General features: G+C 68.5%; 55 protein-coding genes (1 of these 55 running past the window's edge). 20 read left to right on the forward strand and 35 right to left on the reverse strand.

Annotated features, from left to right (window positions below; all coding sequences use genetic code 11):
* Positions 1-121: 121 nt before the first annotated feature.
* Positions 122-871 carry a GAF and ANTAR domain-containing protein gene (locus NDR87_RS31700; RefSeq protein WP_251917516.1) on the reverse strand — a complete coding sequence of 250 codons (750 nt, stop codon included), beginning with the start codon at positions 869-871 and terminating at the stop codon, positions 122-124.
* A 76-nt stretch (positions 872-947) separates the two neighbouring features.
* Positions 948-1,454, reverse strand: coding sequence for an RICIN domain-containing protein (locus NDR87_RS31705; protein WP_251917517.1), 507 nt, complete (start codon positions 1,452-1,454; stop codon positions 948-950).
* 153 nt (positions 1,455-1,607) lie between these two features.
* On the opposite strand from NDR87_RS31705, the gene rplL reads away from it, so the two are divergent.
* Positions 1,608-1,997: a 50S ribosomal protein L7/L12 gene (gene rplL, locus NDR87_RS31710; protein ID WP_251917518.1), complete on the forward strand. Its 390-nt coding sequence runs from the start codon at positions 1,608-1,610 to the stop codon at positions 1,995-1,997.
* An 18-nt stretch (positions 1,998-2,015) separates the two neighbouring features.
* Here the strand turns inward: rplL and NDR87_RS31715 are convergent, their stop codons facing one another.
* The 7 genes from NDR87_RS31715 to NDR87_RS31745 all read right to left on the reverse strand — a co-directional run bounded on the left by NDR87_RS31715 (position 2,016) and on the right by NDR87_RS31745 (position 10,843).
* The gene (locus NDR87_RS31715) at positions 2,016-4,211 is read right to left on the reverse strand and encodes a UvrD-helicase domain-containing protein (protein WP_251917650.1); all 2,196 of its coding nucleotides are present in this window, start codon (positions 4,209-4,211) and stop codon (positions 2,016-2,018) included.
* A 71-nt stretch (positions 4,212-4,282) separates the two neighbouring features.
* Complete coding sequence (locus NDR87_RS31720) at positions 4,283-5,179, reverse strand: alpha/beta fold hydrolase (RefSeq protein ID WP_251917519.1); 897 nt, start codon at positions 5,177-5,179, stop codon at positions 4,283-4,285.
* 325 nt (positions 5,180-5,504) lie between these two features.
* The gene (locus tag NDR87_RS31725; RefSeq protein ID WP_251917520.1) at positions 5,505-6,302 is read right to left on the reverse strand and encodes a S9 family peptidase; all 798 of its coding nucleotides are present in this window, start codon (positions 6,300-6,302) and stop codon (positions 5,505-5,507) included.
* Between the two features lie 86 nt (positions 6,303-6,388).
* Positions 6,389-7,192: a methyltransferase domain-containing protein gene (locus NDR87_RS31730; RefSeq protein WP_251917521.1), complete on the reverse strand. Its 804-nt coding sequence runs from the start codon at positions 7,190-7,192 to the stop codon at positions 6,389-6,391.
* A gap of 113 nt (positions 7,193-7,305) precedes the next feature.
* A complete protein-coding gene (locus NDR87_RS31735) occupies positions 7,306-8,670 on the reverse strand; it encodes an MFS transporter (protein WP_251917522.1) in 1,365 nt (454 codons plus the stop codon).
* The gene (locus tag NDR87_RS31740; RefSeq protein ID WP_251917523.1) at positions 8,670-9,596 is read right to left on the reverse strand and encodes a ketopantoate reductase family protein; all 927 of its coding nucleotides are present in this window, start codon (positions 9,594-9,596) and stop codon (positions 8,670-8,672) included. The genes NDR87_RS31735 and NDR87_RS31740 overlap by 1 nt, the downstream gene beginning before the upstream one ends.
* On the reverse strand, positions 9,593-10,843 hold the full coding sequence (locus NDR87_RS31745; protein WP_251917524.1) for a 2-isopropylmalate synthase: 1,251 nt from the start codon (positions 10,841-10,843) through the stop codon (positions 9,593-9,595). The genes NDR87_RS31740 and NDR87_RS31745 overlap by 4 nt, the downstream gene beginning before the upstream one ends.
* A gap of 308 nt (positions 10,844-11,151) precedes the next feature.
* Between NDR87_RS31745 and NDR87_RS31750 the strand changes: the two genes are divergently transcribed.
* Entirely contained in the window at positions 11,152-11,655 is a 504-nt protein-coding gene (locus NDR87_RS31750) for a transcriptional regulator (protein WP_251917525.1), read from the forward strand.
* On the opposite strand, the gene NDR87_RS31755 is transcribed toward NDR87_RS31750, so the two are convergent.
* The 3 genes from NDR87_RS31755 to NDR87_RS31765 form a co-directional block, all read right to left on the reverse strand.
* Positions 11,543-12,586, reverse strand: coding sequence for a hypothetical protein (locus tag NDR87_RS31755; RefSeq protein WP_251917526.1), 1,044 nt, complete (start codon positions 12,584-12,586; stop codon positions 11,543-11,545). The two genes, NDR87_RS31750 and NDR87_RS31755, sit on opposite strands and share 113 nt — an antisense overlap.
* Positions 12,587-12,663: 77 nt before the next feature.
* Complete coding sequence (locus NDR87_RS31760; RefSeq protein WP_251917527.1) at positions 12,664-13,143, reverse strand: ImmA/IrrE family metallo-endopeptidase; 480 nt, start codon at positions 13,141-13,143, stop codon at positions 12,664-12,666.
* Positions 13,140-14,021: an alpha/beta fold hydrolase gene (locus NDR87_RS31765; RefSeq protein ID WP_251917529.1), complete on the reverse strand. Its 882-nt coding sequence runs from the start codon at positions 14,019-14,021 to the stop codon at positions 13,140-13,142. The genes NDR87_RS31760 and NDR87_RS31765 overlap by 4 nt, the downstream gene beginning before the upstream one ends.
* Before the next feature lie 216 nt (positions 14,022-14,237).
* Here NDR87_RS31765 and NDR87_RS31770 point away from each other — a divergent pair, with 216 nt between their 5' ends.
* Entirely contained in the window at positions 14,238-14,915 is a 678-nt protein-coding gene (locus NDR87_RS31770; RefSeq protein WP_372494361.1) for a hypothetical protein, read from the forward strand.
* A 15-nt stretch (positions 14,916-14,930) separates the two neighbouring features.
* Positions 14,931-16,142, forward strand: a complete 1,212-nt coding sequence (gene thiI, locus NDR87_RS31775) for a tRNA uracil 4-sulfurtransferase ThiI (RefSeq protein ID WP_251917530.1) — start codon at positions 14,931-14,933, stop codon at positions 16,140-16,142.
* Here the strand turns inward: thiI and NDR87_RS31780 are convergent.
* From NDR87_RS31780 to NDR87_RS31800, 5 genes are all read right to left on the reverse strand, one after another.
* Positions 16,103-17,545 (reverse strand): lipase family protein, encoded by a 1,443-nt coding sequence (locus NDR87_RS31780; RefSeq protein WP_251941280.1) that lies wholly within the window; start codon positions 17,543-17,545, stop codon positions 16,103-16,105. The genes thiI and NDR87_RS31780 overlap by 40 nt on opposite strands.
* 109 nt (positions 17,546-17,654) lie before the next feature.
* Positions 17,655-19,082 (reverse strand): lipase family protein, encoded by a 1,428-nt coding sequence (locus tag NDR87_RS31785; protein ID WP_251917532.1) that lies wholly within the window; start codon positions 19,080-19,082, stop codon positions 17,655-17,657.
* Positions 19,083-19,204: 122 nt separating this feature from the next.
* The gene (locus NDR87_RS31790; RefSeq protein ID WP_251917533.1) at positions 19,205-19,414 is read right to left on the reverse strand and encodes a hypothetical protein; all 210 of its coding nucleotides are present in this window, start codon (positions 19,412-19,414) and stop codon (positions 19,205-19,207) included.
* Between the two features lie 86 nt (positions 19,415-19,500).
* Positions 19,501-19,686, reverse strand: coding sequence for a hypothetical protein (locus NDR87_RS31795; protein WP_251917534.1), 186 nt, complete (start codon positions 19,684-19,686; stop codon positions 19,501-19,503).
* A 51-nt stretch (positions 19,687-19,737) separates the two neighbouring features.
* Positions 19,738-19,950 (reverse strand): hypothetical protein, encoded by a 213-nt coding sequence (locus NDR87_RS31800; RefSeq protein ID WP_251917535.1) that lies wholly within the window; start codon positions 19,948-19,950, stop codon positions 19,738-19,740.
* Between the two features lie 259 nt (positions 19,951-20,209).
* Here NDR87_RS31800 and NDR87_RS31805 point away from each other — a divergent pair, with 259 nt between their 5' ends.
* The 3 genes from NDR87_RS31805 (at position 20,210) to NDR87_RS31815 (ending at position 22,882) form a co-directional block, all read left to right on the forward strand.
* Positions 20,210-21,142: a YihY/virulence factor BrkB family protein gene (locus NDR87_RS31805; protein ID WP_251917536.1), complete on the forward strand. Its 933-nt coding sequence runs from the start codon at positions 20,210-20,212 to the stop codon at positions 21,140-21,142.
* Positions 21,143-21,333: 191 nt separating this feature from the next.
* Complete coding sequence (locus NDR87_RS31810) at positions 21,334-22,161, forward strand: RNA polymerase sigma factor SigF (protein WP_372494353.1); 828 nt, start codon at positions 21,334-21,336, stop codon at positions 22,159-22,161.
* Between the two features lie 25 nt (positions 22,162-22,186).
* The gene (locus NDR87_RS31815) at positions 22,187-22,882 is read left to right on the forward strand and encodes a S1 family peptidase (RefSeq protein ID WP_251917538.1); all 696 of its coding nucleotides are present in this window, start codon (positions 22,187-22,189) and stop codon (positions 22,880-22,882) included.
* A 4-nt stretch (positions 22,883-22,886) separates the two neighbouring features.
* Here NDR87_RS31815 and NDR87_RS31820 read toward each other — a convergent pair whose 3' ends face one another.
* Entirely contained in the window at positions 22,887-23,537 is a 651-nt protein-coding gene (locus tag NDR87_RS31820) for a hypothetical protein (RefSeq protein ID WP_251917539.1), read from the reverse strand.
* Positions 23,538-23,603: 66 nt separating this feature from the next.
* On the opposite strand from NDR87_RS31820, the gene NDR87_RS31825 reads away from it, so the two are divergent.
* The 3 genes from NDR87_RS31825 to NDR87_RS31835 all read left to right on the forward strand — a co-directional run bounded on the left by NDR87_RS31825 (position 23,604) and on the right by NDR87_RS31835 (position 27,130).
* Entirely contained in the window at positions 23,604-25,223 is a 1,620-nt protein-coding gene (locus tag NDR87_RS31825; protein WP_251917540.1) for a DUF885 domain-containing protein, read from the forward strand.
* An 89-nt stretch (positions 25,224-25,312) separates the two neighbouring features.
* Entirely contained in the window at positions 25,313-25,855 is a 543-nt protein-coding gene (locus NDR87_RS31830) for a transglycosylase SLT domain-containing protein (RefSeq protein WP_251917541.1), read from the forward strand.
* A 147-nt stretch (positions 25,856-26,002) separates the two neighbouring features.
* A complete protein-coding gene (locus NDR87_RS31835) occupies positions 26,003-27,130 on the forward strand; it encodes a DUF475 domain-containing protein (protein ID WP_251917542.1) in 1,128 nt (375 codons plus the stop codon).
* Positions 27,131-27,169: 39 nt separating this feature from the next.
* Here NDR87_RS31835 and NDR87_RS31840 read toward each other — a convergent pair whose 3' ends face one another.
* On the reverse strand, positions 27,170-27,682 hold the full coding sequence (locus NDR87_RS31840) for a DUF664 domain-containing protein (protein ID WP_286014277.1): 513 nt from the start codon (positions 27,680-27,682) through the stop codon (positions 27,170-27,172).
* Between the two features lie 33 nt (positions 27,683-27,715).
* Positions 27,716-28,018 carry a hypothetical protein gene (locus NDR87_RS31845; RefSeq protein ID WP_251917543.1) on the reverse strand — a complete coding sequence of 101 codons (303 nt, stop codon included), beginning with the start codon at positions 28,016-28,018 and terminating at the stop codon, positions 27,716-27,718.
* Between the two features lie 282 nt (positions 28,019-28,300).
* On the opposite strand from NDR87_RS31845, the gene NDR87_RS31850 reads away from it, so the two are divergent.
* Positions 28,301-29,332 (forward strand): helix-turn-helix transcriptional regulator, encoded by a 1,032-nt coding sequence (locus NDR87_RS31850; protein WP_251917544.1) that lies wholly within the window; start codon positions 28,301-28,303, stop codon positions 29,330-29,332.
* Here NDR87_RS31850 and NDR87_RS31855 read toward each other — a convergent pair.
* From NDR87_RS31855 to NDR87_RS31865, 3 genes are read right to left on the reverse strand one after another with little or no spacing between them, the layout of a single operon-like run.
* Complete coding sequence (locus NDR87_RS31855) at positions 29,329-30,288, reverse strand: hypothetical protein (protein ID WP_251917545.1); 960 nt, start codon at positions 30,286-30,288, stop codon at positions 29,329-29,331. The two genes, NDR87_RS31850 and NDR87_RS31855, sit on opposite strands and share 4 nt — an antisense overlap.
* Entirely contained in the window at positions 30,285-31,706 is a 1,422-nt protein-coding gene (locus NDR87_RS31860) for a pyridoxal phosphate-dependent aminotransferase (protein WP_251917548.1), read from the reverse strand. The genes NDR87_RS31855 and NDR87_RS31860 overlap by 4 nt, the downstream gene beginning before the upstream one ends.
* Positions 31,703-32,758, reverse strand: a complete 1,056-nt coding sequence (locus NDR87_RS31865; RefSeq protein ID WP_251917549.1) for a helix-turn-helix transcriptional regulator — start codon at positions 32,756-32,758, stop codon at positions 31,703-31,705. The genes NDR87_RS31860 and NDR87_RS31865 overlap by 4 nt, the downstream gene beginning before the upstream one ends.
* A gap of 440 nt (positions 32,759-33,198) precedes the next feature.
* On the opposite strand from NDR87_RS31865, the gene NDR87_RS31870 reads away from it, so the two are divergent.
* Positions 33,199-33,564, forward strand: a complete 366-nt coding sequence (locus NDR87_RS31870; protein ID WP_251917551.1) for a hypothetical protein — start codon at positions 33,199-33,201, stop codon at positions 33,562-33,564.
* A 9-nt stretch (positions 33,565-33,573) separates the two neighbouring features.
* Here NDR87_RS31870 and NDR87_RS31875 read toward each other — a convergent pair whose 3' ends face one another.
* From NDR87_RS31875 to NDR87_RS31890, 4 genes are all read right to left on the reverse strand, one after another.
* Positions 33,574-34,395, reverse strand: a complete 822-nt coding sequence (locus NDR87_RS31875; protein ID WP_251917552.1) for a YceI family protein — start codon at positions 34,393-34,395, stop codon at positions 33,574-33,576.
* A 14-nt stretch (positions 34,396-34,409) separates the two neighbouring features.
* Entirely contained in the window at positions 34,410-37,106 is a 2,697-nt protein-coding gene (locus tag NDR87_RS31880; RefSeq protein ID WP_251917553.1) for an MFS transporter, read from the reverse strand.
* Positions 37,103-37,606 (reverse strand): MarR family winged helix-turn-helix transcriptional regulator, encoded by a 504-nt coding sequence (locus NDR87_RS31885; protein WP_251917554.1) that lies wholly within the window; start codon positions 37,604-37,606, stop codon positions 37,103-37,105. Before NDR87_RS31885 ends, NDR87_RS31880 begins: the two co-directional genes overlap by 4 nt.
* 97 nt (positions 37,607-37,703) lie before the next feature.
* A complete protein-coding gene (locus NDR87_RS31890; protein WP_251917555.1) occupies positions 37,704-38,543 on the reverse strand; it encodes a DUF72 domain-containing protein in 840 nt (279 codons plus the stop codon).
* Between the two features lie 69 nt (positions 38,544-38,612).
* Here NDR87_RS31890 and NDR87_RS31895 point away from each other — a divergent pair, with 69 nt between their 5' ends.
* Entirely contained in the window at positions 38,613-38,915 is a 303-nt protein-coding gene (locus tag NDR87_RS31895) for a hypothetical protein (protein WP_251917556.1), read from the forward strand.
* On the opposite strand, the gene NDR87_RS31900 is transcribed toward NDR87_RS31895, so the two are convergent.
* Positions 38,903-40,807, reverse strand: a complete 1,905-nt coding sequence (locus tag NDR87_RS31900) for a GAF domain-containing protein (protein WP_251917557.1) — start codon at positions 40,805-40,807, stop codon at positions 38,903-38,905. The two genes, NDR87_RS31895 and NDR87_RS31900, sit on opposite strands and share 13 nt — an antisense overlap.
* Positions 40,808-40,926: 119 nt before the next feature.
* Here NDR87_RS31900 and NDR87_RS31905 point away from each other — a divergent pair, with 119 nt between their 5' ends.
* Entirely contained in the window at positions 40,927-42,222 is a 1,296-nt protein-coding gene (locus NDR87_RS31905) for a tannase/feruloyl esterase family alpha/beta hydrolase (protein WP_251917558.1), read from the forward strand.
* A 9-nt stretch (positions 42,223-42,231) separates the two neighbouring features.
* On the opposite strand, the gene NDR87_RS31910 is transcribed toward NDR87_RS31905, so the two are convergent.
* From NDR87_RS31910 to fabG, 4 genes are all read right to left on the reverse strand, one after another.
* Positions 42,232-43,506 (reverse strand): PHB depolymerase family esterase, encoded by a 1,275-nt coding sequence (locus tag NDR87_RS31910; protein ID WP_251917559.1) that lies wholly within the window; start codon positions 43,504-43,506, stop codon positions 42,232-42,234.
* 135 nt (positions 43,507-43,641) lie between these two features.
* A complete protein-coding gene (locus NDR87_RS31915) occupies positions 43,642-43,893 on the reverse strand; it encodes a hypothetical protein (protein ID WP_251917560.1) in 252 nt (83 codons plus the stop codon).
* 37 nt (positions 43,894-43,930) lie between these two features.
* On the reverse strand, positions 43,931-45,442 hold the full coding sequence (locus NDR87_RS31920) for a hypothetical protein (RefSeq protein WP_251917561.1): 1,512 nt from the start codon (positions 45,440-45,442) through the stop codon (positions 43,931-43,933).
* A gap of 134 nt (positions 45,443-45,576) precedes the next feature.
* The gene (gene fabG, locus NDR87_RS31925; RefSeq protein ID WP_251917562.1) at positions 45,577-46,359 is read right to left on the reverse strand and encodes a 3-oxoacyl-ACP reductase FabG; all 783 of its coding nucleotides are present in this window, start codon (positions 46,357-46,359) and stop codon (positions 45,577-45,579) included.
* A gap of 102 nt (positions 46,360-46,461) precedes the next feature.
* On the opposite strand from fabG, the gene NDR87_RS31930 reads away from it, so the two are divergent.
* The 4 genes from NDR87_RS31930 (at position 46,462) to NDR87_RS31945 (ending at position 50,943) form a co-directional block, all read left to right on the forward strand.
* Positions 46,462-47,805, forward strand: a complete 1,344-nt coding sequence (locus tag NDR87_RS31930; RefSeq protein ID WP_251917563.1) for a hypothetical protein — start codon at positions 46,462-46,464, stop codon at positions 47,803-47,805.
* A 35-nt stretch (positions 47,806-47,840) separates the two neighbouring features.
* Complete coding sequence (locus tag NDR87_RS31935) at positions 47,841-49,148, forward strand: serine hydrolase (protein ID WP_251917564.1); 1,308 nt, start codon at positions 47,841-47,843, stop codon at positions 49,146-49,148.
* 131 nt (positions 49,149-49,279) lie between these two features.
* Complete coding sequence (locus NDR87_RS31940; RefSeq protein WP_251917566.1) at positions 49,280-49,714, forward strand: hypothetical protein; 435 nt, start codon at positions 49,280-49,282, stop codon at positions 49,712-49,714.
* Between the two features lie 62 nt (positions 49,715-49,776).
* Entirely contained in the window at positions 49,777-50,943 is a 1,167-nt protein-coding gene (locus NDR87_RS31945) for a thiolase family protein (RefSeq protein ID WP_251917567.1), read from the forward strand.
* A 417-nt stretch (positions 50,944-51,360) separates the two neighbouring features.
* On the opposite strand, the gene fadD32 is transcribed toward NDR87_RS31945, so the two are convergent.
* Together fadD32 and NDR87_RS31955 are read right to left on the reverse strand one after the other, a co-directional pair.
* Positions 51,361-53,232: a long-chain-fatty-acid--AMP ligase FadD32 gene (gene fadD32 / locus NDR87_RS31950; RefSeq protein WP_251917568.1), complete on the reverse strand. Its 1,872-nt coding sequence runs from the start codon at positions 53,230-53,232 to the stop codon at positions 51,361-51,363.
* A 99-nt stretch (positions 53,233-53,331) separates the two neighbouring features.
* On the reverse strand, positions 53,332-54,576 hold the full coding sequence (locus NDR87_RS31955; protein ID WP_251917569.1) for a KasA/KasB family beta-ketoacyl-ACP synthase: 1,245 nt from the start codon (positions 54,574-54,576) through the stop codon (positions 53,332-53,334).
* A 334-nt stretch (positions 54,577-54,910) separates the two neighbouring features.
* Here NDR87_RS31955 and NDR87_RS31960 point away from each other — a divergent pair, with 334 nt between their 5' ends.
* Positions 54,911-55,909: an acyl-ACP desaturase gene (locus NDR87_RS31960; RefSeq protein ID WP_251917570.1), complete on the forward strand. Its 999-nt coding sequence runs from the start codon at positions 54,911-54,913 to the stop codon at positions 55,907-55,909.
* A gap of 456 nt (positions 55,910-56,365) precedes the next feature.
* Positions 56,366-56,530: a hypothetical protein gene (locus NDR87_RS31965; RefSeq protein ID WP_251917571.1), complete on the forward strand. Its 165-nt coding sequence runs from the start codon at positions 56,366-56,368 to the stop codon at positions 56,528-56,530.
* 98 nt (positions 56,531-56,628) lie between these two features.
* Here NDR87_RS31965 and NDR87_RS31970 read toward each other — a convergent pair whose 3' ends face one another.
* Positions 56,629-56,705: the end of a VIT family protein gene (locus NDR87_RS31970; protein WP_251917572.1), read on the reverse strand. It continues 640 nt past the right edge of the window; only the last 77 of its 717 coding nucleotides appear in the window; its start codon lies off the right edge, out of view — the gene reads right to left on this strand; the stop codon is at positions 56,629-56,631.

A 56,705-nucleotide genomic window follows, 5' to 3' on the forward strand; every position in this document is an offset into this window, starting at 1 on the left:
CAACCGGCTCAAACAATTCCGGGAGCTGGCCACCCGCTACGCCAAACGCGCCGCCTACTACCAGGCCGAACTCACCATCGCCGCCATCATCCTCTGGCTGCGATGACTTACAGGACACGCCCTAGTCCGACGCCGCCCGGCTGCCCAGTTCGGTGAGGAAGCGCCGGGCCAGGGTGTGGACCCGGATATTGTGCCGCTGCGACTGCTCGACCAGCCGGGCGAAGGCCTCGTCGGCGGTACAGCCGTGGATGGCCATCAGCGCGCCCTTGGCCTGATCGATCTCCGCGCGCGTCTCCAGCGCCCGCTCGAGCTGCGCGACCGATTCGCGCGCGGCCTGCCAGCGGCGGGCCGCGGCGATCGCCTGCCCGGCCGCGACCGAGTACAGATTCGTCAACCCCTCGTCGAACGGATCGAAGGCACCGGCGTTGTGGCTGTAGATATTGAGCGAGCCGAGCAGCTGCACGCTCTCGGCGACCTCCACCAGCAGCGGTACCGACAGATAGGCGCGCACCCCGGCGCGGGCGGCGGAGGTGTCGAATTCCGGCCAGCGGTCGCGCTCGCGACCGATCTGCGCCCGCACCGGCCGCCGCAACCGCGCCGACTCCAGCGACGGGCCGCGATCGGACTCGTACTGCTCACGATCCAGCGGCACGGCATCGTCGGCGGTGCGGGCGACGGTGCGCCAAACCTGTTCCGACAGTACGGTTATGCTCACCAGATCGGCGTCGGGCACCGCGCGGGCGGCCGCATGGGCCACCCGCGTCAGCGCCTGGCCGAGCGGTTCCTCCTTCGCGATGATCTCGCGCAGCCCCGCCACGGCGCTCGATGTCGCGCCGAGCCGTAGCAAAGGGTCCGGGCGTGCTTCCCACATCGCATACGCCTCCCGAATCTGCCCAGCGTGACAACCCTCATTCGTCGCTGTGCCCGATTCGGCGGCGATTAATGATTCAGATCCGCCGGAATATCCAACGGGATTGGGAGGTATCGGCGATCACGCCCTCGAGCAGGGTTCCGGCGGTGCCGGTCGTCTTGTTGGCGTAGATCTTCCGGGCCGGGTCGGCGACCAGGGCGATGCTGTGGCTCGGGCCGATCGGGTCGATATACCAGGTCTGTTCGGTTCCGGTACCGCACTCGGCCATTTCGACATCGCTGCTCGCCGCCCGGCGCAGTGCGGGCGCCAGGCACAGATCGCTCGCGACATTGCGGATCTGGAAGATCGGGCGCGCGAACGAACCGCCTACGGGGGTGAGAACCCAATGATCCCAGCCGGTCTCGGAGTCGACCGCCCACACCGTGTGGTGGGTGCCGGGCACCACCCGGTAGGCCGGAACCGCCTCCCAGAAGATTCGATAGGTCGCATTGCGCTGCACCGCGTCCGCCGACGCCGGAACCGCGACCACCCCCACCACAGCCAGACAACCACCCAGCATTCCGAATAATCGCCGAGCAACCATCGACATCCTTTCGCACACCGAGGTATCGCTGCCGCGGATGGACAGCATCTACTATTCGGTGCCGGGCTGTCGCTGGTTCGTACGGTTCGACCGAAAATCGGCCGAGTATGCCCTTATCATGGAGGTATCGCCTGGTCAGCAAGGGATGAAGCTATGGCCAAGATGACCACCGCCGAACTGCTCGAGGTCTTCAAGGGCATGACGCTGCTCGAGCTCTCGGAGTTCCTGACGGCATTCGAGGAGGAGTTCGGCGTGACCGCCGCCGCCCCCGTGCTCGGTGTTCCCGCCGCCGCCTCGGGCGCCGCCGCGGAGGCGGCGCCGGAGGAGCAGGACGAGTTCGACGTGATCCTGGAATCCTTCGGGGACAAGAAGATTCAGGTCATCAAGGCGGTCCGGGAGATCGTGCCCGGACTGGGGCTGAAAGAGGCGAAGGATCTGGTCGAGGCGGCGCCGAAGGCGATTCTGGAGAAGCTCGACAAGGATGCCGCCGAGGCGGCCAAGGCCAAGCTCGAAAGCGTCGGCGCGCGTATGAGTTTGAAGTAGGGCCCACGATCTCGGCGATCACGGCCGGAGCCCGGTGGGCAACGGTTGCGCATGCACGATGTGCAGCCGCTGCGTCGCCCGGGTGAGCGCGACATACAGATCGGCCGCGCCGTAGTCGGAGCCGTCCAGGATCGCGCTCGGCTCGACCAGCACGACCACATCGAATTCCAGCCCCTTGGCCGCCGCCGGGGTGATGACCGGACCGTCCGGATCCAGCGCGCAACCCGCCGGGGCGATCACCGCCAGCGAACCGGTCGCGGGTGCGGCGTCGCGAACCAGCTCGGCAACGGCGGCGGCGAGCCCGGCCGCCGAAACCTCCGTCCACGTCGGCTCGAATCCGTTGTGGCGTACTAATTTCGGCATCGGCGCGGTCGGATCCAGCCGCTCGAGCACCCGCCCCGCCACGGCCATGATCTCCCCCGGCGTGCGGTAGTTGATCGACAGCGTCCGGTAGGCCCACCGGTTCGGTGTGTACCGGTCGAACATCTGCCCCCAGGTGTGCGCGCCCGCGGGCGAGCGGCGCTGCGCGCGGTCGCCGACGATCGTCATCGACCTGCTCGGACAGCGGCGCATGATCACCCGCCAATCCAGTTCCGACAGTTCCTGGGCCTCGTCCACCACCACGTGGCCGTAGGTCCAATCCCGGTCGGCGGCAGCGCGTTCGGCCAGGGTCCGATGATCGCGTTCGGTCTGCCGTTCGGCCAGGGCCTCCGCATCGATGGCATCGGTGACCCGCAGTTCGTCGTCGCCGTACTCCTCGTCGGGGTTGTCGATGATCGACAGCACCTCCCTGGCGTATTCGAGGCGGGCCGCACGCTCCCGCGCGGCCGCCGCCCGCTCCGCGCGCCGATCCACGCCGAGCAGTTCCGCGGCCTCGTCGAGTAGCGGCACATCCGAAATCGTCCAGGCCGCACCGTCTTCCCGCAGCAGCAGCTCCCGGTCCGCCTCCGGCAGGGCCGCCGTGGCGGCCGCCAGCCGAGTTTCCGAGGTGAACAGATCCGACAGCAGTCGCTGCGGAGTGAGATCGGGCCACAGCCGGTCCAGTACCGCCCGCACCTCGGCGTGTTCGGCCAGCTCCGCCCGCGCGTCCCGGGCCAGCTCGGCGCGCAGCGCCCGGTCCCGCCGGGTGAGCCAGCCCTCGCCGATACTCCTCACCGCACGCTCGGTGAGCCCGTCCAGCAGGCGCTCGTGGAATACCGCGCGCGCCTCGTTGTGCGGCAGACCGGTGGCCCGGGCGTGCCGCCGCGCGACCGCCACGACCTCCTCGTCCACCTCGACCGTCACATCGCTCAGCGCGACCGGAATCGGGAAGTCGGGCAGTTCCTGACGATCGGCCACCGCCGCCGTCAGCACCTCGAGCATGGCGCGAGATCCCTTGACCCGCTTGACCTCCGGCGCGTCCTCTCGATCGGTGCGCACCCCGGGGAAGAGTTCGCCGGGGGTCGCGAAGACCACATCGGTCTCCCCCAGCGACGGCAGCACATTGCCGATGAAGTCGAGGAAGGCCGGGTTGGGACCGATCACCAGAACACCCTGCCGCGAGAGCTGTTCGCGCCGGGCGTAGAGCAGATACGCGACCCGATGCAGCGCGACCGCGGTCTTGCCGGTCCCCGGCCCGCCCTCGATCACCAGGATGCCCGCATGCGGCAGCCGGATGATCTCGTCCTGTTCGGCCTGGATCGTGGAAACGATGTCGCGCATGGTCTGCTCGCGCGGTGCGTCCAGGGCCGCTAGCAGTGCGGCGTCTGGATCGGCCCCGTCGGCGCCGAGATCGAATACGTCGTCGTGGAAACCGAGAATCTCGCGACCGCGCGTGCGCAGATGCCGACGCCGCCGCACCCCCTCGGTGCAGGCGACCGTCGCGGTATAGAACGGCCGGGCCGCGGGCGCCCGCCAGTCCAGCAGATACGGCTCGTAGTCACGCGTTTCGTCGAACAGGCCGATGCGGCCCACATAGATCGTCCCGTCCGCGCCGTCGAGGCGGCCGAAGCACAGCCCGTTCTCCGCCGCGTGATAGCGACTCACCGCATCGCTCAGCGTGCCGACCGCCACCTCGCGCTGCCAGCGGTCCTGTCCGGTCGCCGCGTGGTTCTCGCGCAGCGTGCGGTTCAGGTCGTCCGAGGAGGCCCGTCGGACCGCATCCAATTTCTCGTAGAGAAATGCGCCGTGTGCGCGTTCGGCCGCCAATTCGGCCTCGTAGTCGAATTTTGACAAAGCCACCTCGCTGTGCGATAATATAGGTGAAGATCTCTCGCGTGTCTTATTCGATTGACCGTCTGTCAATGTTAGAGAATTTTCCTCTGATTCGAAAGAGTCAACTCCGCGATATTGTCGGCGAAGGTGTCCCACAGCTCGCGCGGTAGCGAATGGCCCATCCCCTCGAAAATCCGCAGTTTCGCGCCCGGGATCGCCTCGGCCGTCGCGCGCCCGCCGCTGATGTCGAACATCCGATCCTCGGTTCCGTGCATCACCAACGCCGGAACGTCCAGCTCCCGCAACCGCGGCGTGCGATCACCCGAGGCGACCACGGCCACGACCTGCCGCAGCATGGCCGAGCCGTCGTGGTCGCGATCCCACGCCCGGGCGGCGAGCTCGGCCGCGGCCTCGGCGTCGAAGGCGAATCCCGATCCTGCCAGCGCGCGGCCGAGCCGCACCCGCCACTCGACAAAACCCGCTCGATCCGGTGAGTTGGGTCCGGGAAGCTCGAACACACCGGGATCGGTCCTGCCGACCTCGGGATTTCCGGTGGTGGACAACATCGAGGTCAGCGAGCGCACCCGCCGCGGATAGTCGATCGCCATCGTCTGGCCGATCATCGCGCCCTGCGAGGCGCCCACGATGTGCGCGCTCTCGTGGCCGAGCGCATCGAGCAGCCCGACGGTATCGGCGGCCATATCCGACAGCGTGTACGGCACGGTCGAGAAGTCCCCGGCCAGCACCGCCGGAAAATCCGGCGGCGGCACGTCGGAGAAATGCGTCGACCGGCCCGCATCCCGATTGTCGAACCGAATCACCTGCAGCCCGCGCTCGACCAGCCCCGCACACAAACCATTCGGCCAATTGATCAATTGCGCACCCGCGCCCATGATCAATAACACCGGCGGGTGCTCCGGATCGCCGCATCGTTCGTAGGCGATGTCGATCTTCGCCGGACCGACTCCGCGCGCCATTTCCTCGGCCATTTTCTCCCCTCCTGTTCCACTCGTGCTCCGGGCGACGAGTATGGACCCTCGAGGGGGCCTTGCGGCAAGAGGGTACAGCGGCTATACATTTGAGTGGGAAGAAAAATTGTTCCCAGCGCGGTCGACTTCGCAGCCTCTCCGATCAGCTGGCGTCTTGTCTCCCGATTCCGGGATCCACCCGCGGTACGGCCCGGCCGCACACTACCGGGTTTCCCCTTCCCGCAACGGCTTTCACCTCTCGGCCCCTCGGGCGGTCACGTCATGCGGGGCGTCCACCCGCAAGGGGGTCGAGTAGCGGGTGCGAGATACCTTGCGGCGCTGACAGCTAGCTCCGTTGCGACAGGTGCCGACGGAACCAGGTGACCAGACCAGCATCCACCTCGCGGGCCAGGGGCAGCTGTGGTGCGGGCTCGATGCCCGGCTCGTCGGCGAGCGGATGCGCCAGGCCGGGTATCGACAGCAATTCGGCCCGATCCCCCACCGCCTCCACCAGGCGCATCGCATCGGCACGCAGCGCCGGATGATCCAGCTCGCCGCTGACGACCAGCAGCGGTGCGCGCGCCGCGATGGCCTTCGCCTTGGCGATGAAGTCCAGGCTTTCCACGACCCGCTCGGACTCGGCGTCGTAGGGATAGCCACCCGGGAACAGATCCACGACCGAGCGCATCCGGATAGCGGCGTTCACGACGGCACCGGCGAAGACCGGAATATCGGTCTCGGCCAGGATCCGCAGCGCCACGGCCCCACCCAGCGAACCACCGAGCACCCCGATCGGGCCGTCGTCGACCGGCAGCTGCGCGCGAATCGAGGCCAGCGCCGCCGGGAATTCCTCGCACGCCTGCCGGACGAACGGGTGCAGGAACAACATCAGCGGATCCTTGCTGAACAGCTCCACAATGGCATCGGTCTTGCCGTCCACCATCCGCGCACCGCACATCGGCATGCCCAGATGCACCCGCCACGCGGGGAGCCCGTCCATCGGCAATGCCGCGGCGAAGGCGGCATCCGACCTCGGCGCATCCAGCATGTGCCAGGTGACGATCAGAGCGGCGGCCCCGTCGCCGTCCGGCGGTAGAGCGGTGAACGGCACGCCCGCGGCGGTACCCGTGATCGGTGAACGCATGCGGCCACGGTAGGCCAGCGGCCCGGCGGCCGGGAACGGGTTACGCCCCAAGCGAAATCGGCCGGGTTCACCACCGCCCTCGGCGCTCAGGGCACCCTGCCCCAGGCTTGGACGATGCGGGGGCAGCCCAGGAGGACGGCCGGATCGTCGGCTGCCGCGCGGAGGTCTGTGAGGATGTCCTCCAATTCTGCTGGGGTGGTGAGGTTTTCGGTCAGGGCGATGGGGGCGATGCCTTCCAGGGTCAGGACGCTGAGGTGTTTGGGAGCGTGGTCGAAGCCTGCGGGCTGGTGGATGAAGATCTGGACGTCGGTGACGCCGGTCGCGCGCAGCAGGGCGGGGAGGCGGGGGCCGATCAGGGGATCGGCGCCGCGGCTCTGCGCGGTGCGGGTGTAGAGGTCGTGGTAGCGGCGGAAGGCGGGGCGGTCCGGATCGCAGAGGGGAGCACTGAAGTCGACGTCCTCCACGACCAGCAGAGCGCCGGGGCGCAATGCGGAGCGGATGGCCGCGAGGGTGCCCGCGGGATCGGTGAGGTGGGACAGGAGGTAGCGGGCGTGGGCGAGATCGAAGGTCTCCGAGGGGGTTTCACGCATGGCGTCGGCGACGCGGTAGCAGATGTTGGGGCGGTCGCCGCGCTCCGCCTCGGCCAGTTCGACCTTGACCGGGTCGATATCGGTACCGAGGACCCAACCCGTCGGACCGACCAGGTCGGCCAGCAGCGCGGACACGTCCCCGCCGCCACAGCCCACATCCCAGCAGCGGTCGCCCACCCGAACCGGCAGCCGCGCGAACAGTGCGCGAGTCGTCGGCTCCATGATGGCGGCAAGCACGCGCAGCCGCTCACGGCCCTCGATTCCACCCCGAATGACATAGGAGTGGGATGGCTCGGACATATCGCTCCCCCTCACTACGGCGTCGTCGACACTCAGCGGCGGCTACCGATGGTAGACATCCGCGCCCGCCCCGAAGGGTGCATTCGCGCCACCTCTTCGAGGAATTCGCGCGATCACACCGCCGCGCGCACCGCGACACCCACCCCCGCGACAACCGCGAACGCCGCCCCGATCAGCAGCATCGGCGCGGGCAGCGAGCCGGTGGCCATCGCGCCCAGGGCCGCGATGGCCAGGGCCATACCGCATTGGCGGCTGGTGTTGAGCAGACCCGAGGCCGAACCGGAGACCTCCGCCGGGGCCACGTGCATCGTGGCGGCGCTGAGCGAGGAGGCCAGCAGACCCGCGGCCAGGCCGATCGCCGCGGTGGGGATCATTGTGACGGTGAGGTTTCCGGTCTGCGAGAGGGCGGCCGTGGCGAGCGCGCCGAGGGCGCCGGTGGTGGCCATGGCGATGATCACCGTGCGGCGATTGGCGGGGGTCACCCGCAGCGCCAGCACATTGCCGCCGAACCAGGCGAGGCAGCACACCAGCAGGGCATATCCCGCCCGCTGCACCGACATGCCGTGCACGCGTTGCAGATACAGCGACAGCACCAGCAACGAGCCGTACGAGGCGAATTGATAACAGCCGCCGCCGAATACGATCAGCAGGAACGACCGATTCCCCGACAGCGCCCGCGGGATCATCGGCTGCGCGGACCGCACCTGCAGCCACCCGAGGGCCACCACACCCGCGAACGCCACCGCGGCGAGCGCCACGATCCACGGGTCGGCGTATCCGATCTCGTGCCCCTCGATCAGCACCGAGGCGATCGCGACCAGCACCACGCACAGCAGCGCCTGCGGACCCGGGGCGAAGCGCGCGGGCCGGTCGGCGGGCCGATCCCGGAACGACCGCAACAGCACCAGCGCGATCAGGCAGACCGGCGCATTGATCAGAAACAGCCATCGCCAGCCCAGATAGCCGGTGATGAGCCCGCTCAGGATCGGCGCCGATGCGATGCCGACCCCGCCGACGACACCCCAGGCGCCGATGGTCCGCGATCGGCGCACCGGATCGGGGACCCCCTTGGTCAGGATGGCCAGGGTCATGGGCAGCGCGAAGCTGGCGCTCACACCCTGGACGGCCCGCGCGGCGATGAGCTGGGCCGGGGCCGTCGCGGCGGCGCAGGCGACCGAGGCCAGCAGGAAGGCCAGCAGCGACCAGCGGTAGACCCGCGCCGCGCCGACCCGGTCGCCCAGTGCCCCGGATGCCAGCAGGAAAACCGACAGCGCGATGGTGTAGGCGTCCAGAAACCATTGCCCCGCGGCGGTTCCCGCGTGCAGATCGGCGGTGACACTGGGCAGCGCCACATAGACCGCGGTGGCATCGAAGGCGACCAGGAAGTTGCCGATGCTCACCGCGACGACCCCGGCCAGGCCGATCGCGGCCGGTTCGGCGCGCGAGACGGCCTTGTCCACCAACAGTTCTCGCGACATCACGCCTCCTTGCGCGCGGCCAACTCCCCCGGCAGCTGAGAGGCGTACACACACCGGTGGATCGGCGTCGGCACCCCCACCTCGCGCCCGAACCGCACGACCGCGCCGTTCTGGAATTCGAGCTCCGACGGCCGCCCGGCCAGCAGATCGCGCTGCATGGAGGAGGTGGTGTCGGGGCGGAAACTCTCGAACACCTTCATCATCCCGTCGACATCGGCCTCGCCGAGCCGCACCCCTCGCGCCCGCGCCACGGCCAGCACCTCGACCATGGCGGCCCGGACCAGTTCATGGGTGTGTGGATCGGTCGAGGTCACCCCGACCGGCTGCCGCGCGAGCGCCCCGACACCGCCGTAGGAGGAGATCAGCATGAGCTTGCGCCACAGCGTGGCCTCGATGTCGTCGGATACACTCACCGCGATTCCGGCCCCGGTCAGCGCGTCCACGGTCGCGCCGAGCGGCAGGCCGAAACCCTCGGTGGCGGGCCCGATTTCGAGTGCGGCATCCGAACCCAGACAGGCCACCGCCAACGGTCCGGTGCGCTTGGCGATGACCACGGCGCTGCACCCGAGCACCCCGCGCGGCCCGAGTACCTGCACCAGTTCCCCGGCGGCCTCCACCCCGTTCTGCAGCGGCAGCACCACCGTCCGCGGGCCGACGGTCGGGCGCAGCGCTCGGGCCGCCTCCGTCACCTGCCAGGCCTTCACCGCGACCACGACCAGATCGACGGGTTCGGGGGGAACCTCGGAAACCACGGTGACACCGGATATCTCGACAACCGCCTCCCCCCGGGTGAGGGTCAGCGGACCGGCCGCGGCCGCCGCCACGGTCGACTCGCGCCCCACCAGGGTCACCCGGTGCCCGGCCCGGGCCAGCAGTGCGGCGAAGTACAGGCCCATACCACCGGCCCCGAATACGGTGACGTTCAAGACACCAGCTCCTGGGTGCGCTCCCGCAGCGCCTCCAGCGCGCAGGTGTAGACCTCGTCGAGCCGGACGATCTCGTCGTAGAACGACCTGATCTGTCCCGACAGGCGGGTGAACTCGGCCTGTTTGCGTTCGAACAGCCGGTCCATGTGGGTGGCCAGGCGCGCGTACACATCCTCGATGAAGGCGTCGTCGGCCAGGATCTGCGAATCCATCCCGCCCTCGGCCAGGATCTGGCGAATATAGGCGGGGAACAGGCCGATTCGGTTGAGGAAGTAGTCGACCCCGCGCGACACCCCAAGGTAGTCCGGCACATTCACGATGCCCGCATTCTCGTTGCGGACCAGGAAGCCGCTCACCGCCCGGTACGGATCGGGCGCGGTGAGGAAGACCTCCTCCGAAAGCCGGGCGGCCGCACCGAGTTTGTCCACATCCAGCGGCGCGGCGGCCACGCCGATGTTGTTGTCGGCGAAGGTGGCGGCGATGACCTCGAGCTCGGCCAGACCGGCCCGGTTGCCCACACCCGCGACACCACCCTCGATCATCTGGAAACCGTGGAACACCGAGGTCAGCGAGTTAGCGGTGCCCAGGCCGCGATCGTTGTGGCCGTGCAGGTAGAAGGTGAACTCCGGATTGTCGCGCACCAGATTCGCCGCCAGCACGGCCGTCGAATCCGGGATCAGCGTGCCCACCGAGTCGTTGATGCGCACCAGGGTGATGCCCTGCTGGCGGCACCGCTCCAGCTGCCGGGACAGGTGGTCGTACTTGTCCTCGTCGACGGTGATCCCGAAGGCGTTGAGCAGGCTCGACCGCAGCTTGGTCACCCCGATCGAGCGCAACCGCTCCACGACGCGCTCGAAAAGCCGGTTCCGCGAGTCGATTTCGATCATTCCGACGCTGACGTAGAGCTCGGCCAGATACTCCTTGGGCATCCGCCGCTCGAGCTCGGCGACCAGCGGCTCCCAGGTCTTGAGCGTCAGATTGAACGAGAACTGGGCGGCCTCGGGAATGCGCCCGAGCAAAAACTTGTCGTCGAGCACCGAGCGCACGAAGCCCGGCTCGGTGATGCCCGAGCCCACGTCGATATCGGTGACGCCCGCGGCGGTGACGGCCTCGATCAGCCGCAGCTTCTGGCGGTCGTCGGCGCCGTAGGGCGCGCGCTCACAACCCTCTCGAATGGTTTCGTCGGAGACGGCGCGGATCTCGAAGTCGCGGTAGCGCGGCCGGTGTCCGGGGGGAAAGCTCAGCATGACTACTCCTCGCAGGTGAGAATTCCTGCGGCGACCGCACTGTCACCGCGCGGTGGGCGCCCGGAGGCGTTCACTGCCGTGAACAGTAACGACTGAAAGAAACTTGCGCAAGATCGATAATTTCCCCGACTTGGTGGGAAACGGCAGTTCAACACGCTCGTAACGGGGACGAACCGCGATGTTCACGAAAATGAACGAATTCGTTGAAATTCTAAGTCAAACGACCAACCAGGGTCGTTCATGCCCGTGAACGAATTAGGCTACACTCGCACACACCGCCACCGATCAGCAACGAGTGAGGACAGCGAATGAGCCGCGCCGCCGAACCGACCGAGGGCGATTCGTTCGCCGCTCGGTTGAACCGGTTGATCGCCGAGCACGAGGCCCGCACCGGCGTCACCATGTCGCTGAGCCACTTCATCCGCGACTTCGAACGCACCACCGGGGTGCCGCTGAGCAAGGGGTATCTGTCGCAGCTGCGCAACAATCTGGCGCCCGAACCCCGGCTGGACCTGGTCCGCGCCTTCGCCCGCTACTTCGAGGTGCCGCCCAGTTACTTCCTCGACGACGAACGACCCGACGACGCACAGGGCGAACTCGCCGAGGCCATGCGCAGGGCGGGGGTCGGCGCGCTCGGGCTGCGGGCGGCGGGCCTGAGCGAGACCTCGCTGCGGCACATCGCCCAGATCATCGACAACATCAGGGCTCTGGAAGGGCTTCCGCCCGTGGACGATCCGGGGCCAGACAGTCCCGCAACACCGCCGCGGGCGGCCCCTGGCGACGCGTCCGGCGATAGCTCCGCGCGGCCGTGAGCATGCGGCGCAGCTCGGCGCGATAGGCAGCGTGCACATCGTCGTCGAAATCGGTTGGCGCACCGATTTTTCCGGGCTCCGCCGCGGCCCCGCGACCCAGCAGCACCGCCGCGTCCGACAGCAGCACCACCCGGCGCACGACCTGGGTGCCGAGGCGCTGAGCCGAGAGCAGATCGCCCGGCGCCGGTCGCGGCGGCTCGTCCAGCTGGGGGAACTCCCGCACCACCGCCGCGCACAGCGGCCGCAACCGCAGCAGGTGGCGCGCCTCGGACACCAGCACAACCACACCCGAGGCGATTTCGACGAAGACGATGCCCACGACGTAGACGACCGCGCCGAGGACGTGCAGCAGCAGCGCCACCGCCTCCCAGCGCTGCGCGTCGACCCCGATCAGCGGCTGGATTCCGGACAGCAGCCGCGCGAGGCCGAACGTCCCGATCAGGGCCGATCCGACGATCACCGCGACGATACCGATCCGGGTCGTGGTCGCGGCCACATGCCGCAGCTGCGGCAGGCAGATGGCCACCACCATGGCCTTGGTGGCGAGCATCGAGACCGCGTAGGTCAGCAGGTACACCGTGCCCACCGGCCGCCCCGCCACATGGACGATGTAGTTCGCCCCCGCCGGTCCCGGATACATCCACACGAAGGTCACCGCGAAGAGGAGCTCGCCCACCAGGAACAGCACACCCAGCTGCCACGCCCGCCGTCGCGGCACCTCGCCGTGGCGCCAGCTCAGCACGAGCAGTACGGTCGAGACGTTCCAGGCCAGCCCGGTCATCTGGGTCAGCAGCCCGAATCCGTGTCGGATGCCGAAGAATTCGGCCAGACCCGGAACGAAGATCAGTGCCGCCGATTCGTAGAACACGAAGCCCAGCAGCAGCGACCAGAACAGCAGCCACTGCGTGGCGGCGCGCCGCCGCAACCGCACCGCGCCCACCCAGCACGCACCGACGGCGAACAGGACCGCGGGAATCTCGTATCCGATCAGATGCGCCGCGTCGGAGCTCAGCGAAATGATTCACCCCCGGTGAGCGTGTCGGTGATCCGCCGGGCCACCCCCGACGACGCCGCGGTGGCCGAATATCGGGTCAGCCGCCAGGTGAGCCTGCGCGCGAACAGTTCGGCCTCCTCCTCCACCGGATCGTGGAAGTCGCTGCGGCAGCGGCTGTTCGCGTATTCCGCACTCGGCAGCGGACCGTGCCCGAGCACGATATGGCCCAGTTCGTGTTGCACGATGTGATTGCGGTGGGCGGGGCTGGCGGTGCTGTCGTAGAGGATCAGATCGTGGTCGGCCAGGGCCACCCAGAGCCCGAAAACCTCGGTGCCGCCGAGGGATACGGGCCGCAGTTCGATGGGGCGGCCGGTGCGGTCGGCGACCACCCGCACCACCGCGCCCACCGCCGCGGGCGCGCTCCGCGCGGCGAGCGCGGCCACCAGCTCGGCGCAGTGCGCGTCGATATCGCGGGGCGGCTGCGCGGCGCTCACCGCTGCGCACCCGCGAACCAGCGCAGCAGCGCCTGTGCGACCGCGTCGGGCGCCTCGCGATGCGGAAAATGGCCGACGTCGTCGAGCAGACGCGCCTCGAATCCGGCCGGGAAGCGCTCGGCCATCCCGGCCAGCGCCGCCGGGGCCACGCAGCCGTCGGCCCGGCCGTGAATTGTCAAGGTGGGCACGGTGATTCGACTCGCCTCGGCCTCCGGGTCCGCCGCCTCCCGGCCGCCCCAATCCCAGCGGTTGCGGTAGTAGTCGAGGGTCACCTCGATCCAGTCCGGATTGTCGCTCGCCGCCAGCGCCGATTCGATCTCCCCGGGGCCCGGTTGCCAGGTCGGTGACCATTCGCGCCAGATGTGCCGGATGAATTCGTGCCGGTCCGCGGCGAGCAGGCGTGGGCCCATCGGGGTGTTGAACAGCCACTGGTACCAATACATCTGGGCCTGGGACACCGAGACGATCGGCTCCGGCGCCGCCGGTGCCCAGGGCGCGGCCAGGGTGGCCAGCCGGATCACCCGCCGCGGATCGAGGATGGCGAGCCGGTAGGCCGTCCGCGCGCCCCAATCGTGCCCGGCCAGTAGGAACCGCCCCCAGCCGAGCGCTTCGGCCAGGGCCGCCACATCCTCGGCCAATTCGATCAGCCGTCCCCGCCGCGGCGTCGCCTCCTCGACGAACCGCGTGGCACCGAACCCCCGCAGGGCCGGAACGACCACCCGGTACCCCTCCCCCGCGAGCTTGCCCGCGACCACATCCCACCCCGCGGGCCCATCCGGCCACCCGTGCACCAACAGCACCGGCGCACCATCGGCAGCCCCATATGCCCGCACGTCGACATCCAACTGCGGCGTCCGAACCGTCAGATGCTCCACCATCGCGACCTCGAATAGCCGTCGTCCACCCCCGGCCCTCCCGAACAGAAGCAACCCTACCGCGAACGGCAGGCCCCCGCGCGGTGAGCGCATAGGCTGACAAGGTCGCCTTCCGCCCAACGTGACGATTCCGGTTCGCCGGTGTCGATCGCTCGATACCGGATATTCGGTGCACAAGCCGACAACGAGAGGATGGTGCTGTCGATGTTCAAGTCCGGCATGGAGAAGGTCGTGCGGTCGCTGCTGGACAACGGCTCGCGGGTGCAGGCCCCGGCGGTGCGGCGGTATGTGGAGAAGTTGCGGCGCAAGCATCCCGACGAGAACCCCGCCCAGATCATCGCGCGCCTGGAGCGCCGCTTCCTGCTCACCGTGACCCTGAGCGGCACCGCCGTCGGCGCGATCGCGGCCGTGCCGGGCATCGGCACCATCCTGTCGCTGTTCGCGATGACGGCGGAGACGGCCTTCTTCCTCAACTCCTCCGCCGTCTTCACCCTGGCCGTCGCGTCCGTGCACGGCATCGTGCTCGAGGACAAGGAGCGCCGCCGCGCGCTGGTGCTGGGCGTCGCCCTGGGTGAGAGCGGCATGCAGGTGGTGCAGCAGGGGGTCGGACGCTCGGCCAAGAACTGGCCCGACCTGCTGGCCAACAAGATTCCCGGCATCCGGAGCATGAACGACGGGCTGATGAAGCGCTTCGTCGTGCAGCTGCTCACCAAGCGCGCGGTGCTGATGTTCGGCAAGGTGCTGCCCGCCGGAATCGGCGCGGTCATCGGTGGATTCGGCAACCGAGTCATGGGTAAGAACGTGGTGGGCAACGCCCGCAAGGCCTTCGGCCCCGCTCCCGCCGCCTTCGACGCGCCGCGCCCGGACACCCCGCAGCAGACGGCCCTCAGCAGCTGACCCGATAATGGCACGATGGATCCCGCGACCTGTGTGCTGGCCAAATTCGGCGAGATCACGCTCAAGGGCCGCAATCAGCGCTGGTTCGAGAACACGCTGATCCGCAATATGCGCCGCGCGCTCGGCGGACGTCGGATCGACATCCGCCGCCGCGGTGGCTTTCTCATCGTCTCCGCACCGCACCTGGGCCCGGAGGAGCTCACCCGCCGCCTGCAGCAGGTCATGGGGCTGAGCGTGGTCCAGCCCGCGGTGCGGGTCCCGTTCACCCCCGAGGCCGCGGCCGAGGCGGCCATCGACCTGCTGCGCGATCACAAGGAGCAGTCCCCGACCTTCGCCGTGCGCGTGCGGCGGCGCGGCAAGACCTTTCCGCTCACCTCCGACCAACTGGCCGCCTACATCGGCGCACGCGTCTGCCGCGAATTCGGCTGGACCGTCGACCTGCGCAATCCGCAACTGCCGGTGGTGGTCGAGGTCGATCCCACCGAGATCTTCGTCTCGGTCGACCGATTACCGGGACAGGGCGGCCTGCCGGTGGGCTGCACCGGTCGCGCCCTGGTGCTGCTGTCGGGCGGCTACGACTCCCCCGTCGCCGCGTACCGGTCGATGCGGCGCGGTTTGCAGTGCGACTACGTGCATTTCACCGGAGCGCCCTACACCGACCCCGCCTCCACCTACAAGGCCTACGCGCTGGCCTTCCAACTCGCGCGCTATCAGCCGCGGGCCCGGCTGCACGTCGTTCCGATCGGCCGGGCGCAGAAGGCGCTGGCCACCGCGGGCTCCGGGCCGCTGCAGACCGTGGCGCATCGCCGCCTGTATCTACGCGTCGCCGAGCGCCTGGCCCGCCGCCACAACAACCAGGTGCTGGTGACCGGGGACAGTCTCGGCCAGGTCGCGAGCCAGACCCTGGCCAATCTCGTCGCCACCGACGACGCCGCCGAATTGCCGGTGCTGCGCCCGCTGATCGGCTGGGACAAGCAGGAGATCATCGCCGAGGCCCGCCGCATCGGCACCTGCGACATCTCCACGCTGCCCGACGAGGACTGCTGCCGGTTGTTCACCCCGCCCGAGGTCAGCACCCGCGCCACGCCCGCCGAACTGGTCGAGGTCGAGGCCCGCGCCGATGTCGATGCCCTCGTGGCGGAGTCGCTGGCGCAGTCCTACAGCATCGTGGTCGCCCCGGGAACGGGTCAGCGATCGCCGACCGAGGCGCTGGGCCTGATCGGATAGGCGTGCTCCTTGCTGCCGATGCGCTGCTGCACCACCCCGGCCAGTAGATTGCCCGCACCCTTCAGCCATACCGGCCAGGTCGCCGGATCCAGCGCCATCGAGGTCTCCTCGCTGAGCATGCAGCCCCCCGGCATCGGGACACCCTCGAAACGATCCTCCAGCCACAGCAGCACCCGCGGCGCGGCCAGGGTCTGCAAGGCGAGATGTTCGCTGAGCATGTCGCGGATATAGGCCAGCCGGATCTCGGAATCGCGGCAGTAATACTCCCGCACCAGCCGGGTCACCGGTTCCACCGGCGCGAACTCGTCGTTCTTCGACTGATAGAAGAACATCGGCACATCCGGCACCGCATGCCCCAGGGAAACCTTGTGCAGCACCGACTTCACCACCGGATGCTCGAGCACATCGGGCACATCGAACAGGCTCTCGAGATTCAGGAACGGCAGAATTCCGGCCGCGTACAGACACAGTGAACGATGCGCCGGCTGCAGGGCTTTACCGGCCGGGGTCAGATGCTCGTCGAGGAATTGGGCGAGTTCGGGATATTCCCGCGCGACCCCGAAAAGACCGCCCAGGATGAGCCCCGAACCGAGGTTGTTGGTGGCGTTCAGCAGCGTTGCCCGCAGATCGGGCTGACTGCCGCCGACCGCCGCGCCGACGATATTCAGCTCGGGTGCGTAGCTGGCATGCAGTTCGGCGGCATGGCTGGTCGCGATGGCCCCGCCGGAGTATCCGGCCATGCCGACCTTCGTCTGCGTACCGGACAGACCCATCGGCGCGAAGTTCTGCGCGGCGCGAATGCCGTCGAGGGTGATCCGCCCTTCGAGCGGCCCGGCCGCGAACGCGGTTCGGGGACCGTCGTGATCCGGAATCGCCACCGCCCATCCGGCGCCGAGCGCGGTGACCGGAGCGAGGAGAAATTCGAAGGGCACGTCGAATTGGCCGATGATGTTGCCCGCCACCGAGCCGTGCTGCAGCACATAAGACGGCGAGCAGTACCGGGCGCCGGAATCCACCGGGAACTGGAACGAGAGCAGGTTGCGCGGTTCACCGCCGTTGTCACCGCGCGGCTTCATCACCGTGGTCACCGCCGCGATCGGCTCACCGCGGGTATTGGTCGAGCGGTAGGACAGCTGCCAGGAGTCGATATTCAACGGCACGGTCGAATAGACGGCCAGCGTCACCGCGCGCGCCGCGATGATCTCCCCGGGCTGTTTGGCCGCGACCACCTCCGCGGGCGGATCGTAGAAGGCGGGATCGAATTCCGGCGGAATCGGCAGCGGCCCGCCCGGTTGCACCGGAACGGCATCGGTTTCCTCGTCCACGACCGGTTCGGCCGCGACCACACCCGACTGCACGGCAACCAGGAAACAGGCCACGACCAGTCCGGCTATTTTCGGCATGACGCCCATACCACCCTGCCTCACCTTGCCGGTACCCCGAAAAGTGCCTCGAGCAGCAGCTTCGAATGCTACTGCGCGAGGCACTGTCCCGGGCTACGCCACGCCCTGTTCAGCGGCTGCCGATCGGCTGCTGCAGAATCCCCCTGAGCAGCGTGTTCACCCCCTGCAACCACACCGGCCAGGTCGCCGGATCCAAAGTCATCGAGCCCTCCTGACGGATATCGCAACCGTTGGGCACCGGCACGCCGTCGAAGCGATCCTTCAGCCACACCAGAACCCTTGGCATGGCGAGTATTTCGAGCGAGATGTGCTCGCTGAAATTGTCCCTGACATAGGTGAGCCGGGCATTCGGATCCTGGCAGTACTTCTCCACCAGCCGGTTCACCGCACCGACGGGAGCGAACTCGTCGGGGTTGGACTGATACAGGAACTCCGGCATATCGGGGACCGAATGCCCCAGCGAGATCTCGTCGAAAACCTTGGTGGGCACCGGATCGTCGAACGGGTTGGGGCTGTCGAACAGACCCACGATGTTGACGAAGGGCAGAATGCCCGCCCCCCACAGGCACAGCGAATTCTTCGGCGGCCCCAGCAGGGCCTTGCCGAAGTCGTTCATATGCTGCTGGTAGTACTCGGCGAGTTCGGGATACTCACGCGCGACGCCGATCATGCCGGACAGGATCAGGCCGGAGCCCAGGTTGTTGTTGGCCAGTCGGATGGTGTCGCGCAGATCGGGCTGATTGCCACCGGACATCGCACCGACGATATTCAGATCCGGCGCGTAGGAGGCGTGCAGTTCGGCGGCGTGCGTGGTGGCGATGGCGCCGCCGGAGTATCCGGCCATGCCGACCTTGGTGTCGCGGCCGGGCAGGCCCATGGGCGCGAAGTTCTCCGCGGCGCGAATTCCGTCGAGGGTGATCCGCCCCTCCAGCGGTCCCGCGGCGAAGGCGGTGTTCGGTCCGTCGTGATCGGGCATCGCGACCGCCCACCCGGCGCCCAGCGCGGTCAGCGGCGCCACGAACTCGAACGGAATGTCGAATTGGCCGGTGATCTGACCCGGAATCGAGGCCTGCTGCAGCGCGTACGAGGGCGCGCAGTACTTGGCCAGCGAGTCCACCGGGAACTGATACGACAGCAGGTTGCGGGGCTGCCCACCGTTGTCACCGCGCGGCTTCATCACGGTGGTCACGGCCGCGATCGGCTCACCGCGGGTATTGGTCGACCGGAACGACAGCTGCCAGGCATCGATATTGAACGGAATCACCGAATAGAAGGCCAGATGGACCTCGCGCGCGGCAATGATGTCGCCCGGTTGCTTGGCGGCAACCACATCGGCGGGCGGGTTGTAGAAGGCCGGATCGAATTCCGGCGGTGCGGGCGGCACCGGGAACGGCAGTGCCGGCTGCACGGGAACGGGCTGCGGTTCGGCCGTGGCCACCGCTCCCGACTGAACGGCGGCCACGGCGCATACGGCGACGAGGCCCAACAACATCTGCCACGGGCGACGCCTGCCCGCGCGAAATACGGTGACGCTCATGCAACCTTCCTCGACCGGCCGCGACAGCCTGGCCCGTCGAAGAGCCCGCATCGACGCGGAGTGGTGCTATCAGCAAACAGCACAACACCGACAAAGCGATACCAGCAGCTACATGAAAATGATCATCGATAGTTGTGCATCATGTCACAATCATGGAATGCGGCCGCCGCTAGATAGGGCCGACACTCCGGGCCGTGACCCGCATGCACCACCAGCAGAAAATGCGCCTTCGCCGGGGACAGTCCGATCGGCTCGGCGGAACAATCCCGATACTGCGCGAGCCACAGATCGGCCATGCCCGGTGGGGGCTGCACCGTCTCGATCACCTGCACCACCCCGATCCTCTCGTCGGATGGCGAACCGGAAAACCGTGCTGTCCCCGGATTGCCCAGCGGCAGGTGAAATTACACCAACTCGATTAGCCAGAGATTTCCCGACCGAGCGCCGCGGCCCGCAGCCGCGCGGCCAACTGGTCGAACTTCGACACCTTTCGGTGGGATCGCCGCCGCCCGGAATTGGACCGCACCTCGGGATCGGCGCCGCCGAGCAGGCGCCGGGCCCGCTCGTATGCCGGTGTACAGGAGTTGATCGAGGTCGCTGACATGGCCTTACCTCCTGGAGCGGGGTCCGCGGCCGGACCGCCCTGGACCCAGGATTACCCGTTGTCGTCGGATTTCAATCCGACACGCCCGGAACCCGTGGTCCCGCGCCCGATCAACCACACCACCGACCCGGTGACCAGGGCGATCGCCAGCAGCACCAGCACATGACCGAGCCAGCCGCCCGGCACCCAGTCCAGCAGTCCCCACAGCCGCGGGCCGTGGTGATCGACCAGCTGCCGAACCCCCGCCTCCGCATCGACCGTCATATCCGTTCCAGTCCGACGAGTTCCGATTCCTACCACTCGATTCTGGAGACTCCGCGGGCGTCGACGCATCGCCCCACGGTCGCGATCGGCATCATCCTCCGGTCGCCATCGCATCCTCCTCGATGCCTAGGGGTCGATACGGCCACGACGCCGGTGAACGGTGCTGCGCTGCTTCGGTTTCCGATCATCGCCGCCCGACGCGCTTGGTTTGTCCGGGCCCGCGACGGGTAGCCCGGCAACGTCACCAGGAGGTGGGGCCATGTCCGGCACGACGGTTCCCGCGGCGCCGAGCCATTTGGATTGGCACGCATGGTGGGGGGTGCTGCGCCGGACGGTGCGGCAGTTCCAGGACAACAAGATCACCGACTGGGCCGCGGCGCTGACGTATTACAGTGTGCTGTCGGTCTTTCCGGGGCTGCTGGTGCTGACCGCGATACTCGGACTGCTCGGCCCCTCGGCCACCCAATCGTTGATCGACACCATCCGTCAGTTCGGAAACAACAGCGGCACAGCGCTTCTGATCGACGGCATCGAGCAGTTGCAGGGCACCCGCTCGCTGGCCGGGCCGCTGGCGATCCTGGGCCTGGGCACCTCGCTGTGGACCGCCTCCGGCTATATCGGCGCGTTCATTCGCGCGGCGAACGCGATCTACCGAACCGAGGAGGGACGGCCGATCTGGAAGACCGTGCCGCTGCGGGTGAGCCTGACCGCGACCATGGTGCTGCTGGTGGCCGTCTGCGCCCTCGGCGTGGTGCTCACCGGCCGGGTCGCCGATCGGGTCGGCCGCTGGCTGGGACTGGGTTCGGCCGGAATCCTGCTGTGGGACATCGCCAAATGGCCGGTCCTGATCATCCTGGTCAGCCTCGCCTTCGCCCTGCTGTACTGGGCCTCGCCCAATGCCCGCCAGCTGGGCTTCCGCTGGCTCACCCCGGGCAGCACCCTGGCCGTGCTGCTGTGGATCGCCGCCTCGGCCGGATTCACCGTCTACGCCACCAATTTCGGCTCCTACAACAAGGTGTACGGCTCGCTCGCCGGAGCGGTGGTGTTCCTGGTGTGGTTGTGGCTCACCAACGTCGCGGTGCTGCTCGGCGCGCAATTGGATGCGGAACTGGCCCGGGGCCATCAGATCGAACACGGCCAGCCCGAGGACCACGAACCGGTCCTGCCGCATCGTGACGAACCCGACGAGTGAAGCGCGGCCGACGGAGCCGATTGCACTAAGGCAACTTTTCAGCAACCAACGGATTGCGGCGGCCCGGAATCCGCCTCCGACCGGCACGGCGGCAACTTCCGCCGCCCACGTTTGGCCCCGGAGAAGCCGGTTACCCGGCTGTTATCGAACACTGTCGTACCGCACACGGTCGCACCACGGAGGGAACTCGGATGATGACGGAATCTGCTGGCAGCCGTTGTGACGAGTCTCGGACGAGCAAGGACACCTACGACGACATCGAGCCCTGGTTCGACAAGCTCGCCGGTTTGGCCGCCGACGATCCCCATCGCGGACACCTGCGCGACGAGGTGATCGAACGCTGCCTGCCGCTGGCCGAGCACATCGCGCGGCGGTTCGCCGGGCGCGGGGAATCGTTCGAGGATCTGCTGCAGGTGGCCCGGGTCGGCGTGGTCCTGGCGGTGGACCGCTACGACGTCACCCGCGGCGCGAACTTCCTGTCCTTCGCCGTGCCCACGGTCATGGGCGAGGTGCGGCGCTACTTCCGCGACAACACCTGGGCCGTGCGGGTCCCACGCCGACTCAAGGAGATCCAGCAGCTCATCGGCCCGACCACCGAGAAGCTGGCGCAGCGGCTGGGCCGCATGCCCACCGCGCGCGAACTCGCCGAGGAGCTGGAGGTCGAGGTGACCGAGATCACCAACGCCCTGGTCGCGGCGAACGGCTACCGGACCGATTCCCTGGAGGCGACCGTCGACGACGGCGAGGACTCGCCGACGCCGCTGCGCGACAGCCTCGGCTCCGAGGAGCCCTGCTACGAGCTGGTCGAACAGGCCATGGCGGTGCGGCCGCTGCTGGCGGAACTGCCCGAGCGCGATCGTCGGGCGCTGATCCTGCGCTACTTCGAGGCCAAGACCCAGACCCAGATCGCCGAGGAACTCGGGGTATCGCAGATGCATGTGTCGCGGATACTGGCAAAGACACTGCAAACGCTGAAGGACCAGGCTCTCGAGGTATCGCGTCCCCGTCAGGCGGCCTGAGCCCGCCCCGACCCCAGGAGGACCCATGCGTTCCCTCGCACCGTTGTGCGGGTCGCTGGCCGCGGCCGCCGCGCTCGCCCTCGCACCGGGTACGGCCACCGCGGCCGAGTTGCCCATCCTCGGAGGCGGTTCGGGCATCGTGATCGCGAATACGACCGAGTGCACGCTGACCACCATCGGCCACGACGCCGCGGGCCGGCTGGTCGGGCTGACCGCCGGACACTGTGGCGAGCCGGGCCAGAGCGTGGTCTCCGAGACCGACCCGAACGCCGGTGTGCTGGGCCGGATCGCCACCAGCAATCGCGACCTCGACTACGCGGTCATCGAATTCGATCCCCGCCGGGTCGCGGCGTCGGATCGGGTGGGCTCGGTCAGCATCACCGGAGTGGGCGCGCCCGCGCAGTTCCCCGCCACGGTCTGCAAGAAGGGCCGCACCACCGGCACCAACTGCGGCATCGTGTGGGGTGACGTCTTCGCGCGCGGCACCGAGACCTGGACCCAGATCTGCGTCCTGCCCGGCGATTCCGGCGCACCCGTGGTCGCCGGTTCGACACTGGTGGGCATGGTCAACGCCTATCTGGCCGTCGGTTGCTTCGGCCCGGAGGTGGGCACCACCTGGGCGGCCATCCAGGCCGATCTGGACGCGAACCAGGGCATCGGGGCGGGCTTCCGCCCCGCGCAGGGCGCGACGCACGGCGTACCCCCCGCGGGCGGCAGCTGACCCGTCAATCGTTGTGCGCCAGGGACTCCCAGAAGGCGGACTCGTAGGCGTGCAGCATCCGGGCGTCGTGCAGCGCCTGCTCCGCGTCCTCGCCCGCGCGCAGGCCCTGGGCCACCACCGCGGCCGCCTGCTCGGCGAATCCGGGCGGGGTGGTGGCGAAGAACCGGAAGAAGTCAACCTCGTCCTCGCCCAAATCATACTGGGAGACAAGCGCATTCGCGGTTCGGGCACAGTACCCGCCCCACTCGTCGAGATTGGCCAGCATGGCCAGCGCCATCCCGCTGAGTCCGCCCGTCAGCGCCCGCTGCGCCACGAAGGCCGGATATGCTTGGGCCATCGGCCGCGGCCGATACCCCCGCAGGTCGGCCTGGCTCATGCCGACCGCCGCGCCGAACAGCGGCAGCAGCCGCAGGGCCGCCGATTCGCCACCGGCCAGCCCCAGGAAGAAATCACCGGCGGGCGGATCCGGGAAGCGCGTCACGAAGTGGGCGAAGCTGCGCAGATCGCTACGCAGGATGTGAAACTGCTCGCCCGCAAGCGCTTTCAGCCGCTCTCGCGGCATCCGGCCCGAATCCAACAGATCCAGAAACCGATTGGGCCCCGGCACGATCTCCGCCCGCGCCCGTTCCACCAACTCCGTCGCCGCATCGTCCATACCCGCATTGTCACCCCACTCCCCGCGACGCCAACGGGTATTCGGGGCGGCGGTAGCGTGGCCCGCATGTCACAGCGCTTCGTGGAGCGGGCCGAACGGATCGTCGACGCCCTGCTGCGGGTGGATCCACATGTCGCCGCCATGGCCGGTGATCATCGGTCCGACGATCGACTGCCCGACTGGTCCGCGGAGGCGGTACGGGAACAGGCCGCGATGCTGCGCGAGGCGTCGCATGCGCTGGCGGAGGTGGACGAGGACGAACTGGACGCCGAGGACCGGGTGGATCTGGCGCTGCTGCAACGCGAGGTGGACGCGCGGCTGTTCCTGCTCGGCGAGGTCCGCGAGCACGAGTGGAATCCGTTGGTACACAATCCCGGTCCGCTGCTGTACGGCCTGCTGGCCCGGCCGTTCGCGCCGCCGGAGCAGCGGCTGGCGGCGGTTTCGGCCCGGCTGGCGGCCGTCCCGGACGCCCTGGCCACCGCGCGCGCGACCCTGACCGACTGCCCGCGCATTCACGTCGAGACCGCCCTCGGCCAGTTCGGTGGCGTCATCGCGCTGGTCCGCGATCAGGTGCCCGCACTGGCCGGGCAGGTGCCGGGTGCGGATGTGCGCCCCGTCGTCGAGGCGGCCACGGCCGCGCTCACCGAATTCACCGACTGGCTGACGCGGCGGCTCGACCGCTCCGACCGCGACCCCCGGCTGGGCCGTCGGCTGTGGGAGGCCAAGCTCTGGCACGGCCTGGACACCGACCTGAGCGCAGCGGCCGTCCTCGACCACGCGCACCGCCACCTCGACCTGCTGACCGACCGGATCCGTACCGCCGCGGGCGAATTGCTCGGCGTCGCCCGTCCCGACGACGCGACCGTGCGGTCCGCGCTGGATCGCCTGGCCACCGAGCGACCCGGCAACGACACCGTCGTGGCCGAGGCCCGCATCGCGCTGGCGGAGGCCGAGACCTTCGTCGCCGCACGCGATTTGGTGACCCCGGTGCCCGATACCCTGGTGGTGCAGGTGATGCCGGAATTCGCCCGCGGCATCGCGGTCGCCTACTGCGATGCGGTCGGCCCCCTCGAAACCGCCGACACCCCAACCTTCTACGCCATCGCCCCGACGCCCGACGACTGGCCCGCCGCGCAGGTGCAGTCCTTCTACCGCGAATACAACAACCACATGCTGCGCAATCTGGCCGTGCACGAGGCGATGCCGGGCCATTTCCTGCAACTGGCCCACGCGCGCCGCTTCCGCGGCTCGACACCGGTGCGGGCGGTCTGCGAGAGCGGCACGTTCATCGAGGGCTGGGCCGTCTATTCCGAGGAGCTCATGGCCGAGCACGGCTTCGGCGGCCTGCCGGTGCGCCTGCAGCAGCTGAAGTCGCACCTGCGCATGACCATCAACGCGATTCTCGATCACGGCGTCCACTGCGACGGTATGAGCGAGGCCGAGGCGATGGACCTGATGCTGCGCCGCGGATTCCAGGAGGCGGGCGAGGCGGCCGGAAAATGGCGTCGGGCGCAGCTCGACTCCACGCAGCTGTCCACCTATTTCGTGGGTTACTCGGAAATGTCTGCAATCGCGGCGGATCGGCCGAGCGGTATTCCGCTGCGGCGCTGGCACGACCTGATGCTGGCGCACGGCTCGCCGTCGCCGAGACACCTTCGAGCGCTTGTGACCTCGGCTCCATCATAATTCCCGATCCGCCTTCGGGTTTCGCACCGAAGCCGGGACACGCCGCGGACATTCCGGACAAATCCAGTAACTAATGATTTGCTTTGGTAATGCGATCGATCGCGAAATTGGCCATTGCGGCCATGGCGGTATGCGCGTTGTCGGTCTGTTCCGGTCCCGCCGCGGCGGACTGCTCCCCTGCGAACTGCACAATCGAGATCACCGAGGACGACATCGCGAAATACGACACCGCCGAATCCGACATAACCGAATCCGACATAGCCGAATCCGACATCTCGTCATCTCTGGCGCTGGCCGTGCCCAATATGATCGGCATGGCCGCGGGCCTGGTGCTGCCGCTGTTCCGGCTGGCGCCGAAGACCATCGCCCGCTTCATCGTCCCGCCCGATCAGTTCGATGCCTTCGACAACATCATCACCCGCGAAAGCGGTTGGAACACCTTCGCGGTCAACCCCTCCTCCGGCGCGTACGGGCTGCCACAGGCGCTGCCGCCGCACAAGATGGCCAGTCACGGCCTGGACTGGCCCTACAACCCGGTCACCCAGATCCGTTGGGCCTACGACTATATGAACAAGCGCTACGGCAGCCCCAACGCGGCCTGGGCCTTCTGGCAGGCGCACGGGTGGTACTAGGGGCACATCCCGGTAGTGGCGGTCGGTAACGATTGTGAGCTCCCGAGCGCAGCTGGCAGAATCGAAGTGAGGGTTGCGAGCACCTGACTGCTGCTACCCGTGGAGTCGTATCCCCCGCGGGTGTCGGGCTAACGAAAGGCATCGGCCATGTTCGTGCGTGTGTTCGCCCTGTCGATCATCGTCACCGTGCTGTCACTGGTGGTCGCGTTCGTCTACGGCGGCGCGGAGGCATTGGTCCTGGCGGCGATCCTCGGCGTGCTCGAGGTCTCTCTGTCGTTCGACAACGCCGTGGTCAACGCGTCTGTGCTGCAACGGATGAGCGTGTTCTGGCAGCGAATCTTCCTGACCATCGGCGTGCTGATCGCGGTCTTCGGTATGCGGCTGGTCTTCCCGCTGGTGATCGTGGCCATCGGCGCGCACCTGGATCCGGTGCAGGCGCTGGATCTGGCGCTGAACCCGCCGCCCGGCGGCGCGGCCTACTTCCCGGATGGGCGGCCGAGCTACGAGACGCTGCTCAACGAGGCCAATCCCAAAATCGCCGCCTTCGGCGGCATGTTCCTGCTGTTGCTGTTCCTGAACTTCGTCTGCACCCAGCGCGAGATCACCTGGCTGTCCTGGCTGGAGCGCCCGCTGGGACGGCTCGGGCGGTTCAACATGTTCACCACCATCGTCTCGCTCGTCGCGCTGGTGCTGATCGCCGGATTCATCGCCCCCGACAACAAGGCCGATGTGGTGATGGTCGCGGGCGTACTGGGCATGGTCACCTACATCCTGGTCGACGGGCTGGGCAACCACTTCGACAATCAGATCGATGCGGAGGGCCGCGCCCCCTCGCCCGCCGCGGTGCTGGTCGGCAAGGCCGCCTTCTTCACCTTCCTCTACCTCGAGGTGCTGGACGCGTCGTTCTCCTTCGACGGTGTGATCGGCGCGTTCGCCATCACCGCCGATCCGATCATCATCGCGCTGGGCCTGGGCCTGATCGGCGCGATGTTCGTCCGCTCGATCACGGTCTACCTGGTGCGCAAGGGCACGCTCTCGGAGTACGTCTATCTCGAGCACGGCGCGCACTGGGCGATCGGCGCCCTGGCGTTCGTCCTGCTCTACGAGACCGGCCATCACATCGACGAGATCATCACCGGCCTGGTCGGCGTGGCCCTCATCGTCGCCGCCTATCTGAGCAGCGTCGTCTACAACCGCCGCCACCGCTATCCGGACGGTGACGGCACGACCGAGACCGAGGTGGACCTGCCCGCGCCCCCGCGCGAATTCGTCTGATCCGCCCGACGATCCCGGCCGGACGAGCCGGGTAGGCGTTCAGCCGTTGCGGCGGTCGAAGACGCCGCGCAGATAGGCCGCCTGGCCCGCGTGCTGCAGATCGTCGGAGATGACGCTCACCAGGCGCACCCCCAGCGTGACCGGCGGGTCCCAGCGACGGTCGACGATGCGGGGCAGATCGGCATCGGTGAGACCTTGTAGGAAGCGCAGCGTCTGTTCGTGCACCGCGTCGTAGTAGCCGGTGAGCAGTTCGGCCGATGCGGTGACCGCGGCCACCTCGGCCGGGCCGTGGCCGTAGCCGGTGTCGCCCGGGTCCAGCGACAGCCCGAAGCGGTCGTACCAGCCGTGCGCGGTCCAGACCTGTTCCACACCCGCCACCTCGGCGAGGTGATCGTCCTGGACGCGAGTCAGATGCCAGATCAGCCAGGCGATGGAGTTGGCCGCCGGGTCGATGCGGAAGGTCAGCGCCTGCGCGCCCAGGCCGTCGACCGTGTGGTGCACCACCTCACGAATCCGTTCGTACGCATCGATCAGAACCTCCGCGCTCGTCATGGTGGCCACGCTACCCACGCCCACCGACACCTCTCACGCGGCGGGCGAGAGCCGGTGCACCACCCGTAGGCACAGCAGGGTCACCGCCCGCTCGAGTTCGAGTCCCAGTTCCGCGGCCCGCACGGCGGCCAGTTCCAGTGCCTCCGCGTCGTCGAGCAGCATTGGGTCGCTGAGGATTTCGTCGAGCACCATGCCGTGCACGGCCTGTTCGCGGGTCAATCGGCGACCAGGCAACCAGCTCAGGGTCCAGAAGTCCCCCTCGGGTCCGGAAATCAGCTCGGCGGTTTCCGGAGTGATGTCGCTGACGATCGCCGCGCGGGTGAGTTCGAGTGTCATTCGTCTGCCCTTGTCCCGAACGAATACATCATCGAGCGTAATCAGCGGGTATTTCCCGGCCAAGCGATCACGCCGCCCTTTCGGGATACCCACACAAGACATTTGCCCACCCCGTAATCACCGCGAGCGCTCCGGTGGCAGGATTGCCGGGCGAGCCGAGCGGCACCGGCCCGAAACTCGCGCAACGCGCCTGGCACTCCGCGACTTTCACGATTCACCCACGTCGCCGCGACCGATTCATCCCATATATTCGGCCGGACATCGTGACAAAAATTGGAACTGATGACACATTCCGAGCATCCGCCACCGGAACACATCGGCGATCTGATCCGCCGCCTCCGGCGCGAGCGCGGATACACCCAGACCGCGCTGGCCGCCCGGGTGGGCTGTTCGCGCAGTCTGGTCCAGCAGATCGAGAACGGCAGCCGGATGCCGACGCTGTCGCTGCGCGAACGGCTGAGTCTGGTTCTGGGACAGGAGCTTCCGCCGATCCGTTTCGATACCACGCCCAGCGCCGCGGACGGCCCCTTCTACGACCTGCGGATGCGCTTCAACGTACTGCTGGGCAAGGATCCCGGCCTCGCCGAGCGCGCCCTGCGCATCGCGCTCGGGTTGGCCGACGCCGCCGGCGCCGACCCGGATCTCACTCCGCTGCAGGCGATCGCGCTGCGCCAGCTCGAACGCGCGGAGGAACTCATCGTGCAGATCCCCTCGCGTAGCGTCACCGTGTGGGAGTGGAATACGGTCACCGATTGGCTGACCATCCTCGACCGGGCCACGCGCTCGATTCGGGCGATCCACACCGCATCCCTGGGCACGATCAGTGGCGATATCGGCGACGACTATCACGCGGCGATCTTGCGCCTCGCCGAGCGCGCCCGGCCCCGGGTGACCGTGCGCCGCCTGTACGTGCTCGACGAGATCTCCGAGGTGTGGCCGTACGAGGACAAGCTGTGGAAGCAGGCCCGCTGCGGTATCGAGAGCCTGCTGGTCCGGCGCGAGGCCGCGCGCAATGCGCAGAGCATGCTGGTCGTCGACGACCGCTATGTCGCCGTGGGTGAATACGACTACTCCCGCCAATCCCGGGTCGCCACCAGGTTTTCCGGGCTGCCGCAGGACGTGGCGTTCGCGGTGCGCCGCTTCGAGCGGCTCTACGAGCTCTCGCGGGCGGGCTCGGCGGTTCCGGTCGACGAGCTCGTCGCGCACCCGCCGCTGGCCGAGTTCGAGGACCTCGACGACGGCAACTGCCGCGCCCTGTTCCGCGGCGCGCTCGAGCAGCGCTGGAACGCCGGGCGCGAGCACCGACGCCGTTAGCGACCCAACAGCCGCAGGATCATGGCGACGGTGGCGGCGCTGTAGGCGCGGCTGGCGGCCGCGGGGCGGCGCGACGGATAATTCGAGCGGTGCGTGACGAGTACACCGCTGGGCAGGATCACCGTCGCGTCGGCCACGGTGGCCGTGCAGTTGCCGCCCGCCTTGGCGACCAGATCCACCACGACCGCTCCCGGCCCGAGCGCCGCCAGCGCCCGCTCGTCCAGCAGGATCGGCGCGCGGACTCCGCGCCGGGCGGCGGCGCAGATCACCAGATCTGGTTTGTCCGCCACGATGCGGTCGACGATCGTCGCCCGGTCACCGTTCGGATTCAGCACGAATGTCGCCGGGCCCGAGGCGTTCACGGGGGTCTGCTGGGCCGGGCGGTTGCCGATCAGCACGGGGGGTTCGTCGCCGCACGCGTGCGCGGTGGTCAGGGCCGACAGCCCGGCCTGGCCGCAGCCGAGAATCATGCTGCGGATCGGCCGCCTGCGCGTACTCGCGGCCAGCAACCGGCGGCCCGCGCGATAGGCGACCCCGCCCGCGATCCGGCTCATCGCGGTGAGCGCGTCGGCATCGGGCAGCTCGGTGGCCGAGACCGATTCGAAGGCAATGGATTCCACGCCCAGCCCGCGCAACTGGGCGATCTGCGCCGCGCGCTGGACCGGATCCTGGAATCCGACCAGGGTCAGACCCGGCCGGTGCGGCACCGCCTCCAGCGGGAAGGCGGGCGGTTTCACCCAGGCCACCACATCGCTGCGCGCGAAGACCGCCGCGGCTGTCTCGGTCGTATACGCCCCCGCCACCCGATAGGCCGCATCGTCGAATCCCGCGAAACCGCCTGCGCCGCTTTGCACCACGACCCCGACACCGTCGGCGGCCAATCGGCGCACCCCGTCCGGGGTGAGGGCGACCCGGCGTTCCCGGGCAGCGGTCTCCCGCAACACCCCGACGATCACGGCCACTCCTGCGCGTCCAGCACCGGCAGGCCGCGCCCGGCCAGCGCCTCCCGGTAGGTCAGGCCGCGGCCCAGATCTGCGACGAGCCGTTCCAGGCGATCGAACAGCTCCCCGATCAGCTCCGGCGATTCCATGCCCGGAGCCTTGCGCGGCGCCAGGACATTGAGCCGGACGCCGCGGCGGGGGGAGCCGGTGCGGTCCAGGGCCACGCTGTCGATTCCGGCCACGGCCAGCAGCACATCCTCGAGTTGGGCGCCGGTATCGATGCCCGCGGCGGTGAGCAGGGTTTCGTCGATCACCAGCGAGACGAACATGCCCTCGGCAATGCCCAACGGTCGCAACGTATCCGGGCCGAGCCGCCGATTGATACCCTCGATCACGTCCATGACCCGGGCCAGCTGCGCGCGCATCACCGCGCGGTTGTCCCGGAAGTACTCCTCCGGGGTGTGCTCGATGACCGCGCGGGCCAGATGCGTCGTCTCGCGCTGGAACGCCACGGTCAGCCGCGCCCGCAGCCGCGTCAGCCACTCGGTATCGCCGGTGCAGGCGGCACCCATCTTGCATGGCCCGAAGGCGTTGTAACCCTTGGAATTCCCGGTGATCGACAGCACCCGGTCGTAGAGCCGCACCGGCCCGCGCGCGGTCGAGACCTCGACCGCGGCGATCGGCACATATTCGGCCACCATCTGGTCGAAGGCCATATCGCAGATGACCGGCACGTCCGCCTCGGCCAGCACCCGCCCGATCGCCAGCACCTCCGCCGTCGAATACCGCGCCACCACGGGATTGCCGGGCAGCGTGAGCATCACCCCGCACAGCTCGCCGCGGGCCCGGTACTCGGCCAGACAGGAGGCCAGCGCTTCGGGGCAGATCTTGAACTCGTCGTCCGGCGTCGCGGGGCACGCGATGATGCGCAGGCCGAACTTCTGGATGTGCGGACCGGCGCTCTTGTAGAAGCCCTCCGGGCATACGATGACGCCGCCGGGCCGCGCCAGCGTCGCGATGGCCTCCTCGAGCAGCATCGTGCTCGAATACGGGCAGACCACCACCTCGTCCGGCGCCACCCGCACGCCCGGCACCCCGTCCGCCGGATTCCGCAGCCGCCGAAACAGCCGCTGCGCGGCCAGTTCCCGCAGCACCAGCGGCTGGCGCTTGTCGTAGAGCAGTCCGTCGAGATAGTCCGGCGCCGGATGCCCGGTCACGACCTCCCGCCAGGCCCGCTCCAACGCGGCGGCCGCGCTCGGGTGGATCGGCAGGCCGGTCTCGCCGTGGTAGGCGTCGACCACCCCGGTGTACCGACGCCCCGCGGTGCCCTCGAAGCCGGGCGAACTCGGAAAGGACTGCCGCACTTCCCGTTTGCGCGCCTCCGAGCGGGCCGCCAGGCCCGTCACCTCGGGCCTGGTCCGAGTCCCGGTCACGACCGACCGGCTTCCGTGGCCGTCTCACCCGGCGCGGGCACCCCGTCCCAGGCGTGTGCCAGCGCCTCGCGGAACAGTGCCCGACAGTTGCCCTGGGTGAGCCGCTCGAATTCGGCCAGCGGCGGGGTCGACACGATGTCGTCGACGACGATCGCCGACCCCATCCGGCGCAGTTCGTACAGCTTCTCGAAGCGCCGCACGGCGAAGGCCACATCGTGCTTGAGCGCCGAGAACCGGGTCGCGACTCGCGCCTGGCGCGAGTAGTCGTACTCACCGATGCATACGTAGCGATCGTCGACGACCAGCATGCTCTGGGCGTTGCGCGCGTGTTCACGTTTGACCAGAACGCTTTCCACACCGGAGCGGACCTGCCGCCACAACTTGTCGTCGTAGGGCCAGACGTCCTCGATGCGGTCCAGCACGTACATCCGGCGCACCTGAACCTTCGGCTCGTGCACATTGTCGGCGAGCCGGACGATGGCCGAGTGGTAGTCGTCGCCGACGTCACCGCCGATGGTGCCCAGGTCGGCGGTGTGGATCGCGCGGATGGAGCGCTCGGCCTGCTCGAGGATGGTCAGCCAGTCGTTGATCGTGTTCCACTCCCACACCGTCGCGCTGCGGGACGGGATCTGGGCCAGGATCTCCTCGGCGCGGTCGAGCTGGCGGGCGGCGATGAGCCGCAGCGGCTCGATGTCCTCGGGGGCGACCCGCGCGTCGATCACGCTCTGCGCGATCGACAGCACCCGCTCGACCACCTCCGGATCCTTGCCCAGCAGGATGTTGAAACGCATGCGCAGGTCGTAGTGTCCGCCGGTGGGCTCGGCGGTGGCGTCCGGCACGGCGGCCATCGGAAGCTCCTCGCCCAGCGCCGAACTCAGCCGTTCGCGTAGCGCCAGCGGGGGCACCCGGGTCCCGTTCTCGATCTGCTGGATCAGGCTGCGGGAGCAGTCCGCTTTTTTCGCGAGGGCCGCCTGGGTGTAGCCCCGCTCCGTCCGGAGGCGGCGAACCAGGTTTCCGATCGGCTCCCCACCTGCGCGCCCAGAGAGTGTCACGGTGCCCGATTCTAGCCACATATATGCCCGCATGTGTCAATCGCTCAACAAGCCACTCTTTTCTGGGGCACTACACCGTTCGAACGGTGTTTGTAGTGATACACGAATCGGCTTCGCGGCGATCCGGATCGCCCGAAAGCGCACGCACAGGCGTGATTTCACGCAAAGATCATCCATAGCGCGGCTCAATCTCGACAGTCAGTGTCCACACTGACTTTTCGTAATCACGATGGTTACAAAAATATCCAAATGTGGCACGGAGCTTACATTGACACTCACATTGGGCGATTCGTAGCATTTAGTCATCGCCATCGCTTTCCGCGAATCGATGGCCTCGACAACCGAGGAGGTGCCCGACCCGGATACCTCGCTCCGGCGCGACGACTCGCACCAAGCCGAAGCAGCTTCCCGCAGCACTCTTCTCGACGAGGGCAAGATCTATGACACTTCGGATCAGCGCCTGGTTGATCACCAGCGATGTCACTCCCGAATTCGCACAGTACCTTCCGACCGCGACCGGCGGTTACTGGTCGCTCAGTTGGCTGCCGGAGGTCGCGCTCACCCGCGACCAGGCCATCAGCGGAATGGTGCTCGACGAAACCCTCAGCGACCCCCGGCTGGTACACAACCGGGTGGCCTACGAGCTGTCGGCCTTCCGCGCGGCCGAATTGGGAATCAGTTTGGAGCAGGCGTTGATTCGTCTCTTCGGCCGCATCCTCGACCACGATGCGGAGTCCGCCTGCGAAACCGAGTCGTCCCGGGGGGACGGGCCCGGCCGACCGCTGATCGCGGTCGGCCGGGTGTAACCCGGTGGGTTACAGCGCCGTCGATGGAGCGCCCTGCACCACCTCGATATCGAGGTCGATCCGCACGGTGGTGCCGACGGCCGCCACACCCGCCCGCACGAGGGCGTTGTAGTCGATGGCGAAATCGTTGCGATGCAACAGGGTTTCGGCGTGGAAGGCGGCGCGCACGCCGCCCCAGGGATCCGGCCCGCAGCCGCCGTAGGTGACGTCCAGTTCGATCGGGCGCACCCGACCGTGCAGGGTCAGCTCGCCCGGCATGATGAAAGTGTCCGCACCGGTGCGGTGAAATCCGCTGCCCGAGAAGGTGATCAGCGGATAGCGCTGCGCGTCCAGAAACTCCGCCGACCGCAGATGATCGTCGCGCATGCCGATGCCGGTGTCGATACTGGCCGTCTCGATCTCGGCCAGACCCGTGGACCGCTCGAAGGTTTCGGCGATATCGAGCCGCCCGCTCACCTCGGCGAACCGCGCCTTGATGCTGGCGATGCCCAGGTGCCGCGCGGTGACCTGCACCGTCGAATGCACCGGATCGATGGTCCACCGACCCGGCGGCGGGGTGGCGATCGTGCCCGCCTCCGGCTCGAGCACGATCTCGCCGAGCCCACCCGAACCGTCCGCCCCCGCCCGCACCACGCGGGCGACCGGCAGGAAGCCGGGCGCGGTCGCCACCGCGGTGTGCACGCCCGTGGGCAGCGGCTCGGTGGCCGCCGCCCCGGTGGGGTCGGCGACGGCCCGCGCGAGTTGGCGGCCGGTCGAATCCGTCACGGTCAGAATCGCATCCGGCACCGGCCAGCCCGCGGCCGTATGGATGTGTGCGGTCACACCAGTCATGAACTTCCCGCCGTCTACGCCGATGTTTCCTCGTACCCCAGGCGTACGTCGTGGCCGACCTCGTTGCCCGCCACCGTGACCCGGCTGGTCACCGGTGGATAGCCGCGGGCCACCACGGTGTACTCGCCCTCGGGCAGATCGGCCACCACATAGTGGCCGCTGTCGTCGGTGCGAGCCGAGGCGATCAGCTCGCCGCGCTCGTCGAGCACCGTCACCTGCGCATCGGCCACCATTCGGCCGTCGGCCCACACCGATCCGCGCAGCACCGCCATCGGCGCGAGCTCGATGTCGTGGCGCAGCAGGCCGCTGTCGGGCACCGTCAACGTCGTTGCGCTGGGCCGCATGTGGTCGGCCACGGCCACCAGCGTGTAGGTGCCCGACACCACGCCCTGGCACAGGTACGCGCCGTCCTCGCCGGTGACCGCGGCCCCGACGACCTCACCGCGCGGATCGGTGAGGGTGACCGTCGCACCCCGCACCGGGTCTCCGCGCCGAGCCGTGCGCACCACGCCGGACAGCTCACCGGAGCCGAGCAGCGTGATATCCAGCGCCTGCGCCCGATCATCGATGCTCACGTTCACCGCGGCGGGCTGATGGCCGCCCGCCGACACGATCAGCACGTAGTGCCCCGCATCCGGCGCACCGATCCGATAGCCGCCGTCTCCGCCGCCGGTCACCCGCGAAACCTGATGCCCGCGTTGGTCGATCAGCGTCAGCGCGGCGCCGGGCACGGGACGGCCGTCCTCGCGGTGCACGCGCCCGCCCACGGAGTACGGGCCGCCGTCGGAGTGTGCGGACAGCTGCGCGACCGCACCGGAATGGGCCGCGCTGCCGTTGCTCGCGAGAGTGGCGGCCGGTGCCGCCGGTGCCGCGACCTCCGGCGCATACGACGTATACCTCTGCGAACCCGCCTGTGCCACAGCGAATTCCGGCTCCTCCGTCCGGCTCGCATTCGTCGCGGGGTCCACGATGCCGTTCGGGACCGCCGACCCGACCCCGGTGGGCGGCCCGCCCGCGCCGGGCGAGGCCGCCCGATGCCCGTTGGCCGACTCGTGCACCGCGCGCTGCTCATCCGAGATCTCCGGCACGGCGGCGAACTCGCCTTCGGCGGGGGTCAGCGGCGCGGCGGCCGAAGCGGCGCCATCCTGCAGCGGAATCTCCTTCATGAACAGCAGCACCAGCGTGGCCAGCAGCGCCACCGCGGCGGCCGCGTAGAACACCCCGTGCAGGGAGTTGGTGAAGCCGATCAGGATGGGCTCGCGGACCTGCGGGGGCAGTTCGGCCAGGCCGCTGGTGTTGCTCTGCAGCTGGTTGAGCTTGTCGGCGTCGAAGCCCGGCGGCAGCTGCCCGCCGAAGGCGTCGACGATGCGGTGCGGCAGCAGATTGAACAGAATGGTCAGGAACACCGCCACCCCCAGCGTGCCGCCCATCTGCCGGAAGAAGGTGGCCGACGCGGTCGACACACCCATATCCGCCCGCCCGGCGGAATTCTGGGCCGCGATGATCAGCGTCTGCATGCAGCCACCGAGACCGAAGCCGATGATGCCGCTGTAGAGCAGCGGCTGCCACAGGGGGCTGTCGAAATGCACCTGGGCATACAGCGCGGTCCCGCAGGCGGTGATGAAGGTGCCCAGCACCGGCAGGAATTTGTAGCGCCCGGTGAATCGCGTGATCTGCCCGGCGATCTGGGAACCGATCATGATGCCGACCACCATGGGCAGCATCAGCAGACCGGCCTTGGTCGGCGAGAAGCCGCGCACCACCTGCAAATACAGCGGAACCATCGAGATGCCGCCGAACATGGCCACACCGACGATGAGCCCGCCCACGATGGTGACGCTGAACGTCGAACTGCGGAACAACCGCAGCGGAATCAGCGCCGCGTCCTTCATCACGGACTCGACGAGGATGAACAGCAGCAGCCCGATCACGCCGACGGCGTAGCAGATCAGCGCCCTCCGCGAGTCCCAGCCCCAGCCGCGGCCCTGCTCGGCCACGATCAACAACGGCACGACGCAGATCGCCAGCGCGATCGCGCCGAGCCAGTCGACCCGATGGTTCTGCCGCTGGTGCGGGGTGTTGAGCACCCTCGCCACCACCGCGAGCGCGATGATGCCGATCGGCACGTTCACCAGGAACACCCAGCGCCAGCCGTCCAAACCCCAGAGCTCGTCGAAGCCGGAGAACCAGCCGCCCAGCACCGGCCCCAGCACGGTCGCGCTCCCGAATACGATCATGAAGTAGCCCTGGTAGCGCACCCGCTCGCGGGCCGGGACGATATCGCCGATGATGGTGAACGCCAGCGACATCAGCCCGCCCGCGCCCAGGCCCTGCAGCGCGCGGAATCCGGCCAGCTCGTACATCGTGGTGGCCGCGGTGCACGCGACCGAACCGACGACGAAGATGCCGATCGCGGTGAGATAGAACGGCTTTCGCCCGTAGATGTCGGCGAGTTTGCCGTACAGCGGCGTGCTGATGGTGGCGGTGATCAGGTAGGCCGTTGTAGCCCAGGCCTGTTGGTCGAAGCCGTGCAGGCTGTTGGCGATGCGCACGATCGCCACGCTCACGATGTTCTGATCGAGCGCGGCCAGGAACATGCCCAGTAGCAGGCCGGACAGCACGGTCAGGATCTGGCGGTGCGACAGTGACGCGCTCGCTCCCGCCTCCGGATCCGGCGGCGCGGCCGGGGTCCGGGTGGTCGAGTTGGTCATGGTGTAGGGCCCTGTTTCGGTTCGGCTATCGGTGGGCTTGCTTCGATACTGCTGTTGAGCCGGTCGAGCAGCGCGATGAGCGTGCCGCGGTCCCGCTCGGGCCAGTCGGCCAGGATGTCGGCCATCCAGAGATTGCGCAGCCGACGGTTTTCCTCGAATACCCGCAGTCCCTCGGGGGTGGCCGCGAGTACGGACGCGCGGCCGTCGATCGGATCGGTCCGGCGCTCGACCAGGCCGTGCGCCACCAGCGTTCGGGTCTGCCTGCTGATGGTCGAGATCTCGGCGTGCAGCAGCTCGGCGAGTTTGCCGGTGCGCTGTGGACCGTCGTGTACCAGGCAGAACAGCACGGCGTAGGCGAGCTTCTCCAGTCCGTCCGGACCGTGTTTGGCCAGTTGGGTCTTCGCCCGATTGATCGCGCGCACGAACCGGATCAGCTGTGCGCCGAGACGATCCGCATCGTCGAATGCGGTGCTGCTGCGGTTCAACTCGGCAGCGGTCATCGGAATCCCTTTTCCCACGAGGAGTTTGGTTAGCGCCTACAACTAGTTGCCATTGCCAACTATACGCACGGCCCGGGGCCCGCCCGCAAATCGTTTTTCAGAACAGCGTCATCGGTTCGCTCGCCACGGGTTCGGGCAGCGGCTCGAGCTCTGGCACCCGCGCCCGTACCTCGGCGTGGAAACGGCGTGCCAGCACCAGTGATTCGGCGTTGTCGGGCGTATGGATGAAGACGGTCGGCGAACGCCCCTCGCCCAGCCAGTCGACACATCGGTCGACCCAGCGCCGCCAGCCCGCGATGGTGGTCTCGGCATCGTCGCGGCCGATGTAGCGCACGATCGGCGCATCGGTCAGCGCCCGGGTGCGCAGCGCCACCCGCGGCTTGCGCGCCCACGCGTCCCGCTCGGTCGCACTGGTGGGCCGGGACGCGAACAGCGTTGTGGTGTCGAACGGCATCCACTCCGCACCGGTCCGGCCGAGCACGTACTCGAGCTGCCGGGCCGCGCGCTCGTCGTCGAAGAAGGCCGGATGACGGACCTCGACGGCGTAGCGGTGCCGCTGCGGCGCCTGCCGCAGAAATCGGGCCAGCGCACCGAGATCGGTGGGTGCGAAGGAGGCGGGCAGCTGAATCCACAGCGCGTGTGCGCGGGCGCCCAGCGGTTCCATCGCGTCCAGGAAGGCGTGCAATTCGGCATCGGTCTCGCGTAACCGTCGTTCGTGGGTGATGGTCTTCGGCAGCTTCACCACGAACCGGAAGTCCGCATCGGTCTGCTCGGCCCAGCCCGCTACGGTGCGCCGCGCCGGGGTGGCGTAGAAGGTGGTGTTGCCCTCCACCGCATTGCACCAGCGCGCGTACCCGCGCAGCCGCGCCCGCGCCTCCGGCTGCTTGTCCTGCCAGGCCGGATGCGTCCACTGGGCACAACCGACGTAGAGCCGCATGAATTCGACGGTACTAGCCCCCGGAGTCGGGGGCCTGCGGGGCAGGACGTTTCGGGTAACTTGGCTGCGATGAGTACATCGAACAGCGGTGCGAACTGGCGGCGTGGCCTGGGCGGTCTGGCCCTCGGCGGGGCGGTGATCGCGAGTGCGCTGATCACGACGGCCGTTCCGGCGGCGGCCGATCCCGGCCTGCCGCTCACCCGGGAGGCCGAGACGGCCCAGGTGGCCGACGACGGGTGCACCTTCTCCTCGGTCGGCGGCTCGTGCAGCGATCCGGGGCCGGTGGGTCACGCGGTCATCGCGTTCCGAAGTTGGCTGGTGAGCTTGGGTTACGGCACCGGTAGCTCCTCGCTGTCGGCTCAGTTCTTCTGACGGTTCCGCTCGCCCAGGGCGGCGGCCGCGCGCAGCCGGTGCAGGCGTAGGGCCAGTTGGATGTCCAGCGCCCGCTCCGGCGCCTGCCAGTCCGCGCCGAGCAGGGCGGCGACGCGATCGAGGCGCTGGGTAACCGTATTGACATGGATGTGCAGGCGTTCGGCGCTGTCGGTGCGGCTGCATCCGGTGGCGAAGTAGGTTGCCACGGTCGCGAGCAGCGGTGTGCCGCGCCGGTTTTCGTAGTCGACCAGCGGTCCGAGCGTGCGGTCGAGGAAGGCGAGCACGTCCTGACCGTCGCCGACGAGCAGGCCCACCACCCCCAGATCGGCCGCCCCGGCCGCCGCGCCCGGGCGGCCGAGTGCGTGCAGCACCCGCACACAGCGCTGCGCCTCGGCGTAGGCGGCGGCCAATCCGGTACCCGGCGCGGCCGGACCCGCGCCACCGGCGGTGACCGGAACGCCGAGCGCCCGCCCCAGTTCGGTGGCGACCGATCGCGCCGCGGCCGTGGGATCCGCGCCGGGCAGCAGCAGCACGGCATGATCGCCGCGAGCGACGGCCAGACCGTGCCGGGCCGAGGCGTATGTGGCGGCATGGCCCGCTGCCCGACGCCTTCCGCCGTGTTCGGCGACCACCAGGACGTAGGGGCGGTCCACCTCGAGTTCGAGGGCCGCCGCGCGCGCCCGCAGGGCCTGCTCGTCGAGGCGGCCCGCGAGCAGATCGTCGAGCAGTTCGCCGCGCACCCGGCCCTCGGCCTCGGCGATGCTGCGGCGGAACAGCAACAGCATGGCGGTGGTCTGGGCGGCGCGTTCCAGGATGCGCCGATCCGGTGCGGACAACTCGCCGGGCCGCAGCAGCACCAGGGTGCACAGCGGTTCGCCGCCCGCGCCGCCGGACGCGGCCCACATCTCCCGCGATCGCGCGGTGCGCCCGAGTCGCCTTGCCGCGCGCACGATTTCGGCCAGCGCGGCCGCGTCCGCGAGCCGATCGCCGGCTGTCCCACCCACCTCGGCGAGCAGCCGCCCGTCGGCGTCGAGGACCCGCAGCGCGCCGCCGAGTATGTCGGCGGCCACCGCGGCGATATCGGCAACTCCCCCGCCGCTCACCACCAAATCGGTCATCCGATCGTGCGCCTCGGCGGCCCGCTCGACCGTCGAATTGTGGACGCGCAGCGCCTCGTTGGCCGAGCCGACCTCCGCCAGCGCCGCTCGAATCTCACCGAGCAGCCGGGCCGAATCCAGGGCGATGGCGGCATGGGCGGCCAGTGAGCTCAGCAGTGCCATCTCCTCCGGCGTGTAGGGTCGCGCGCTGCGATGCGAGGCGAACAGCACGCCGATCACCCGCTCGCCGAGCTTCATCGGCACACCCGAGATCGCCACGATCCCCTCGTCGCGCACCGCCTCGTCGATCGCGGCCGTATGCCGGAAACGCCGGTCGTCGAAGTAGTCCGCGGACCAGTAGGGCATCCCGGTCTGGGCGACCAGCCCACCCAGACCCGCGCCGCGCGGCAGGCGACAGGCCCGGAAGATTCGCGACGCCGAGCCGTCGGTGACGCGGACGTAGGTGTCGCCGCGTTCCGGATCGGGCAGCGAGATATAGGCGACGTCGGCGCGCAGCAGCCGCCGGGCCCGATGCACGATCGCCTGCAGCACCGCGTCGACGTCGCGCAGTCCGGCCAGATCGCTCGCGGTGTCGAACAGCGCGGCCAGCTCCGCCTCCTTGCGCGCCCGCCGCTCCAGCAGCGCCCGCACCCGCAGTGCCGCGAGCTTGGCCTCCTCGAGCGTCGCGAGTTCGTCCGCCGACGCCCCGGCGGCCCGCGCGGCCAGCAGCGGCGCCTCGAATTCCACCGCGGAGGCTTCCCGCTCGAGCAATCCCAGGAAGACCTCCACACCCATGCCCTCATTGTGAAACGGCCTGTCCGCCAACGGCATGTGAATCGTCGACATCCGGACGGCGGTGAATACGTGCCGCGCGCACATAGGGCGGCGGGCAGCCGATTCGTAGCGTCGTCGTCGTGAGAATCGCAACCATCGCCCTGGTCTGCGCATGGGTGGGCACGGCACCGGCGCACGCGTCCGCCCTCGAGGCGCCCTGCGCCGCCCCGCCGGTTCCGGGCGCACAACTGCAACTGACCGCCTGCCTGGACGACCTCACCACCGCCGGTACCGTCTCCTCCGGCCATACGAATCCCGCGCACTGGGCGGGCCTGACATCCGCGGGTGCGCACACTCCCCGCGGCGTGCCGGGCAGGCAGATCGACGGCTACTTTCCCGACGACTCCACCACCAATACCGAGCACGGTTGGAATCACGACAGCCAGTTCGTCGTTCGGCTGCCCGACCGCTGGAACGGCGGCCTGGTCGTGGCGGGCACGCCCGGCAATCGCCGCCAGTACGCCAATGACATCACCATCTCCGATTGGGTGCTGGCCAGCGGCTATGCCTATGCCGCGACCGACAAGGGCAATACCGGATCCGACTTCCACCGCGACGGCGTCCGGCCGGGTGATGCCGTTGCGGAATGGCATTCGCGGGTCACCCAGCTCACCGTCGCCGCCGCGGCCACCGTCACCGCCAGCTACGGCCGCCCGCCCGCGCACACCTATCTGGCCGGGGTCTCCAACGGGGGCTACCTGGTGCGCTGGCAACTGGAGAACATGCCGTGGCTCTACGACGGTGGCGTCGACTGGGAGGGCACGCTGTGGACCGCGGACGGACCCAACCCGCTGACCTTCCTGCCGCCCGCGATCCGTAATTTTCCCCGCGCCGCAACCGATCCCGCCGCATTTGACGCGATGCTGGCCGCCGGATTCGCCCCGGGCTCGGAGCCGCTGTGGGACTATCACGATCGGACGTACTGGGGGTCGACCCAGCGCATCCACCGTCAGGAGTTCGATCCCGAATACACCGGGGACGAGGCCGAATACGACTACTCCGCCCGTCCCCGCGCGGTGCGCGAGGCGGTCCGGCGCATCGCGCTGACCGGACGAATCGAGCGGCCGCTCATCACGATTCACGGCACGCTGGACGCACTACTGCCGATCGGGCCGGGCTCCGATACCTACGGCCGCATGATCGGTGCGCAGGGCCGTGCGGGTCTGCACCGGTACTACCGCATCGCGGACGGAAACCACGTGGACGGCCTCTACGACACCCATCCCGGGCTGCTGCGGCCGATGCTGCCCTGTTTCCGCAGCGCCTTCGCCGCGCTCGAAATCTGGTCCACCGCTGGGCAATCGCCGCCGCCGAGTGTGGATGTGCCACGGCCCGGCGGCGGCGATATCGTCGGCAGCTGTGCGCTGGGCGGCTGAGCCGTCCGGTCAGCACTGGCCGTCGGCCAGGACCCAGTGGTTCTCGCCGGTGCGCTTCAGGCTGTGGACGACGAACGTGTTCCACAGGCCCATGGCGTCATTGGAGCCGTTGGCGAAGGTGTAGCCGCCCGAGTGGTACGCGCGGCCGGCCACGGTGTGGTCGTAGTTGGATGCCTTCACGCACACCGGGGTTGGCGGTGTGGTCGTGGTCGTGGTGGTGGGCGTGACGGTGGTGGTCGTCGGCGGGGCGGTCGTGGTCGTCGGCGGCTTGTCGGAGCTCAGCGCGCGCACCATGCCCATGATCGCCTTCACCTGCGGCCCAGCGTGTTCGGCGTAGCTGGTGCCGGTGTAACCCCACCAGTCCCAGCACCCGTTCGGATTGCCCAGGCTCGGCGCGGGGATCGCCTGCGGGTAGAGCACGACGATGTCGTTGGTGTCGGCGTACTCGTTGAGGTAGGCGTCGCGCATGAAGGTCTCGCCGAATCCGTTGTAGCCGTAGCCCTGTTTGCAGCCGTGCAGCGCGACCAGCAGCGTGCACGCCCGACCCGCCGCGCAGCCGGAGGGAACGTAGACGAATCCGTTGGCGTCCATACCGATCGACGCGGCCGCACCACCGGCGTAGACGTTCTGATCGAATCGAATCAGTTTGCCGCCCGTCGAGCCGGCCGCGGGTTGTACGCCGCCGAGCAGGTGCGCGAGCAGATCGCGCTCGGGATCGTTGCGGCAGTTGTTGATGAACGGCGAGGCGGTGCTCGAGCAGGCGACCGATCCCAGCGGGCTCACCCAGCCATGCCCGGCCGCGGTGGCGTTGTCGTAGACCACCTTCGCGCCGAACTCGCGATAGTACGCCGCCAGATCGTCGTTGACCGCCGCCACCACGGTGTTGTCGCTGGTGCCGTGATAGAGGTACACCTTCGAATCCCGCAGCCCCGCAACCGGATCCACCGTGCCGCGGGCGGCCCGATCCCGGGTCTCCTGGACGAGCCGCGCGGGCGTGCGGCGCGGCTGATAGGTCTGCATGCACGCGAATTGCGCGGTGCTCACGCTGCCCTGCGCGCAGTTGTAGGGCCCGGCGGTGAAGATCGCGGCGCCCTTGACCGTGCCCGAATGGGCGACGTGCAGCTGATTGGCCAGATAGCCGCCCGAGGAGACCCCGGAGACGTAGACGGCCTTGATGTCGAACCCGGTCAGCGACCCGGATACCGGTTGCGGAACGGCGGCGAAAGCGGCACCGGCCATGAGGATGGACCCGATCACCGCCGTGGCCAACAGAAGTCGTTTCATCGATCGACCCTTCGCTGGGTGTATTGCGAGGTGCCAGATACTCCCGTACCGGCTGTGATCCGGGCCACGGCCGCGCGCACCACATCTGGCCGTCCCGATATGGCCGCTACACCCACAGGGATCGTGCGACGACCGTCAGGCCCCCAGCAGGCGCAGCTCGGTGTTCAGCGAGGCGGCCTCGTGCGACAGGGCCGCCTCGTCGGGCTGGTCGCCGACGCGGGCGGCCAGATCGCCGCGGGTGATGACGACCAGGGTGTCCAGATCGTCCTCGCTTCCGGGTTCGATGCGCAACCGCCCCTCGGTCAGGACGAGTCGGGTGTGCGGGCTGCCCGCCTCGAGCAGCTGCCGCAGGTTCTCCGGCGTGATCTTCGTCTTGTCGGCAGTCATGCCCTGCGGGTGCCCGGCCGATCGCGCGGAAAACAATCTATTCGCTGGCGCCCCGGCGTCGGAAGAACAGGATCTGGTCGCCGTAGTCGGCCAGCGGCCGGGTCTGACCGGCCTGACGGATACCGCTCGCGGGCAGGTTGGTGAGCTTGGCGAACATGGCGGTATTGCCGAACGCCGCGCGGACCTGGGTCTCGGAGGCGTAGTCGGCCCCGTACTCGGCGAGCTGTGCGAAATCCAACGGCGCCAACGGTTTGTCCAACGGGGGCTGACCGGCGGGGCGGCCCAGGGCGGCGTACTGGGTGGCGGCCCCGTCGGCGTACCAGCACAATTCGTAGGCCAGATTCTCGGTGGTGCTCACCGCGATCACCGACCAGTCCTGCGAAAGCCGCAGCGCCAGCGGATGTTTGCCGACCGGGGCGAGCTCCCAGTTCAGGCTCTTGACCGAGATCCAGTGCCCGCCGGAGCGCTCGATCAGCACCACGTCGTCGCCGAGCCGTTCGGTCAGATTGAGCTCCGGTTCGGGCATCGCCGCCTGGGTCTTGTGCACACCGTGGAAGAAGCCGCTGCCGACCGGGCGCACATCGTCGGCCGAATACGCGGCGACCACGGCCGCGCGCACCTGGGCCAGCGCGTCGGGGGCGGTGCAGCGGACCGCCAGCGCGCCGAACGAATGCGCGATCTCCACCGGCTTGGACGGCAGATCCGGCAGCGCACCGGCGGCCAGCGGTTTGAGACCCACCAGCCCGAGCTTCCAGTTGATCTCCTCGATGGTGCTCAGATCGCCGTTGGTCTGATAGAGGATCTGCTGCTGGGTGAGCCGGGCCGCGCGATCGAGGGTGGGACAGTCCAGTTTGCGCAGGGCGGCATGGGTCTTGCTGGTGAACTCCAGCTCCTCGATGGGCGTGTCGCGCAGGCGCGTCGTCATCGCGGGCGTGGTCCAGGCGGAGTAGCGCTCGCGATACATGGCCAGCGCCTGCTTGCGCTGCCGCCCGATCATCAGCGTGCGCAACAGCATGTTCAGACTGGCCAGAAAGCGGCCCGCGGTGTCCGGATCCGCGGCGAACAGGCCCGCCCGGATACGCACGGCCTCCGAACTCGCCGCGACCGCGGCGCCCGGATCGAGTCGGCACAGCCAGACGCCACACTTGGACAGCCCGTCCGCGCACACACCCGCCGCCTGCGGATACTGCTGGGCCACCTGGTGATACGCATCGCAGGCCTGCCGTATGGTCGCGGTCGCCAGCTCGCGATGGCCGATGGTGCGCGCGGCCTGCTCGAACACCCGCAGCGCCTCCTGCACCAGCCCGGCGAACTGCGCGCTGACATGTCCCGCGGTGAGCCAGCGCAGCCGGATGAGCACGGCCTCCTGTGCCGGTTCCAGCGCGGCCGGGGAGCGATCGCGTTCGGAGCCATCCTGTTTGGTGGCGATGAACGCCTTGGCCAGCTCGCACAGCGAGGTGGCGAGCCGTAGCTCGGCCTCGTCCGTCCGCTCCTGGGCGGCGATTCGTCTCTCGTCGGCCACCCGCTGCTCGATGGCGCTCAACTCCATCGCGATCTCAACTCCCGCATCACCTTCCACACACGGTCGTCGAGCGGCCGCATCGTGCGTCCGCAGTCTGCCACAGATTCGCGCCGGGCACCCGTTCGATGACGCGGACACCGTCGGACAGCCGCGCCGCCCGGCTAGTGCGGGGGCCGCACCGCGTCGAAGGATTCGGGCAGCGTTTGCCCGCCGTCGACGGCGATCGCCTGTCCGGTGAGGTAACCGGCCTCGGCGCTGGCCAGGAAGGCGGCCAGGTGGCCGATATCGGCGGGCCTGCCGAGGGTTCCGGCGGGGATGGCCGCGGCCATCCCGGACAGGTACTGCTCCCCCATCGCCGCCAGACCCTCGGTCAGGATGTTGCCCGGCAGGATGGCGTTCACGGTGATTCCGCGCGGGGCCAATTCGATTGCCGCGGTTCGCATGAAGCCCAGCTGCGCCGCCTTGGACGCCCCGTAGTGCGACCAGCCGGGATAGCCGGTGATCGGTCCGGTGATGGAGGAGGTCAGCACCACCCGACCCGCGCCCGAGGCGGTCAGCGCGTCCAGGCAGGCCTGCACGGCGAAGATCGTGCCCGCGAGATTCACCTCGAGCACCGCGGCCAGCTCCGCGGCGGTCATGGTGGCCAGCGCGGCCTGCGGCATGATTCCGGCATTGGCGCACAGCACATCGATGCCGCCGAATTCGGTGAGCACTGTGGCGCTCATCTCACGACAGGATTCGGGATCGGCGACGTCCGCGCGGACGCCCAGGGTGCGGCCCGGCCCCGCGGCGGCCAGCGCGTCGGCCGCCTTCGTCACCTCCTCGGCCGTGCGGGCCACCACCGCCACCTGCGCCCCGGCCCGGGCGAAGACCTCGGCGATGCCGTAGCCGATTCCCTTCGTTCCGCCGGTCACCACGACCTTTTTCCCGCTCAGATCGAACATTTCCAGCTCCTATTCGGGACCTGCATCACATTCTTTTGACAGCCGTTCCGATCGGAACGAATATTGACTAACCAGATGGTACGTCTTTGATGGAGGAACGCCATGTCGGTTGTCGACAGCGGAACAGTGAAATCGGCCTCCTCCCCGGGTGACGGCCTACCGCCGCTCGAACTCACCGAAAAACAGCGGTCCGCCCTGGCGAGGCTGGCGGAATTCCCGCTGCTGGACGCCATCTACGGCCGACGTTCGCGGCGCTTCCCGGTCGGCGGGTCGATTCCCGCGGGACCGCTCGCCTTCACCAGTCGCAAACCACCGCAGCCGCTCGGCGATCTGGAGCGCGCGGTGGTGCTCAATACGGTCGCGGGCTGGACCGGCTGGCATTTCGGCATTGCCCATCACCCCGGCTACGCCCCGGCCTGGCCCAACTACAACGGCTCGGCCACCGGCCGCACCTTCGGCTCGGCGGCCGGGTTCCACACCAGCGAATTCTTCTTCACCGACGATTCGGGCACTTATTTCCTGCCGACCCGGGACGCGGTGCCCGACAAGGTATACGCCGAGGGCGAAGGCGCGACCGAGGCGCAGTTGAACAACCTGCTCGCGCGGGTGGTCAAGTTGTCCGACGAACGCGTTCACATTCCGCGCGAGGAGCCCTACCTCGAGGGCCACAACACCTGGATCGCCAATTACCCGGGCTCGTTGCTGGTGATCCCGGTGGCCGATATCGCCCAGCAGACGCTGGCCAATATCGCGTTCTTCACCCAGAACGGTTTCGCCATCTACGACGATGTGCACGACCGCCCGATTCCGGGCATCGAAAAATACCGGGACCGTTTGCGTTTCACCGATCCGATACCGCTGACCTTCGTCGAGCAGTATTCGCTGACCGAGGCCACGGCCGAGCTGATGGCCGCGGTGCACAACGGCCATCTGCTGCTGGGCGCGATGGGTCTGGGCGGCTGGACCTTCGACGGCATCGACCGGTTGACGATGCTCGGAGCCAGCGGCCGCCCCGACATTCCCGGCCTGGGCTTCCGCTACGACACCGATCCGCGCTGGGCGCTGCCGAATCCGACCGGCCTGCCCGGCGTCTTCGAGGCCAGCTGCCGCCCGCATCACGCCTCGATGGCCGATGCCGTGGACGCTCTGGCCGAACGCAAATTCGGCCCCGGCGGCCCGTACCACCCGGCCACCCCCGGCCCCTTCGCGGACAATCCGAGCGTGCGCGCGGCGGCCGCCCCGTGGGACCGGCGCTTCCGGGAATTGCTGTCACTGCAGGCGACCTATATCGATGAGACCTTCGGCAAGTTCCCGGGCACCGTGCCGACCATCTGGATCATGAACTACCTCCAGGCGCAGCACATCGATCTGGACTTCTACGACACCATCGCGACCGACCAGGGATACCTGTCGACACATCGCGACCATCAACGTCTCTGGCACTGACGGCCCGAGCACCACACCCCTCAGGAGCAAGGGCCATGTCCCGTACCATTTTCCGGCTCGTCGCGGTGGCCACCACCATCACGGCCGTCACGCTTCCGGCGGCGCAGGCGGTCGCCGCACCGGCGAACACCTCGATACCCACTTGCGCCGAACCCGGACCGGGCCAGGACTTCGCCGAGCGATCGCCCGCCGAGCTCGGATTCGGCCCCGGCCTGACGGCGGCCCTCGACGCCGTGCACGCGCAGCGGCCACAGAACGTCACGATCAACGTCTATCGCAACGGATGCCGCGTCTACAGCACCGGACCGCAGACCAATGCCATTGCCACGCAGAGCTTCTCGGTCGCGAAGTCGGTGAGCGCGATGGGCGTCGCCCGCGCGATCCAACTCGGCGCACTGACCCTCGACAGCACCGTGGGACAGTTCGTGCCGCAGGCCGACCCGGCCCATGCGGCGGTCACCGTGCGCGATCTGCTCACCATGACCGGCGGCGAGGCCTACGACGTGACCCGCGATTACGGCACCGTATACGTCGACAACCTCGACGATTGGCTGAGTCGTCCGATCGTGCACGCACCCGGCACCTACTACCAGTACGACCAATCCCTGCCCGCGGTTCTCAACCGCCTGGTGGCCCGCGCCGTGGGCACCCCCTTCCGCGACTTCGTGCGCACGGAACTGTTCGAGCCCCTGGGCATCGGCGACGACGAATGGAAGTGGCTGCCCTCCTCCGACGGAGACGTCGCCGGGTACTGGAATCTGTACACGACCGCACCCGTGTACGCCCGGCTCGGCGAGCTCATGCGGCTGGGCGGGGCGTGGAACGGGCGGCAGCTACTGGCCCCGGCGTTCATGGCGGCGGTGGCGAGGTCCTCGCCCGCCAACGGCCACTACGGGCTGATGTTCTGGACGAACGCGGGCGACTGGGGCGTGACGCCGATGACCTTCCAGGATCGGCGAATCATCCACGGGCCCATGGTGCCCGGCGCGCCCGGCACCCTCTACGGCATGTGGGGGATCCTCGGCCAGCGGGTGATGATCGACCCGGCGACGGGAATCGTCATCCAGGCCAGCGGCGACGAACTCTTCGGTCGACGCGATCCGATCGATGCGGTACTGAACCTGTGGGACGGCGAGGTCCGGCTGGACTGGGAGCTGACCCAGGCCGTGTTCACCAATACCGTTGATCCGCAACCGCTTCCGCCGACGCCCTATCCGGGCGAATTACCGCACGGCTGGCGCACCGACCAGGGCCTGCTGCATACGCTGTTTCATCCCGAGCAGCTACTCGGCATCACCGACCCGACCCGCGAGATCCTGGAGTGGCTGCAGGGCGGGCGCTGACGATCCGCCCCGAATCGTCGCCCGTCGTTCAGCTTCCCCTGGTATGAACACCGCCGTCGCGATCCGCGGAATGCGGACCGGCGGCAGGTGTCGCATGCCAGACTGAGCGGAGGGGGACCGAGGAGATGGCCATGGCCCGTGCGGTGGCGCCGGTGTCGCGGGGCGAGGGAGTGTCGACCCCGCCGGAGGAGGGCGACTCCTATCAGGAGCGGCTGGCCAAATACTTTCCCATCGAGACCAGCGGCCCATATCTCGCCGCGTCGGCGGCCGTGACCGGCATGACCGACCCGCATACGACCGCCCGCACCGTGTGGATGCTGGTCATCTTCGCGGTCTTCGGCCTCGGCACGATCCCACTGCTGCTCAAGCAGTATCCGAAGACGAAATATCGGCATCGGTGGCTGCCTGTCGGCTTCGGTGTCGGCGCGTTCGTCATCTGGGCGTATTCGCTCGGCGCGCTGCCGATGGAACTGGGCGTCTACAGCCCGATCGCGGCCGTCGTGCTGCCGATACTGTATGGATTCGGGGCTAACTTCAGTCCCTCGAAAGCCGACGCAACCCCCTGACCAGAGCGCGAATCCGTGTTAACTTAAATCGAATCAGCAGTCCTGATCCGATCGGAGTGACCATGAGCTCGGCCGTCATCGTCGACGTCGTTCGCACACCATCCGGCAAGGGCAAGCCCGGCGGTGGACTCGCCGGTGTCCATCCGGCCACCCTGCTGGCCGGGGTGCTGTCGGAGCTGGTGAGCCGCAACGACCTGGACCCCGCCCTGGTCGACGACGTGATCGCCGGATGCGTCACCCAGAGTGGGGAGCAGGCGTTCAATATCGCCCGGACCGCCGTGCTGGCCGCGGGATTCCCCGAGGCCGTCCCGGCGACCACGGTGGACCGCCAGTGCGGATCCAGCCAGCAGGCGGCCCATTTCGCCGCCCAGGGCGTACTCGCCGGGGCCTATGACATCGCCATCGCCTGCGGCGTGGAGTCGATGTCGCGCGTGCCGATGTTCTCCAATGCCCGGGGCGCGGACGCCAACCGCGGACCCATCGCCCATCGGTATCCGGAAGGCCTTGTGCAGCAGGGCATCTCGGCGGAAGTCATCTCCGCCCGCTGGAAGCTCGATCGGCCCGTGCTCGACGAGTTCGCGGCCCGCTCGCACCGCCTGGCCGCCGAGACAGCGGCCGCGGGCGGATTCGCGAACGAGTTGGTTCCCGCGGGCGAACTCACCGCCGACGAGACGATCCGTCCGACCACCACGGTCGAGGGCCTGGCCGGACTGAAGCCCGCGTTCGTCGACGACGACTACGCCCGGCGCTTCCCGGAGATCGACTGGTCCATCACGCCCGGCAATTCGTCGCCGCTCACCGACGGCGCGTCCGCCGCGCTGATCATGAGCGAGCAGGCGGCGAAGCGGCGCGGCCTGCGCCCGCGGGCGCGCTTCCATGCCTTCGCCGTGACCGGCGACGATCCGCTGCTCATGCTCACCGCGGTGATCCCGGCGACCCGAAAGGTGCTGGCGCGCGCGGGATTGTCCATCGCCGACATCGACGCCTACGAGGTGAACGAGGCCTTCGCCCCGGTGCCGCTGGTGTGGCAGCACGAACTGGCCGCCGATCCGCAGCGGCTGAATCCGCGCGGCGGCGCGATCGCCCTCGGCCACCCCCTCGGCGCCTCCGGTACCCGCATCCTGGCCACCCTGGTCAATCACCTGGAACAGACCGGCGGCCGCTACGGCCTGCAAACCATGTGCGAGGCGGGCGGTCTGGCCAACGCCACCATCATCGAGCGGCTGTGACGGACGCCGGGCGAGCGGCTGTCCTGTTCTATCCCGAGGGCTGATGGGTCGAGCGACGGCAGCTGTCGGGGACCAGATGTCCTGCCCGAACGAGCGCGTCGTAGGCGGCGCGCTTGTTCCGGCAGCAGTCGGTCGAGCAATCGGTGTGCATCTGCATCACCCGGTGTGCACGTTCCACGGACAGCGGCCCGTCGGGCGCCGAATGTGCCGTCAGTGCAATGAAATCCGCTATCGAATACTGCATGGCAAGCCCCCTAGTGTCGATGGAACACCAACCATGTCCGTAACTACACAGTAGCTCGGTAGCAGCCGGTCGCCGCAGGACAAAGGCCGGACACCTCGGTGCCCGACATCCGTCGCCGGTCCTGCGGCAACTCCGGGTAATCGCTGGTCGGAATGCCTTTCCCAGCTACCTTTTCAATCCGCGGCGTCCGGAAAGGCCTGCTGGCGATGGCCGCCGCGCAGCGTGCCCTCCAGATAGGCGGCCTTGCAGGCGCGCCGGGCGATCTTGCCGCTGGAGGTTCGCGGGATCGACCCCGCCGGCACCAGCAGCAGATCTCGGACCGTCACGCCGTGCCGCTTGGCGATCGCCCCGCGCACCGCCTCCGCGACCGGCTCGGGATCCAACTTGGCTGCGCCGGTATTTCTTTCGGCGACGATCACCAGTTGCTCGGAACCCGGCGAGGCGCTGCCCCGCACCGGCTCGGGCAATTCATCGGCGGCCACGGAGAACGCGGCGACGAAGCCGGGCCGCAGCGCGTTCGAGGACTCTTGCGCCGACATCTCCAGATCCTGCGGATAGTGATTGCGCCCGTCGACGATCACCAGATCCTTGACCCGGCCGGTGATGTACAGCTCACCGTCGTAGTAGGCGCCGAAATCCCCGGTGGCCATCCAGTTCGCGTCCGGCGCGGTGCCTTCGGCATGACTGCCCGAGGGCTGGCGCGAGGTCAGCCGGTTGTGGAAGGTCGCCTCGGTCTCCTCGGGCCGCCCCCAGTAGCCGATGCCCATGTTCTGCCCGTGCAGCCAGATCTCGCCGACCTCGCCGTCGGTCCGCTCGGCCCCGGTCGCCGGATCCACGATGACCGCCCACTGCGAGCGCGCGACATAGCCGCACGACACCTGCGCCACGGCGCTGTCGGCATCGGAATCGACCTCGACCATATGCCCGGCGCCCAGCTGGGTCCGGTCGACATAGACCACCTTGGCCTCGTCGTCACGGCGGGTGGCCGAAACGAACAGCGTCGCCTCCGCCATGCCGTAGCAGGGCTTGATGGCGTTCTTGGGCAGCCCGAACGGCACGAAGGCGTCGTTGAACTTGCGCATCGACGTCACCGAAACCGGCTCGCTGCCGTTGATCAACCCGATCACATTGGACAGATCCAGGCTCTCGCCCGGCTTGGGCAACCCGCGCAGGGCGGCGTGCTCGAAGGCGAAATTCGGTGCGGCGGCATAGGTCCCGGCACCGTCGGAGGCGGCGGCCAGCTCCTTGATCCAGCGGTACGGGCGGCGCACGAAGGCGCTCGGCGACATGATCGTGATGAATTTGCCGACGATGGTCGGCAGGATCACGCACAGCAGGCCCATGTCGTGGAACATCGGCAGCCACGTGACCCCGCGCGCGTTCTCGACCAGGCCGAGCGCATCGATCATCTGCAGCAGGTTGGTGCCCACCGATCGATGGGTGATCTCGACACCGGCGGGCACGCGCGTGGACCCCGAGGTGTACTGCAGATAGGCCACGCTGTCGATATTGATGTCCGGCCGCACCCAGCTCTCCCCCACGCTGTCCGGAATCGCGTCCACGGCGATGATGCGCGGGCGCTGCGAGGCGGGTAGGTCGCGGAAGAAGTTCCGCACCACCGCCGCCGAGGAGCTCGCCGTCAGGATCGCCGCGGGCTGGCAGTCCCCGAGCACCGCGTGCAGGCGGTCGGTGTGGCCCAGCTCCTCGGGATCGAACAGCGGCACCGCGATATTGCCCGCGTACACGGCCGCGAAGATCGACACCACGTAGTCCAGGCCCTGGGGCGCCAGGATCGCGACACGATCGCGCGGACTGGTCACCTGTTGCAGGCGGGCCGCCACCGCGCGCAGCCGCACGCCGAACTGACGCCAGGTCAGCTCGTGGTACTCCCCGTCGCGTTCGCGCGAATAGTCGATATAGCGATAGGCGAGCTCGTCACCGTTCGTCGTGCTGTGCCTGTCGACGAAGTCGATCCAGGTCGAATCATCCGGGATCGTGATGTGGCCGTGCTCGTCCAGATAGTCATCGTAGGTCTCGCCGATCATTCCCTATCCTTTTTCATGCACGCCGCTGGGACCGTGCAATGACACCCGATACAGATCGACACCGAAGTCCGAAGAGTAGCAGCGCTTCGGCGGAATTGCTCAATATCGCCCGAAAGCCAGCGACACGTTGTGTCCGCCGAAGCCGAACGAGTTGTTGATGGCGTAATCGATTCGGCCGGGCCGCGCCTGACCCTTGACGATGTCGAGATCGACCTCCGGATCCTGATTGTCCAAATTCAATGTAGGCGGCACGATGCCGTCGCGAATGGTCAGCACCGTCAGCACCGATTCCAGCGCGCCCACCGCGCCGATGGAATGGCCGAGCGCCGATTTCGGGGCGTATACCGAGGCGTGGCCACCGACCGCGCGGGCGATCGCGCGGGCCTCGGCGGTATCGCCGATCGGGGTCGCGGTGGCATGGGCGTTCACATGGCCGATATCGGTCTTCGACAGCCCCGCGGTCTCGATCGCGCGGGTGATCGCCCGCGCGGCGCCCTTGCCGTCCGTCTCGGGCGCGACCAGATGGAATCCGTCGGAGGTGATCCCCGCGCCCATCAGCCGCGCGTGGATGGTGGCGCCGCGCGCCCTGGCGTGCTCCTCGGTCTCGATCACCATCATCGCCCCGGCCTCGCCGAAGACGAAGCCGTCGCGGTCGGTGTCGAACGGCCGCGACGCGTGCTTGGGATCGTCGTTGCGGGTGCTCATGGCCCGCATCATGCTGAACGCCGCGATCGGCAGCGCCTGGATCGAACCCTCCACCCCGCCGGTGACGACCACGTCGGCATCGCCCATGACGATCATCTTCCAGGCGTTGGCGATCGCCTCGGAGCCGGATGAGCAGGCCGAGACCGGGGTGGCGATACCGGCTTTCGCGCCCAGTTCCAGGCCCACCACCGCGGCGGCGCCGTTCGGCATGATCATCGGCACGGCATTCGGCGGCACATGCTTGTAACCACCGTTCTGCATCTTGTTGGCGGCGTCGATGAGGATCTCCGCGCCGCCCAGACCGGTGCCGATCGATACGCCGAGCCGCTCGCGATCCACGTCCGGACTGCCCGCGTTGCGCCACACCTCGCGGCCCAGTACGAGGGCCATCTGCTGGACATAGGAATACCGGCGCGCCTCCTCCTTCGCAAGGCTCGCGTCGGGCTTGACCTTCAGATGTCCGCCGATGCGCACCGGCAGCTCGAACCGGTCGATGAAGGCGTCGTCGAGAACGTCGATGCCGCTCTCGCCGTTGAGTAGTCCCTTCCACGTGGAGTCGACATCCCCGGCGATCGACGTGGTCGCCGCGAGGCTGGTCACGACGACGTCGGGGTAGCTCCTACGGCTGCAAATCGTCATTCTCGGCTCTCTTTCGGTGGCAACACTGCGAGCAGGGGCAATACTGCGGCGAATACAAGCGGGAGTGACATCCACGGCACACCGGAAACGTCCTGCGCAGCAGGCGCTTTGGTGCCGGTGACCGAGCCGTCTAATACTACTTCAGCAGGAGTTCGGTCCTCTTTATTGCGACGCGCCGTCCTGCCTCGAACGCCCGGCCGAGGCGGGACTACATTATCGGGGCGTACCTGACCGGCCGAACTCTGTGACACGCAGCAATCCGGTCGCTAATGCACTGTACCGGTTTCTCCCCGCATCGTCTCAATCGCCATCCGTATCGAGGAAAGGCAGCACCGTGGCCAGGAACCTCACGCAGCTCGAGTTGCTGCTCGAGCTCGAACCCGTCGCCGAACAGAACGTCAACCGGCACTTATCGATGGCCAAGGAGTGGCATCCCCACGACTACGTGCCGTGGGACGAGGGCCGCAACTACGCCGCCATGGGCGGAATCGACTGGGACCCCGAGCAGTCACAGCTGAGCGAGGTCGCCCGCGCCGCCATGATCACCAACCTGCTGACCGAGGACAATTTGCCCTCCTACCACCGCGAGATCGCCGAGAACTTCTCCCAGGACGGCGCCTGGGGCACCTGGGTCGGCCGCTGGACCGCCGAGGAGAACCGGCACGGCATCGTCATCCGCGACTATCTCGTGGTGACCCGCGGTGTCGATCCGGTCGCGCTGGAGAACGCCCGCATGGTGCACATGACCAACGGCTACAGCGCCATGCGGCTGATCCGGGAGGGCGGCGGCACGCACCGGCTCGTGGACGTCAGCGCGGGACTGCTGCATTCGGTCGCCTACGTGACCTTCCAGGAACTGGCCACCCGGGTCAGCCACCGCAACACCGGCAAGGTGTGCAACGACCCCATCGCCGACCGCATGCTGCAGCGCATCGCCGCCGACGAGAACCTGCACATGATCTTCTATCGCAATATGTGCGGCGCGGCCCTGGATCTGGTGCCCGACCAGGCGTTGGAGGCGATCACCGACATCGTCTGCAACTTCCAGATGCCCGGGGCCGGAATGCCCGATTGGCGGCGCAACGGCGTGCTGATGGCCAAGCACGGGATCTATGATCTGCGCCAGCATCTGGAGGAGGTCGTACTGCCCGTATTGCGCAAATGGAATGTATTCGAGCGCAATGACTTCGGTTCCCGGGGCGAGCAGGCCCGCCACCGGCTCGGCGAGTTCCTGGAGCGGCTGCAGGGCGACTGCGCGCGGTTCGAGGAGCAGCGCGACCGGGCGCTGGCGCGGGAGGCGGCCCGGCGAGACCTGGTGGGCGTCAAGGGCTGAGAGACCGTACCGCGCGGCCGGTCGACGGGGCGTTTTCCGGCCGCGACCGGGAATTCGGGCGGATCGGCGCTATACCCGCCGCGTCCGGGCGGATTTGGGCCCGTCGAGGCCCATTTCCCCCGGCCGCGGGTCATTTCCACGAACCGGTCGCCCGACTGTCCCGGGCGGTGGGCACTTTCGCGATTCGAGGGTGGGCGGGCCGGGGGCGGCGGCACCCTCGCCAACACATTTCGCCACGTCGGGGCCGCATTTGCCTGTGCTCGAGGGTTATTGCGGCCGCGGCGCGGCGCGGGCGGATCACATGCGTGTTAGCTGATTGTGGACTGGGTACTCGGGCGACCGGTTCGCCGGTATCCGGAAGCTTCTGCGCCTTCGAGCATTTCGAATTGGTCTCGACCCGTAATGGAGTGGCAGAACACATTGCCAGAAGATTGCCGTAAGGGCACACTGGGATGCATGACTGCAGTACCCCACGCGGCTCGCGCCACCGTCCGGAAATCCGGGCCGGTGACCGTGGGCGCACCCACCGCCAACGTGCACATCCGGTTGCGGATCGACGATCCGGAACGGCAGGCCAAGCTGCGCACCGCCCTCGAGCGAATTCAGCTCGGCAACCACTGATTTCACCGACCAGTCGATCGCGCGTCCCCGGGGTGAGTCTGCGACATCCCGGAGCGCTTCTCGCCCGGCCAGGTGAAAATTCTTCTCGACCGACCGACTCAAACAGCGATTCCGACCAGATGCCCGACAAGATATGTCGTGGCCATCGCGAGTGCCCCGCCGACGAGGACCCGAA

This window comes from Nocardia sp. CDC159, assembly GCF_023740735.1.
In the GTDB taxonomy this organism is placed as follows: domain Bacteria; phylum Actinomycetota; class Actinomycetes; order Mycobacteriales; family Mycobacteriaceae; genus Nocardia; species Nocardia pulmonis.

Coding starts and splice junctions, on each gene's coding strand:
- NDR87_RS31725 (WP_251917520.1), bottom strand. CDS start 6,302: ATGCGTTCACCGATCACGGGTACCGCCGCGGGCGTGCCGTTCACCGCT.
- rplL (WP_251917518.1), top strand. CDS start 1,608: ATGGCCAAGATGACCACCGCCGAACTGCTCGAGGTCTTCAAGGGCATG.
- NDR87_RS31840 (WP_286014277.1), bottom strand. CDS start 27,682: ATGACGAGCGCGGAGGTTCTGATCGATGCGTACGAACGGATTCGTGAG.
- NDR87_RS31895 (WP_251917556.1), top strand. CDS start 38,613: ATGAGTACATCGAACAGCGGTGCGAACTGGCGGCGTGGCCTGGGCGGT.
- NDR87_RS31885 (WP_251917554.1), bottom strand. CDS start 37,606: ATGACCGCTGCCGAGTTGAACCGCAGCAGCACCGCATTCGACGATGCG.
- NDR87_RS31955 (WP_251917569.1), bottom strand. CDS start 54,576: ATGACGATTTGCAGCCGTAGGAGCTACCCCGACGTCGTCGTGACCAGC.
- NDR87_RS31870 (WP_251917551.1), top strand. CDS start 33,199: ATGACACTTCGGATCAGCGCCTGGTTGATCACCAGCGATGTCACTCCC.
- NDR87_RS31945 (WP_251917567.1), top strand. CDS start 49,777: ATGAGCTCGGCCGTCATCGTCGACGTCGTTCGCACACCATCCGGCAAG.
- NDR87_RS31930 (WP_251917563.1), top strand. CDS start 46,462: ATGTCGGTTGTCGACAGCGGAACAGTGAAATCGGCCTCCTCCCCGGGT.
- NDR87_RS31780 (WP_251941280.1), bottom strand. CDS start 17,545: ATGCCGAAAATAGCCGGACTGGTCGTGGCCTGTTTCCTGGTTGCCGTG.
- fadD32 (WP_251917568.1), bottom strand. CDS start 53,232: ATGATCGGCGAGACCTACGATGACTATCTGGACGAGCACGGCCACATC.
- NDR87_RS31810 (WP_372494353.1), top strand. CDS start 21,334: ATGATGACGGAATCTGCTGGCAGCCGTTGTGACGAGTCTCGGACGAGC.
- NDR87_RS31700 (WP_251917516.1), bottom strand. CDS start 871: ATGTGGGAAGCACGCCCGGACCCTTTGCTACGGCTCGGCGCGACATCG.
- NDR87_RS31785 (WP_251917532.1), bottom strand. CDS start 19,082: ATGAGCGTCACCGTATTTCGCGCGGGCAGGCGTCGCCCGTGGCAGATG.
- NDR87_RS31770 (WP_372494361.1), top strand. CDS start 14,238: ATGGAGAAGGTCGTGCGGTCGCTGCTGGACAACGGCTCGCGGGTGCAG.
- NDR87_RS31920 (WP_251917561.1), bottom strand. CDS start 45,442: ATGGAGTTGAGCGCCATCGAGCAGCGGGTGGCCGACGAGAGACGAATC.
- NDR87_RS31800 (WP_251917535.1), bottom strand. CDS start 19,950: ATGACGGTCGATGCGGAGGCGGGGGTTCGGCAGCTGGTCGATCACCAC.
- NDR87_RS31940 (WP_251917566.1), top strand. CDS start 49,280: ATGGCCCGTGCGGTGGCGCCGGTGTCGCGGGGCGAGGGAGTGTCGACC.
- NDR87_RS31805 (WP_251917536.1), top strand. CDS start 20,210: ATGTCCGGCACGACGGTTCCCGCGGCGCCGAGCCATTTGGATTGGCAC.
- NDR87_RS31890 (WP_251917555.1), bottom strand. CDS start 38,543: ATGCGGCTCTACGTCGGTTGTGCCCAGTGGACGCATCCGGCCTGGCAG.
- NDR87_RS31795 (WP_251917534.1), bottom strand. CDS start 19,686: ATGTCAGCGACCTCGATCAACTCCTGTACACCGGCATACGAGCGGGCC.
- NDR87_RS31825 (WP_251917540.1), top strand. CDS start 23,604: ATGTCACAGCGCTTCGTGGAGCGGGCCGAACGGATCGTCGACGCCCTG.
- NDR87_RS31720 (WP_251917519.1), bottom strand. CDS start 5,179: ATGGCCGAGGAAATGGCGCGCGGAGTCGGTCCGGCGAAGATCGACATC.
- NDR87_RS31815 (WP_251917538.1), top strand. CDS start 22,187: ATGCGTTCCCTCGCACCGTTGTGCGGGTCGCTGGCCGCGGCCGCCGCG.
- NDR87_RS31965 (WP_251917571.1), top strand. CDS start 56,366: ATGACTGCAGTACCCCACGCGGCTCGCGCCACCGTCCGGAAATCCGGG.
- NDR87_RS31910 (WP_251917559.1), bottom strand. CDS start 43,506: ATGAAACGACTTCTGTTGGCCACGGCGGTGATCGGGTCCATCCTCATG.
- NDR87_RS31750 (WP_251917525.1), top strand. CDS start 11,152: ATGAGCCGCGCCGCCGAACCGACCGAGGGCGATTCGTTCGCCGCTCGG.
- NDR87_RS31705 (WP_251917517.1), bottom strand. CDS start 1,454: ATGGTTGCTCGGCGATTATTCGGAATGCTGGGTGGTTGTCTGGCTGTG.
- NDR87_RS31915 (WP_251917560.1), bottom strand. CDS start 43,893: ATGACTGCCGACAAGACGAAGATCACGCCGGAGAACCTGCGGCAGCTG.
- NDR87_RS31835 (WP_251917542.1), top strand. CDS start 26,003: ATGTTCGTGCGTGTGTTCGCCCTGTCGATCATCGTCACCGTGCTGTCA.
- NDR87_RS31935 (WP_251917564.1), top strand. CDS start 47,841: ATGTCCCGTACCATTTTCCGGCTCGTCGCGGTGGCCACCACCATCACG.
- NDR87_RS31735 (WP_251917522.1), bottom strand. CDS start 8,670: ATGTCGCGAGAACTGTTGGTGGACAAGGCCGTCTCGCGCGCCGAACCG.
- NDR87_RS31745 (WP_251917524.1), bottom strand. CDS start 10,843: ATGCTGAGCTTTCCCCCCGGACACCGGCCGCGCTACCGCGACTTCGAG.
- fabG (WP_251917562.1), bottom strand. CDS start 46,359: ATGTTCGATCTGAGCGGGAAAAAGGTCGTGGTGACCGGCGGAACGAAG.
- NDR87_RS31765 (WP_251917529.1), bottom strand. CDS start 14,021: ATGGTGGAGCATCTGACGGTTCGGACGCCGCAGTTGGATGTCGACGTG.
- NDR87_RS31875 (WP_251917552.1), bottom strand. CDS start 34,395: ATGACTGGTGTGACCGCACACATCCATACGGCCGCGGGCTGGCCGGTG.
- NDR87_RS31880 (WP_251917553.1), bottom strand. CDS start 37,106: ATGACCAACTCGACCACCCGGACCCCGGCCGCGCCGCCGGATCCGGAG.
- NDR87_RS31820 (WP_251917539.1), bottom strand. CDS start 23,537: ATGGACGATGCGGCGACGGAGTTGGTGGAACGGGCGCGGGCGGAGATC.
- NDR87_RS31845 (WP_251917543.1), bottom strand. CDS start 28,018: ATGACACTCGAACTCACCCGCGCGGCGATCGTCAGCGACATCACTCCG.
- NDR87_RS31900 (WP_251917557.1), bottom strand. CDS start 40,807: ATGGGTGTGGAGGTCTTCCTGGGATTGCTCGAGCGGGAAGCCTCCGCG.
- NDR87_RS31830 (WP_251917541.1), top strand. CDS start 25,313: ATGCGATCGATCGCGAAATTGGCCATTGCGGCCATGGCGGTATGCGCG.
- NDR87_RS31850 (WP_251917544.1), top strand. CDS start 28,301: ATGACACATTCCGAGCATCCGCCACCGGAACACATCGGCGATCTGATC.
- thiI (WP_251917530.1), top strand. CDS start 14,931: ATGGATCCCGCGACCTGTGTGCTGGCCAAATTCGGCGAGATCACGCTC.
- NDR87_RS31730 (WP_251917521.1), bottom strand. CDS start 7,192: ATGTCCGAGCCATCCCACTCCTATGTCATTCGGGGTGGAATCGAGGGC.